General features: G+C 65.5%; 55 protein-coding genes (2 of these 55 cut by a window edge). 19 read left to right on the forward strand and 36 right to left on the reverse strand.

Going from position 1 to position 56671, the window contains the following annotated elements:
* The 23 genes from QX051_RS02945 to eno form a co-directional block, all read right to left on the reverse strand.
* A protein-coding gene (locus tag QX051_RS02945; protein WP_315774979.1) for an ATP-binding cassette domain-containing protein crosses the window boundary here: on the reverse strand, window positions 1–344 show its beginning. It extends 385 nt beyond the left edge of the window; 344 of the gene's 729 nt are visible here — the first part of the coding sequence; the start codon lies at window positions 342–344; the stop codon falls past the left edge of the window.
* Between the two features lies 1 nt (window position 345).
* Window positions 346–1398: a branched-chain amino acid ABC transporter permease gene (locus QX051_RS02950; RefSeq protein WP_315774980.1), complete on the reverse strand. Its 1053-nt coding sequence runs from the start codon at window positions 1396–1398 to the stop codon at window positions 346–348.
* The gene (locus QX051_RS02955; protein ID WP_315774982.1) at window positions 1398–2264 is read right to left on the reverse strand and encodes an ABC transporter permease subunit; all 867 of its coding nucleotides are present in this window, start codon (window positions 2262–2264) and stop codon (window positions 1398–1400) included. The genes QX051_RS02950 and QX051_RS02955 overlap by 1 nt, the downstream gene beginning before the upstream one ends.
* A gap of 65 nt (window positions 2265–2329) precedes the next feature.
* Window positions 2330–3568, reverse strand: a complete 1239-nt coding sequence (locus tag QX051_RS02960; RefSeq protein WP_315774984.1) for an ABC transporter substrate-binding protein — start codon at window positions 3566–3568, stop codon at window positions 2330–2332.
* A 99-nt stretch (window positions 3569–3667) separates the two neighbouring features.
* Window positions 3668–4717 carry a substrate-binding domain-containing protein gene (locus QX051_RS02965; RefSeq protein WP_315774985.1) on the reverse strand — a complete coding sequence of 350 codons (1050 nt, stop codon included), beginning with the start codon at window positions 4715–4717 and terminating at the stop codon, window positions 3668–3670.
* Window positions 4718–4916: 199 nt separating this feature from the next.
* Entirely contained in the window at window positions 4917–5393 is a 477-nt protein-coding gene (locus QX051_RS02970) for a GNAT family N-acetyltransferase (protein ID WP_315738175.1), read from the reverse strand.
* Between the two features lie 46 nt (window positions 5394–5439).
* Window positions 5440–6156 carry a tetratricopeptide repeat protein gene (locus QX051_RS02975; RefSeq protein WP_409997702.1) on the reverse strand — a complete coding sequence of 239 codons (717 nt, stop codon included), beginning with the start codon at window positions 6154–6156 and terminating at the stop codon, window positions 5440–5442.
* A gap of 103 nt (window positions 6157–6259) precedes the next feature.
* A complete protein-coding gene (gene ilvD, locus QX051_RS02980) occupies window positions 6260–7984 on the reverse strand; it encodes a dihydroxy-acid dehydratase (RefSeq protein ID WP_315774988.1) in 1725 nt (574 codons plus the stop codon).
* A gap of 234 nt (window positions 7985–8218) precedes the next feature.
* A complete protein-coding gene (locus tag QX051_RS02985; RefSeq protein WP_315774989.1) occupies window positions 8219–9190 on the reverse strand; it encodes a tripartite tricarboxylate transporter substrate binding protein BugD in 972 nt (323 codons plus the stop codon).
* A gap of 91 nt (window positions 9191–9281) precedes the next feature.
* Window positions 9282–10523, reverse strand: a complete 1242-nt coding sequence (locus tag QX051_RS02990; RefSeq protein ID WP_315774992.1) for a threonine synthase — start codon at window positions 10521–10523, stop codon at window positions 9282–9284.
* 297 nt (window positions 10524–10820) lie between these two features.
* The gene (lpdA, locus tag QX051_RS02995) at window positions 10821–12242 is read right to left on the reverse strand and encodes a dihydrolipoyl dehydrogenase (RefSeq protein ID WP_315774993.1); all 1422 of its coding nucleotides are present in this window, start codon (window positions 12240–12242) and stop codon (window positions 10821–10823) included.
* 32 nt (window positions 12243–12274) lie between these two features.
* Window positions 12275–12514 carry a hypothetical protein gene (locus tag QX051_RS03000; protein ID WP_315756683.1) on the reverse strand — a complete coding sequence of 80 codons (240 nt, stop codon included), beginning with the start codon at window positions 12512–12514 and terminating at the stop codon, window positions 12275–12277.
* A gap of 39 nt (window positions 12515–12553) precedes the next feature.
* Complete coding sequence (locus tag QX051_RS03005; protein ID WP_315774994.1) at window positions 12554–13909, reverse strand: pyruvate dehydrogenase complex dihydrolipoamide acetyltransferase; 1356 nt, start codon at window positions 13907–13909, stop codon at window positions 12554–12556.
* A 2-nt stretch (window positions 13910–13911) separates the two neighbouring features.
* A complete protein-coding gene (locus QX051_RS03010) occupies window positions 13912–14217 on the reverse strand; it encodes a DUF5076 domain-containing protein (protein WP_015666657.1) in 306 nt (101 codons plus the stop codon).
* Between the two features lie 12 nt (window positions 14218–14229).
* A complete protein-coding gene (locus tag QX051_RS03015; RefSeq protein WP_315774995.1) occupies window positions 14230–15627 on the reverse strand; it encodes a pyruvate dehydrogenase complex E1 component subunit beta in 1398 nt (465 codons plus the stop codon).
* A 29-nt stretch (window positions 15628–15656) separates the two neighbouring features.
* A complete protein-coding gene (gene pdhA, locus QX051_RS03020) occupies window positions 15657–16679 on the reverse strand; it encodes a pyruvate dehydrogenase (acetyl-transferring) E1 component subunit alpha (RefSeq protein ID WP_315756686.1) in 1023 nt (340 codons plus the stop codon).
* A gap of 198 nt (window positions 16680–16877) precedes the next feature.
* Entirely contained in the window at window positions 16878–17195 is a 318-nt protein-coding gene (locus QX051_RS03025) for a septum formation initiator family protein (RefSeq protein WP_315738186.1), read from the reverse strand.
* A 64-nt stretch (window positions 17196–17259) separates the two neighbouring features.
* The gene (locus QX051_RS03030) at window positions 17260–18051 is read right to left on the reverse strand and encodes an aldolase (protein ID WP_315774996.1); all 792 of its coding nucleotides are present in this window, start codon (window positions 18049–18051) and stop codon (window positions 17260–17262) included.
* A gap of 145 nt (window positions 18052–18196) precedes the next feature.
* Window positions 18197–18754: an NADPH-dependent FMN reductase gene (locus tag QX051_RS03035; protein ID WP_315774997.1), complete on the reverse strand. Its 558-nt coding sequence runs from the start codon at window positions 18752–18754 to the stop codon at window positions 18197–18199.
* A 149-nt stretch (window positions 18755–18903) separates the two neighbouring features.
* Entirely contained in the window at window positions 18904–20073 is a 1170-nt protein-coding gene (locus QX051_RS03040; protein WP_315774998.1) for a serine hydrolase, read from the reverse strand.
* Between the two features lie 243 nt (window positions 20074–20316).
* Window positions 20317–21312, reverse strand: coding sequence for an MBL fold metallo-hydrolase (locus QX051_RS03045; RefSeq protein WP_315774999.1), 996 nt, complete (start codon window positions 21310–21312; stop codon window positions 20317–20319).
* 118 nt (window positions 21313–21430) lie between these two features.
* Window positions 21431–22573, reverse strand: a complete 1143-nt coding sequence (locus tag QX051_RS03050; protein WP_315775001.1) for a zinc-binding dehydrogenase — start codon at window positions 22571–22573, stop codon at window positions 21431–21433.
* A gap of 39 nt (window positions 22574–22612) precedes the next feature.
* The gene (gene eno, locus QX051_RS03055) at window positions 22613–23896 is read right to left on the reverse strand and encodes a phosphopyruvate hydratase (RefSeq protein WP_315738192.1); all 1284 of its coding nucleotides are present in this window, start codon (window positions 23894–23896) and stop codon (window positions 22613–22615) included.
* A 165-nt stretch (window positions 23897–24061) separates the two neighbouring features.
* On the opposite strand from eno, the gene queF reads away from it, so the two are divergent.
* The gene (queF, locus tag QX051_RS03060; protein WP_315775002.1) at window positions 24062–24538 is read left to right on the forward strand and encodes a preQ(1) synthase; all 477 of its coding nucleotides are present in this window, start codon (window positions 24062–24064) and stop codon (window positions 24536–24538) included.
* A gap of 28 nt (window positions 24539–24566) precedes the next feature.
* Complete coding sequence (locus QX051_RS03065) at window positions 24567–24872, forward strand: hypothetical protein (protein WP_315775003.1); 306 nt, start codon at window positions 24567–24569, stop codon at window positions 24870–24872.
* A 22-nt stretch (window positions 24873–24894) separates the two neighbouring features.
* On the opposite strand, the gene QX051_RS03070 is transcribed toward QX051_RS03065, so the two are convergent.
* Window positions 24895–25470: a hypothetical protein gene (locus QX051_RS03070; RefSeq protein WP_315775004.1), complete on the reverse strand. Its 576-nt coding sequence runs from the start codon at window positions 25468–25470 to the stop codon at window positions 24895–24897.
* 536 nt (window positions 25471–26006) lie between these two features.
* Here QX051_RS03070 and QX051_RS03075 point away from each other — a divergent pair.
* Window positions 26007–26408, forward strand: coding sequence for a helix-turn-helix domain-containing protein (locus QX051_RS03075; protein ID WP_315705390.1), 402 nt, complete (start codon window positions 26007–26009; stop codon window positions 26406–26408).
* The gene (locus QX051_RS03080) at window positions 26405–27262 is read left to right on the forward strand and encodes an IS3 family transposase (protein ID WP_315775005.1); all 858 of its coding nucleotides are present in this window, start codon (window positions 26405–26407) and stop codon (window positions 27260–27262) included. Before QX051_RS03075 ends, QX051_RS03080 begins: the two co-directional genes overlap by 4 nt.
* Before the next feature lie 575 nt (window positions 27263–27837).
* Here the strand turns inward: QX051_RS03080 and QX051_RS03085 are convergent.
* From QX051_RS03085 to secG, 6 genes are all read right to left on the reverse strand, one after another.
* Window positions 27838–28119 (reverse strand): YrhB domain-containing protein, encoded by a 282-nt coding sequence (locus QX051_RS03085; protein ID WP_315738196.1) that lies wholly within the window; start codon window positions 28117–28119, stop codon window positions 27838–27840.
* A 908-nt stretch (window positions 28120–29027) separates the two neighbouring features.
* On the reverse strand, window positions 29028–30239 hold the full coding sequence (locus QX051_RS03090; protein WP_315775006.1) for an MFS transporter: 1212 nt from the start codon (window positions 30237–30239) through the stop codon (window positions 29028–29030).
* Window positions 30239–31102 carry a 3-deoxy-8-phosphooctulonate synthase gene (gene kdsA / locus QX051_RS03095; protein WP_315775007.1) on the reverse strand — a complete coding sequence of 288 codons (864 nt, stop codon included), beginning with the start codon at window positions 31100–31102 and terminating at the stop codon, window positions 30239–30241. Before kdsA ends, QX051_RS03090 begins: the two co-directional genes overlap by 1 nt.
* Before the next feature lie 129 nt (window positions 31103–31231).
* Window positions 31232–31558, reverse strand: coding sequence for an NIPSNAP family protein (locus QX051_RS03100; RefSeq protein WP_315775008.1), 327 nt, complete (start codon window positions 31556–31558; stop codon window positions 31232–31234).
* A 69-nt stretch (window positions 31559–31627) separates the two neighbouring features.
* On the reverse strand, window positions 31628–33259 hold the full coding sequence (locus tag QX051_RS03105; RefSeq protein ID WP_315775009.1) for a CTP synthase: 1632 nt from the start codon (window positions 33257–33259) through the stop codon (window positions 31628–31630).
* Window positions 33260–33426: 167 nt separating this feature from the next.
* Window positions 33427–33810 (reverse strand): preprotein translocase subunit SecG, encoded by a 384-nt coding sequence (secG, locus tag QX051_RS03110; protein WP_315738200.1) that lies wholly within the window; start codon window positions 33808–33810, stop codon window positions 33427–33429.
* 210 nt (window positions 33811–34020) lie between these two features.
* Here secG and QX051_RS03115 point away from each other — a divergent pair, with 210 nt between their 5' ends.
* Together QX051_RS03115 and QX051_RS03120 are read left to right on the forward strand one after the other, a co-directional pair.
* The gene (locus QX051_RS03115) at window positions 34021–34587 is read left to right on the forward strand and encodes an XRE family transcriptional regulator (protein ID WP_315775010.1); all 567 of its coding nucleotides are present in this window, start codon (window positions 34021–34023) and stop codon (window positions 34585–34587) included.
* A gap of 2 nt (window positions 34588–34589) precedes the next feature.
* Complete coding sequence (locus tag QX051_RS03120; protein ID WP_315775011.1) at window positions 34590–35117, forward strand: GNAT family N-acetyltransferase; 528 nt, start codon at window positions 34590–34592, stop codon at window positions 35115–35117.
* Between the two features lie 32 nt (window positions 35118–35149).
* Here QX051_RS03120 and tpiA read toward each other — a convergent pair whose 3' ends face one another.
* Window positions 35150–35905, reverse strand: a complete 756-nt coding sequence (tpiA, locus tag QX051_RS03125) for a triose-phosphate isomerase (protein WP_315775013.1) — start codon at window positions 35903–35905, stop codon at window positions 35150–35152.
* 222 nt (window positions 35906–36127) lie between these two features.
* Between tpiA and QX051_RS03130 the strand changes: the two genes are divergently transcribed.
* The 5 genes from QX051_RS03130 (at window position 36128) to QX051_RS03150 (ending at window position 43270) form a co-directional block, all read left to right on the forward strand.
* Window positions 36128–38041: a peptidylprolyl isomerase gene (locus QX051_RS03130; RefSeq protein WP_315775014.1), complete on the forward strand. Its 1914-nt coding sequence runs from the start codon at window positions 36128–36130 to the stop codon at window positions 38039–38041.
* Between the two features lie 20 nt (window positions 38042–38061).
* Window positions 38062–39075, forward strand: a complete 1014-nt coding sequence (gene trpD, locus QX051_RS03135) for an anthranilate phosphoribosyltransferase (protein ID WP_315775015.1) — start codon at window positions 38062–38064, stop codon at window positions 39073–39075.
* A gap of 15 nt (window positions 39076–39090) precedes the next feature.
* On the forward strand, window positions 39091–39909 hold the full coding sequence (gene trpC, locus QX051_RS03140; protein WP_315738206.1) for an indole-3-glycerol phosphate synthase TrpC: 819 nt from the start codon (window positions 39091–39093) through the stop codon (window positions 39907–39909).
* A gap of 2 nt (window positions 39910–39911) precedes the next feature.
* Entirely contained in the window at window positions 39912–40406 is a 495-nt protein-coding gene (gene moaC, locus QX051_RS03145; RefSeq protein WP_315775016.1) for a cyclic pyranopterin monophosphate synthase MoaC, read from the forward strand.
* A gap of 152 nt (window positions 40407–40558) precedes the next feature.
* A complete protein-coding gene (locus QX051_RS03150) occupies window positions 40559–43270 on the forward strand; it encodes an EAL domain-containing protein (protein WP_315775018.1) in 2712 nt (903 codons plus the stop codon).
* A 242-nt stretch (window positions 43271–43512) separates the two neighbouring features.
* Here the strand turns inward: QX051_RS03150 and QX051_RS03155 are convergent, their stop codons facing one another.
* Complete coding sequence (locus tag QX051_RS03155; RefSeq protein WP_315738209.1) at window positions 43513–44847, reverse strand: S41 family peptidase; 1335 nt, start codon at window positions 44845–44847, stop codon at window positions 43513–43515.
* 420 nt (window positions 44848–45267) lie between these two features.
* On the opposite strand from QX051_RS03155, the gene QX051_RS03160 reads away from it, so the two are divergent.
* Complete coding sequence (locus tag QX051_RS03160) at window positions 45268–46404, forward strand: alpha-hydroxy acid oxidase (protein ID WP_315775019.1); 1137 nt, start codon at window positions 45268–45270, stop codon at window positions 46402–46404.
* A 45-nt stretch (window positions 46405–46449) separates the two neighbouring features.
* Window positions 46450–47079 (forward strand): HAD family phosphatase, encoded by a 630-nt coding sequence (locus tag QX051_RS03165; protein ID WP_315775020.1) that lies wholly within the window; start codon window positions 46450–46452, stop codon window positions 47077–47079.
* Between the two features lie 215 nt (window positions 47080–47294).
* On the opposite strand, the gene QX051_RS03170 is transcribed toward QX051_RS03165, so the two are convergent.
* The gene (locus tag QX051_RS03170) at window positions 47295–47633 is read right to left on the reverse strand and encodes a hypothetical protein (protein ID WP_315775021.1); all 339 of its coding nucleotides are present in this window, start codon (window positions 47631–47633) and stop codon (window positions 47295–47297) included.
* 190 nt (window positions 47634–47823) lie between these two features.
* Between QX051_RS03170 and QX051_RS03175 the strand changes: the two genes are divergently transcribed.
* A complete protein-coding gene (locus QX051_RS03175; RefSeq protein WP_315775304.1) occupies window positions 47824–48483 on the forward strand; it encodes a hypothetical protein in 660 nt (219 codons plus the stop codon).
* Between the two features lie 26 nt (window positions 48484–48509).
* On the opposite strand, the gene QX051_RS03180 is transcribed toward QX051_RS03175, so the two are convergent.
* Both QX051_RS03180 and QX051_RS03185 read right to left on the reverse strand, forming a co-directional pair.
* The gene (locus tag QX051_RS03180; RefSeq protein WP_315775022.1) at window positions 48510–49499 is read right to left on the reverse strand and encodes an alpha/beta hydrolase; all 990 of its coding nucleotides are present in this window, start codon (window positions 49497–49499) and stop codon (window positions 48510–48512) included.
* 12 nt (window positions 49500–49511) lie between these two features.
* Window positions 49512–50273 carry an MBL fold metallo-hydrolase gene (locus QX051_RS03185; protein ID WP_315775023.1) on the reverse strand — a complete coding sequence of 254 codons (762 nt, stop codon included), beginning with the start codon at window positions 50271–50273 and terminating at the stop codon, window positions 49512–49514.
* A gap of 255 nt (window positions 50274–50528) precedes the next feature.
* On the opposite strand from QX051_RS03185, the gene QX051_RS03190 reads away from it, so the two are divergent.
* The 5 genes from QX051_RS03190 (at window position 50529) to QX051_RS03210 (ending at window position 54973) form a co-directional block, all read left to right on the forward strand.
* The gene (locus QX051_RS03190) at window positions 50529–51482 is read left to right on the forward strand and encodes a LysR family transcriptional regulator (RefSeq protein ID WP_315738214.1); all 954 of its coding nucleotides are present in this window, start codon (window positions 50529–50531) and stop codon (window positions 51480–51482) included.
* A gap of 232 nt (window positions 51483–51714) precedes the next feature.
* Window positions 51715–52926, forward strand: a complete 1212-nt coding sequence (gene glp, locus QX051_RS03195) for a gephyrin-like molybdotransferase Glp (RefSeq protein WP_315775025.1) — start codon at window positions 51715–51717, stop codon at window positions 52924–52926.
* 206 nt (window positions 52927–53132) lie between these two features.
* The gene (gene lexA / locus QX051_RS03200; protein ID WP_172109545.1) at window positions 53133–53831 is read left to right on the forward strand and encodes a transcriptional repressor LexA; all 699 of its coding nucleotides are present in this window, start codon (window positions 53133–53135) and stop codon (window positions 53829–53831) included.
* A 259-nt stretch (window positions 53832–54090) separates the two neighbouring features.
* Entirely contained in the window at window positions 54091–54531 is a 441-nt protein-coding gene (locus tag QX051_RS03205) for a hypothetical protein (RefSeq protein WP_315775027.1), read from the forward strand.
* A gap of 223 nt (window positions 54532–54754) precedes the next feature.
* Entirely contained in the window at window positions 54755–54973 is a 219-nt protein-coding gene (locus tag QX051_RS03210) for a hypothetical protein (protein WP_409998063.1), read from the forward strand.
* Here the strand turns inward: QX051_RS03210 and QX051_RS03215 are convergent.
* A protein-coding gene (locus QX051_RS03215; protein WP_315775028.1) for a ComEC/Rec2 family competence protein crosses the window boundary here: on the reverse strand, window positions 54928–56671 show its 3' portion. 548 nt of this gene lie beyond the right edge of the window; 1744 of the gene's 2292 nt are visible here — the last part of the coding sequence; the start codon falls outside the window, past its right edge; the stop codon is at window positions 54928–54930. The genes QX051_RS03210 and QX051_RS03215 overlap by 46 nt on opposite strands.

Consider the following 56671-nt stretch of genomic DNA (forward strand, 5'->3'; position numbering starts at 1 on the left):
TGGCGCGGCGTCGCCTTGCGGCGCACCGCCATCCAGATGTTCTCGCGCACCGACAGGCCGTTGAACACATTCGGGACCTGGGTCTTGATGCCGATGCCCATGCGCGCGATCTCGTGCGACAGCTTGCCCGCGATCGGCATGCCGCGGAATGCGATGCTGCCCGAAGTCGGCACCAGTTGTCCGGTCAACGTCTTGAAGAACGTGCTCTTGCCGGCGCCGTTCGGGCCAATCAGGCAGCGCAGCTCCATCTCCTGAAGCGTGAAGGTGATGTCGTCATTGGCGACCACGCCGCCGAAGCGCATCGTCAGGTGCTCGGCCTTGAGCAGAGGAACCAGGTCCGCCATGTCATTCGGCTCCTGCGGGATGCGGCGCCGCCGCTGGCTGCATCGGGGGACCGTCGGTCTTCTTCCTGCCCGGCATCAGCCGCATCACGAGATCGCGGGCGGTCGGCACCATGCCCTTCGGCAACAGCAGCACGAAGATCACCAGCACGCCGCCGAGCACGAGGTTGGAGTTCAAGAGCTGCTGCGAGCCGATATAGGCGACGATGTATTCGATCACGACGCAGCCGATGATCGGACCGAGCAAGGTGCCGAGACCGCCGACCGTGATCCAGATGATGATCTCGGCCGACAGCGACAGGCTGAAGATGGTGGGGCTGACAAAGGCGCCCCAGTTGACGTAGAGCGCGCCGGCAAGACCGGCGATCGCGCCGCCGAGGATGAAGGTCAGGCACTTCACGAGCCGCGGGTCATAGCCGAGCAGCGAGGCCCGCACCTCGTTCTCACGCACCGCGACGATGATGCGTCCGGCCGGCAGCGCCAGCAGCAGACGCAGCAGCAGGAACACGCCGAGCAGCACATAGGCCGTGGTCCACCATGACTGCTCCGGCGACAGCACGGTCGACGGATCGAACGGCATATTGAACGTCGGCACCGCCGGCATGCCGTTGAAGCCGCCGAGCAGCGCCTTGCCGATCTTGTAGGCATCGCCCGAGGTCGAGTTGACCGAGTTGAACAGGATCAGGGTGACCGTGAGCGTGATGACGCCGAGATAGACGTCGGAGATGCGGCCGAAGAAGATGAAGTAGCCGAGGATCGCTGCGAACAGCGCCGGAATCACGATGGCCAGCAGGATCGCAGGCGTCGAATCCTGGAAATTGATGGCCGCGATGGCATAGGCATAGCCGCCGAGCCCGAAGAACGCGGTCTGCCCGAACGACAGGATGCCGCCATAGCCCCAGATGAAGGCGAGGCTCAGCGCCAGCACCGACATCGCGGCAAACAGCGTCAGCTGCATCAGGGCGAACAGCTCGATCACGCTCGGCACGATCGCAATCGCTACGATGGCAAGGACGATCGCACCCATCTGGCCCGCAAGACGGGAGTGCTTGGGCATCACAGGTTCCCCTTGAAGAAGCGCCCGGAGATGCCCTGCGGCAGCAAGCGGATCAGCACGATCGCGGTGGTGAAGACGATGACCTCGCCATAGACAGGCGTGGTGACGTAGGCGCCGATCTGGTTGACCGAGCCGAACAGGCTTGCCGCGGACAGCGTGCCGGAGAGGATCGCCGCGCCGCCCCCGACCACGGTCATGAAGGCTTTTGCGACATAGGCCCCGCCCATCACCGGGGTGATGCCTGACACCGGCGCCAGCAGGCCGCCGGCGAGGCCCGTCACGGCCGCACCGAGCGCGAAGGTGCTCATGTAGACGCGGGCCGGATTGACCCCGAGCGTGGCCGCCATCGCCGGGTTCTGCATCGTCGCCCGCGCCACCAGGCCGAAGCGGGTGTAGCGCATCACGCCGTAGATGATCGCCATCATGACGGCCGCCATCAACGCAAGGAACAGCGTGTAGTAGCTCGACTGGTAGGATCCGATCGAGAAGCCGCCGAGCGGCGTCGGCACGCCCTGCTGGGTGTTGCCATAGATCGTCGTGATGATCCCGATGATCAGGAGGCTGAGGCCCCAGGTCGCGAGCATCGAATCGACGAGGCGGCCATAGAGAAAGCGGATCAGGCAGCGCTCGATGACGAGGCCGACGATGCCGACGAACAACGGCGCGATGATCAGCATCGCGATCCAGATGTTCACCCCGGCATTGGCGGAGATCACCGTCGCATAGGCCCCCAACATGATGAACTCGCCATGGGCGAGATTGATGATCTTCATCATGCCGAAGATGATCGCCAGTCCCAGGCACAGCAGGAACAGCGAGGAGATTCCATTGAGGACGTCGAGCGCGAGGATGACGTAGATCGCCATGCGTCAGGTCTTTCAGGGCAGTCCAATGAAACCGGGTCCCGCCGGATGGCGGGACCCGGCAAGCGTCAGAGATTGATGATGTACTGCTTGACGTCGTTCGGGTTCTTGACGAGGTCGCAGACACCAGCGGTGTCGGCCGGCTTGGCGTCGGTGTAGGTTTCCAGCACCGACCATTTGCGTTCCTTCACCTCGGCAAGGAACGCATTGCGGACCGTGTGATGCGTCGGCTTGTCCAGCGAGACCTTGCCGCTGGGACCATCGAAGACGAGGCCGCTTTCGAGCGCCTCGATCACCTTCATCCGGTCGATGCTGCCGGCCTTCTTGACGCCTTCGGCCCAGAGCATCACCCCTTCATAGGTGCACGAGGCGAGCTCGCTGATATAAGGCGAATCCGGATGCGCCTTCTTGATCTTCTCGACGAAGCTCTTGGAGGCCGGCGTGGTGAGTTCCTCGAAATAGCCGTAGGCGCCGATGATGGCGTCGCTCTCGGCGGCATCGAGCGTCGAGGGCTCGTTGACGAGGCCGAAGGTGGTCGAGGCGATCGGGATCTTCCCCTTCATGCCGGCCGCGGTCCACTGCCGGTAGAACGCCGTGTGGTTGCCGCCGACCAGCGCCGACAGGATGAGGTCGGGCTTGGCCGCCTGGATCTTCGAGATGGTGGAGCCGAAATTGGTGACGTCGAGCGGGAAAAAGTCGGTCGAGAGGATCTCGCCGCCATTGTCCTTGCAGTATTTGGTCATCCACTTCGCGGTAATCTGACCGTAATTGTAGTCGGCCGCGATGATGTAGGCCTTCTTGCCGGACTTCTTCATCGCGCTCGGCACAAGCTTCTCCACCGTCTGCGCCGGCGTCGTGCCGGTGCAGAAGGTGTTGCGGTCGCAGACGCCGCCTTCGTACAACGTGTTGTAGAAATACAGCACCTTGAAGCGGTCGAAGGTCGGCCGGATCGCCTCGCGCGAGGCCGAGGTGATTCCGCCGTGAACGACGTCGACCTTGTCCTTCACCGCCAGTTGCTGGGCGTATTGCGAGTACATCTGGATGTTGGACTGGGTGTCGTAGTGGATCACCTTCAAGGGACGTCCGAGCAGGCCGCCCGCGGCGTTGATCTCCTCAACAGCAAGCTGCAGCGCATAGACCATCGGCGCGCCGGAGGTGCCGATGGGACCGGACTGGTCGTGCAGGCTGCCGACCGTGATCGGGTTCTCGGCCGCGAGCGCACCCGAGCGCAGCACGGCGGGTGCCGCGATCAATGTCGAGGTCGCGATGGCCGAGCGTTGCAGGAAACGACGTCGGGAGAGAGTCATAAAGGTCCCCATGGGTTGATGATGCCGGTTCATGATCCGCGATAAGTTTAAAATGACAATATTTGAAAAGGCAAGTGTTTTTAGGAAGCGCCCTGCGCGCTAGCGCGACGCGACGACCGCGAAGTCGTAGCCGTCCAGCTCGGCGAGATGGATCGGGTGGCGTCCGCCAACCACCGGCTGCGCCTCGTTGCCGCGCGCCGTGCGCCGCTGCAGCGTGCGTCCGTAGAAGCGCCTGAGGTTGCGGGCGTCGAAGCTCTCGGCGCGCTCGATCAGCGCGGCGAGCGCGTGAATCCCTTCGTAGCAGGATTCGCCGTAGCCGTTGGGCGGCGGCGGATTGTCGCCGAATGCCGTGTAGTAGCGCTCGAGGAACGCGCCGTTGTTGCGCGACCGCAGCGAGGCGAAATAGCTCGACGCCACGTAGACGTTCTCGGTCTCGCCGCTGTCGAGTCCGTAAACGATGGTCTCGTCGAAGGCGGACGAGAATCGCAGAACGTGGCGGCTGAGGCCGGCGGCGCAGAAGGCGCGGCTGAAGGCGATGCAGTCGAAGCCGAGAAAGACCGGCAGCACCACGTCGCTGCGCGTCGTCTTGATGCGGTCGAGCATCTCGTCGAAATCGTGGACGCCGACCGGCACGTAGCATTCGCCGGTCACGGTCCCGCCGAAGCGCGCAATCAGACGCCTGGCGATCTGCAGCGACGAGCGCGGCCAGATGTAGTCGTTGCCGCAGAGGAAGAACCGCCTGGCGCGCTTGACCTCGGAGAGCCACTGCACCGCCGGCCCCAGCAATTCGCCGGCGGTCTCGCCCGTGGTCATCACGTCGCTGTTCGCCGACAGGCCTTCGAACTGGGGCGTGTAGACGAACGGCACGCGGCCGCGCGCGGCTTGCGCGACAGGATCGCGCGCGTAGCTCGGCATCATGCCGACGAGGCCGTCGACGGCGAGTTCGTCGACCGCCTCGACCGCAGCCCGGCCCGCGCTGGCGGCGGTCGCGCCGGCGTCGATGACGATCAGCTCGACCTGTCGGCGGCGGATGCCGGCGGCCTGGTTCAGCTCGGTCACGGCCAGCCGCCCGCAGGCTTCGGCGGAGGGCGCCCACAACCCTGCCGAGCCGCGCTGAGGAATGATCAGGCCGATCCGAACGCTGCGCAAACGTGCCGCCTCTGCTGTTGCAGAGGAATTGCACTCACGAATCGTGCCAAGCGCGTTTTGGCGTCATCGGGGTCGTTCGTGTACCAAAGATCGCCGATTTTGGTTCTGGAACCTGACGCTGGTCAAAACACCGGCGCGTCATCGCCCACTCCTTGGGCAGCCGCTGCCGTGGCCTTGATGTCTCACCGTGGCCCGCGACTCACGGCGCGGTGGCGAGCGTCTTGCTCATTGGATAGGAGGCCGCGGTGCCGAACTTGCCGGCGGGCACGCCGACATCGGCGTAGCCGCGGGCAAGATAGAATCGGTGCGCCGTTTCGGTGCTGAGCAGCGCGACGTCGCGGGCGCCCAGTGCCATCGCCCGGCGCTCCAGCTCCGCCAACAGCGCCGAACTGATTCCACGAAAGCGCGCCTGCGGCGACACGTAGTTGGCCGTGATCTCGCCGGGGTGCGCGAGCCCGCCGACGGCGAGAATCGCCCCCTCCTCGACCGCCACCAACAGCGACCGGCCTTGCCCGTCGGCCCAGGTCGCGACGTTGTCCGGCGTCTTGTTGGCGAGCCAGCGGCCAAGGATGTCGGGATCGCCGCGGTGATCAGCCACGCACAGTTGGATGATGGATGCCCGCAGCATCTCGCAGGCCGCCGTTGCGTCTTCCGGTGTCGCATCGCGAATGACCATTCAATCCCTCTCTCGAACGGAGGGAACGCGACGCATTCCGCTCCTGCTACTCGCGCTTGCCCTGCACCCAGCTTTCGAGCATCTGCAGCGCCGAGGCGCGGTCATCGTCGGAGGCCTTGGCGAAGGCGCGGTTGTAGCTCTCCTTGATCCAGGCTTCGTCCGCACCGGCGCTGTCGCGCGCCAAGGTGAGCCACATCAGGCCGCGCGCCGGCTGGCGCGGCAGCCGGTCGCCGTTGAACAGCATCTGGCCGAGCAGCGCCTGGGCCTGATGCTGGCCCTTCTGCGCGGCGAGGCCAAGCCAGCGCGCGCCATAGCGGAAGTCGTCGCGCGAGGCATCCGCCGTCTTCAGGTACATCCGCGCCAGGTCGTATTGGGCGTCGGCATTGCCGAAGTAGGACGCCGCATAGGAGAACATCTCCCGCGCGCGATCCGGATCCGCCTTCACCTTCGTGTTGGGGATGCCGCTCAGGTAATAGCGGCCAAGCGCGACGAAGGCGTTGGCGACGATCTGCGCCTGCGGCGCCGACGGACTGTCCTCCGCATGCGCATTGGCGATGCGGCTGAAATAGTCGAAGGCGCGCATGTCATCCCGCGCAACGCCATCGCCAGCCGCATACATGCGGCCGAGCTTGAACTGCGCAACCGGGTGACCTTCCTCCGCCGCGTATTGCAGCGCCGTCAGCGACTGCGTGGGCGACGTGGAGGACGTGGTCGCAGGCAACGCCTTGCGCAGCGCGCCGGCGCCGGCCTGAGCTCCAGCCACGGGGATCGCCGGCTCCTGGTTGACCGGAGCGCCATCGAACGCGAACGATGACGTCGGCAACGCGAGCGGGGCAACCCCCAGCATCAATGCGAAAATGATCCGATCAGATGTCCGCATAGCAATACTTCTCTTGCGCACCACCTGGGTGAGTCACGGCGCCCGCCACGGCCGGCCCCACCTGCTGGGCATATTTCCAAAGTGCACCTGACGTGTGATGCGTCTCACGCGGCGTCCACTTGGTCTTGCGTGTCGCCAGCTCGGCATCGCTCAACTTCACGTTAAGGATACCCGCCTCGGCGTCGATCTCGATGATGTCGCCATCCTCGACCAGAGCGATCGTTCCGCCGACCGCCGCCTCTGGTCCGATGTGGCCGATGCAGAAGCCGCGGGTCGCGCCCGAGAACCGGCCATCGGTGATGAGCGCGATCTTGCCGCCCATGCCCTGCCCGGTCAGCGCCGCCGTCGTCTGCAGCATTTCCCGCATGCCCGGACCGCCGCGCGGCCCCTCGTAGCGAATGACGATCACCTCGCCTTCGCGATAGGTGCGCTTCTGGACGGCGTCAAAGGCGTCCTCTTCCCGATCAAAGCAGCGGGCCGGCCCAGAGAATTTCAAGTTCGACATGCCCGCGACTTTCACGATCGCGCCCTCCGGCGCGAGATTGCCTTTCAGACCGACGACACCCCCGGTTGCAGTGATCGGCTGGTCGGCCGGCCTCACCACGTCCTGGTGCGGATTCCACTTCACGCCTTTGAGGTTTTCGGCGATCGTCCGGCCGGTGACTGTGAGGCAGTCGCCGTTCAAATAGCCATGGTCGAGCAACGTCTTCATCAAGAGCGGAATGCCACCAGCCTCGAACATGTCTTTGGCGACATAGCGGCCACCCGGCTTCAAATCCGCGATATAAGGTGTCTTTTTGAAGATTTCGGCGACGTCGAATAAGTCGAATTTGATGCCCGCCTCGTGCGCAATCGCAGGTAGATGCAGCGCAGCATTGGTCGACCCGCCGGACGCCGCCACAACCGCAGCGGCATTCTCCAGGGATTTTCGCGTGACGATGTCGCGCGGGCGGATATTGGCGGCGATCAGCTCCATGACCTGTTCGCCAGCCGTCATGCAGAACGAATCGCGGATTTCGTAAGGCGCCGGGGCGCCGGCCGAATAAGGCAGCGCCAGCCCGATCGCCTCGGAGACCGTCGCCATCGTATTGGCCGTGAACTGGGCGCCGCAGGCGCCGGCGGATGGACAGGCGACGCGCTCGAGCTCGTCGAGGTCCTCGTCCGACATCGCACCCACCGAATGCTTGCCGACGGCCTCGAACATGTCCTGCACCGTGACCTGCTGGCCGCGAAAATTGCCCGGCAGAATCGAGCCGCCATAGATGAAGATCGAAGGCACGTTGAGCCGGACCATCGCCATCATCATGCCCGGCAGCGATTTGTCGCAGCCGGCGAGCCCGACCAGCGCATCGTAGGAATGGCCGCGAATCGTCAGCTCGACGGAATCGGCGATCGCCTCGCGCGACGGCAGCGACGAGCGCATGCCGTCATGGCCCATCGCGATGCCGTCGGTCACGGTGATGGTGCAGAATTCGCGCGGCGTGCCGCCCGCATGCGCCACGCCCTTCTTGACCGCCTGGGCCTGCCGCATCAGCGCGATGTTGCAGGGCGCGGCCTCGTTCCAGCACGAGGCGACGCCGACGAAGGGCTGGTGGATCTGGGCCGTGGTCAGGCCCATCGCGTAGAGGTAGGACCGATGCGGCGCACGCTCGGGCCCTTCCGTCACATGACGGCTGGGCAGCCTGCGCTTGATGTCGGTCTTCGCGTCCATCGCTGTTCTGGCCTCCCGGTGCTGAGGAGAACGCTAAAATCCTAGAAATGGATTTTCGGCAGCCTCACACGCACTGGTTATGTTCTGATCAAAGTATTTCACGACCAGGTGTGGCTAAAAAGCGGCGCGTTTGCGGAGCGCCGGAGATTGTTACCAAAACTTCGTAAACTGTGGCGACGTCGCAACATTCGTGGCCGACACGCAACCATCCGCGGTTAGCATGGAGAGCGAAAGCTACTCGGGCACCACCCCGGAGGCTCGGATCATCGGCCACCATTTATGGATCTCGGCGCGCTGCAGGGTTCCAAGGGCGGCCGGACTGCGCTGGTCCGCCGCCGGCATCTGCAACCCCAGGTTTTTCAACTGATTTTTCACATCCGGCTCATCCAGCGCAGCCACGGCGGCCGCATTGAGCGTGTCGACGATCTCCTTGCTGACGCCCTTCGGGAGCCAGAGTCCAGACCACAGGGTCATGTGGAAGCCCGGCAGGCCGGCTTCATCGGTGGTCGGGATCTCGGGCGCGGAATCGAGGCGCTTGGCGTCCGTGACGGCGTAGGCGCGGATCGTGCCGGCGCGGACCTGGTTGATGGCATTGGAGGTCTGGTCGACGATCAGATCGATCTGGCCGGCGACGAGATCGTTCATCGCCGGCCCCGTGCCGCGATAGGGCACGTATTGCAGCTTGAGGCCGGTGACCTGCTCGAAATAGAGGCCTGCGATGTGGCTGCCGGAGCCGTTGCCCGCCGTGCCGGCCGATACGGGGTTCGGCTGCGACTTCACCCAGGCGAGAAACTCCGGCAGCGTTTTGGCCGGGATGTTGTTCCTGCTGACGATGATCATCGGATTGCTCGGCAGCAGCACGACCGGCTCGAGATCGGCCTCGAGGTCATAGCCGAGCCGGTAGACGGCGCCGTTCGCGACGTGGGTGCCGAGATGGCCGAAGCTCACGGTGTAGCCGTCGGGCTTCGAGCGCACCGCGCGTCCCACGCCGATCGAGCCGCCCGCGCCCGTCACGTTCTCGACCAGCACGGGCTGGCCGAGCGTCCGTTTCATGTGCTCGGCGAGGATGCGCATCATCGCATCCGATGGGCCGCCGGCGGCGAACGGCACGATCACGGTGATCGCGCGCGAGGGGTAGGTGTCGGCGCGCGCTGGCACCGCCAGAGCCAGGCACGCAAACAGCACGGCGCAAAGAGCTCGTCGCATCACGTCCTCCCTTGTGTCGCACGCGCCGGTCACAGACGCGAATGCGTCTGCGCCGGAGCATATGCTCGAGGCCGCGGTGCTGTTTTGTTAGTTAGAACTGCCCGAAGTCGATCGGCTGGTGACGATCGAGCGTCCGGGTGACCGGCGGCAGCGGATATTTAAGTCCTGTCGCGCAATTGAACAGCATGACGCGATCGTTTTTCGTCACGCGTCCGTCGGCCAGGCTCTGCTTGTAGGCGGCATAGGTCGCCGCGCCTTCCGGGCACAACAGCAGCCCCTCCTCGCGCGCGACTTCGCTGAGCGCAGATGAAATCTTCTCGTCATCGACCGCGATGGCGAAACCTTTGCTCTCGCGGACGGCGCGCAGGATAAGGAAATCACCGACCGCCTGGGGCACACGGATGCCGGACGCGATGGTGTGGGCATCCTCCCAGCGCGTCGCATGCTCGACGCCCTGCTCGAAGGCGCGCACCATCGGCGCGCAGCCGGAGGCCTGCACCGCCACCATGCGCGGGCGCTTCGCGCCGATGAATCCAATTCTCTCCAATTCGTCGAACGCCTTCCACATGCCGATCAGGCCGGTGCCGCCGCCGGTCGGATAGAAGATCACGTCGGGCACGTCCCAGCCGAGCTGCTCGGCGAGCTCCAGGCCCATCGTCTTCTTGCCCTCGATGCGATAGGGCTCCTTCAGGGTCGAGGTATCGAACCAGCCGACCTTGGCCTTGCCCTCGCCGACGATCTTGCCGCAATCATCGATCAGGCCGTTGACGCGATAGACGGTGGCGCCCTGCAGCTCGATCTCGCTGACATTCACCTCGGGCGTATCGGCCGGACAGAAGATCGTGGTCTTGATGCCGCAGGAAGTCGCGTAGGCCGCGAGCGCCGCGCCGGCATTTCCGTTGGTCGGCATCGCCATGTGGGTGATGCCGAGCGCCTTGCCCATCGACACCGCCATGACCAGGCCGCGCGCCTTGAACGAGCCGGTCGGCAGCCGACCTTCGTCTTTCACAATGATCTCGCCGCCGCCGAGCTTCTTCGACAGCTTCGGCAGATTGATCAGCGGCGTCATCACCTCGCCAAGGCTGACGATGTCCCGGCACTTGCGCACCGGCAGCAGCTCGCGATAGCGCCACATGTCGGCGGGCCGCTGCGCCAGCGCGTCCTTGGTCAGCGCCTGCTTCACACCGGCGAGATCGTAGCGCACCAGCAGCGGCTTGCCGGCCTTGGACAGGTTGTGGACCTGATCCGCCGGATAGTGGTCGCCGACCATCGCGCATTCGAGATGGGTGACGAAGGTCGGACGCTCGGTGGTGAGGTTGTCGCTGGATTTCACGGATCGTGGCCTCTCAGTTAATTCTGACTTCAACTCACGCCTCAATGAAACTGGCGTTTGAGCCAGGACACACGCTGTCGCGCTTCGGTTTCGGCTGTGTCCGCGGAATCGTAGATTCCACAATCAGGACCTGGCGGTCCCCACCCTTCCTCGTCGCCGTAGGTAAACTGCCAGGCATCCTGACGCCATTGCCTACGATAAGTATAGTGGCCATCAGCACGCTGCAAAATCAGCACGCGCTCATTTCCGTCAGGACTCTCGAGAGTCTTGATGCCGATGCTCCTACCTCGTCGCAACCTACATATTCAACACACGCCCGTAGGCGTCGAGCACGGCTTCCTTCATCATCTCCGACAGCGTCGGGTGCGGGAACACCGTGTGCATCAGCTCTTCCTCTGTCGTTTCGAGGTTCATCGCCACGACATAGCCCTGGATCAGCTCGGTGACCTCGGCGCCGACCATGTGGGCGCCGATCAGCTGTCCCGTCTTCTTGTCGAAGATCACCTTGACGAGACCCTGGTCCTCGCCGAGCGCGATCGCCTTGCCATTGCCGACGAAGGGGAAGCGGCCGACGCGGATGTCGCGGCCCTGCTCCTTGGCCTTGGCCTCGGTGAGCCCGACGGAGGCGACCTGCGGATGGCAATAGGTGCAGCCGGGAATGAGGTTCTTGTCCATCGGGTGCGGATGCAGGCCTTTGATCGCCTCGATGCAGACCACGCCCTCGTGCTCGGCCTTGTGCGCCAGCATCGGCGGACCGGCGACGTCGCCGATCGCGTAGAGGCCGGGCACATTGGTCTTGCCGTAGCCATCGATGACGATGCAGCCGCGATCGGTCTTCACGCCCAGCTTCTCGAGCCCGAGATTCTCGATGTTGCCGACAACGCCGACCGCCGAGATCACGCGATCGAACTCGACCGACTCGGTCTTGCCCTTGCCGTCGTCGATCGTCGCCACCACGCTGTCGCTCTTCTTGTCGAGCTTGGTGACCTTGGCCCCGGTCATGATCTTGAGGCCCTGCTTCTCCAGCTGCTTGCGCGCGATGCCAGCGATCTCGGCGTCCTCCACGGGGAGGATCTGCGGCAGCACCTCGACCACGGTGACCTCGGAGCCCATGGTGCGGAAGAACGAGGCGAACTCGATGCCGATCGCGCCGGAGCCGACCACCAGCAGCGACTTCGGCATCTTGTCCGGCACCATCGCCTCGAAATAGGTCCAGACCAGCTTCTTGTCCGGCTCGAGGCCCGGCAGCACGCGCGGCCGCGCGCCGGTCGCGACGATGATATGCTTGGCCTGATAGGTCCCCTCGCCCAGCGCGCCCTTGGGCGCCTCGACATCCGACTTGGTCACCGTGATCTTGCCGGGTGCATCGATCGCGGCGCGCCCCCAGATCACCTGGACCTTGTTCTTCTTCATCAGGAAGCCGACGCCGTCGTTCAGCCGCTTGGAGACGCCGCGCGAGCGCTGCACCACCGCTTTCGGATCGTAGGAGATCTTCTCGGCAGAGAGGCCGTAATCCTTGGCGTGCTGCATGTAGTGATAGATCTCGGCCGAGCGTAAGAGCGCCTTGGTCGGGATGCAGCCCCAGTTCAGGCAGATACCACCGAGGTAGGATTTCTCGATGATCGCGGTCTTGAACCCGAGTTGGGCTGCGCGGATCGCGGCGACGTAGCCGCCCGGGCCGGAGCCGATGATGATGACGTCGAAGGATGTGTCGGCCATTACGGCTCCCATTCAACTGAAGCAGTTGGAAATCAGATGGTCGTGGTGCTGCCGACGGAACGTCGCCAGATCAAGGCTCGAACAATTGCCTCCAGCAGCATCAGCACAGCGCAGATCGCGAATCCGGCGAGCACGATTGGCGCCCAGATGCCGCGCGACAGCGCCTCGCCGGAGAAGAAAGCAGAATGGATGACGTCGATCCCGAGCGGGTTGGCGAGCAGCGCGACGCTTACCAGTGCCGTGATCCAGGGCCACCGCGTTCTGATCCGCATGCGCTGGCCCCGTTTGCCATCCCGCTCCGGAAAGCAACATCACACCATCATCATCACGGGATTCTCGATCAGCTGCTTGAACGCGCCGATCAGCTCGGCGCCGAGCGCGCCATCGATGGCGCGGTGGTCGCACGACAGGGTCACACTCATCATGCTGGCGATCTCGATCTTGCCGTTGCGCACCACGGGCCGCTCCTCCGAGGTGCCGACCGCGAGGATCGTCGCATGCGGCGGGTTGATCACCGCCGTGAAGTGATTAATGCCGTACATGCCGAGGTTGGACACGGCGGTGGTGCCGCCCTGATACTCCTCCGGCTTCAGCTTGCGCGAGCGGGCACGCGCGGCGAAGTCCTTCATCTCGCCCGAGATCGCCGACAGGGTCTTGGTCTCGGCCTTGCGGATGATCGGCGTGATCAGGCCGCCCGGCATCGCCACGGCGACGCCGACGTCGGAATGCTTGTGCTTGACCATGCCGCCTTCGGTCCAGCTGACATTGCAGTTCGGGATCTTCTGCAGCGCCACCGCCATCGCCTTGATGACGAAGTCGTTGACCGAGAGCTTGTAGAGCGGCTTCTTCTCCTTGTCCTTCGGCGCCGCCGCATTGATCTCCTCGCGCGCGGCCAAGAGCTTGCCGATGTCGCAGTCGATCGTCAGGTAGAAGTGCGGGACGTTCTGCACCGATGCGGTCAGGCGCTGCGCAATGGTGCGGCGCATGCCGTCATGCGGGATGACCTCGTAGGAGCCCGGCTCGAACAGCGCCAGGATCTGCTTGTCGGACATCGAGGGCGCGAGCGCGGGCGCCCCTGCAGCGGCGGGCGCTGCTGACGGCGCGGCCTTGAGGCCCTTGCCCGACTTCGCCTCCTCGACGTCGCGGGCGACGACGCGGCCATGCGGACCGGTGCCGGTGATGCGGGCGAGATCGATGCCGGCATCCTTGGCAAGCCGCCGTGCCAGCGGCGAGGAGAAGACGCGCGCGTGGCCGTTGACCTGGGGCGCAGCCGCAGACGCGGCTGGCGCAGGAGCCGCGGCCGGCTTGGGCGTGGGCGCAGCGGCAGGCGCAGGCGTGGCGGCAGGCGCCGCAGATGCCGTCGGCTTGGCTTCGGCCTTCGGAGCCGCTGCAGCCGGCGCGCTGCCGGCCGCCTTGACGTCCTCGCCCTCGCCGGCGAGCACCGCGATCACGTCGTTGACGGGCACATCCTGCGTGCCTTCCGGCACCAGGATCTTGGCGAGGGTGCCTTCGTCGACCGCCTCGACTTCCATCGTGGCCTTGTCGGTCTCGATCTCGGCGATGACCTCGCCGGACTTGACCTGGTCGCCTTCCTTCTTGAGCCAACGAGCAAGGTTGCCCTTCTCCATCGTCGGCGACAGCGCGGGCATGAGAATGTTGATCGGCATGATCAGTGACCTTGTTTCGACCTGGGGCTGGTGGTGCCGGTGTCGGTCGGCCGAGCCAGCTCGGCTTCGAACATCTCGACGATGCGCTGCAGCGCCTCGTCTTCGGAATAATCGCTCTCGCGCGCATAGGCGCGCGCAGCATGGCGGGCGACGTCGACCAGGAGCAGCCCCCACACGTCGGGCTCCTCGAAGGCGCGCTGGAAGGCGATCGAGAGCCCGCCATCGAGCACGAAGGCGCGCAACACTTCGGTGGCGTCCTCGCGGCCGATGACGTCCGGCGGCAATGGCTGCTCCTTGGGTCCGGCCATCTGGGCTTTCCCTTAGCGGTAGCAGACGGATTTGGCGGCCTGCACGACCTCCGCCGCCGACGGCAGCGCGAGCTTCTCGAGGTTGGCCGCATACGGCATCGGCACGTCCTTTCCGGACACGCGGACGACCGGCGCATCGAGATAGTCGAAGGCGTGCTCCATGATGCGTGCAGCGATCTCGGCACCAACGCCGCTCTGCGCCCAGCCCTCTTCCACCGTGACAGCGCGGCCGGTCTTCTTGACCGAGGCGATGATGGTGTCGGTATCCATCGGACGCAGGGTGCGCAGGTCGATCACCTCGGCCTCGATGCCCTCCTTGGCGAGCTCGTCGGCGGCCTTGAGCGCATAGGTCATGCCGTTCGACCACGCGATGATCGTCACGTCCTTTCCGGCGCGCGCGATGCGCGCCTTGCCGATCGGGATCACGTAGTCGTCGAGCTTCGGCACCTCGCCGGAATGACCGTACAGCACCTCGTTCTCGAGGAAGATCACCGGATTCGGATCGCGGATCGCGGCCTTCAACAGGCCCTTGGCATCGGCCGCAGAATACGGCGCGACAACCTTCAAGCCGGGCACGTGCGAGTACCAGGACGAGTAGTCCTGGCTGTGCTGGGCGGCAACGCGCGCCGCCGCGCCGTTCGGGCCGCGGAACACGATCGAGCAGCCCATCTGGCCACCGGACATGTAGAGCGTCTTGGCTGCGGAGTTGATGATCTGGTCGATCGCCTGCATGGCGAAGTTGAAGGTCATGAACTCGACGATCGGCTTGAGGCCAGCCATCGCCGCACCGACACCGATGCCGGCGAAGCCGTGCTCGGTGATCGGCGTGTCCATGACGCGGCGGGCGCCGAACTCCTGCAGCAGGCCCTGGGTGACCTTGTAGGCGCCCTGATATTCGGCGACCTCCTCGCCCATGATGAAGACGTCGCCGTCGCGGCGCATCTCCTCGGCCATCGCGTCGCGCAGCGCCTCGCGGATGGTCTGCGTGACCATCTCGGTGCCCGCGGGCACCTCGGGATCGGGCTGAGCGATGCTCTGCGGCGCAGCCACGCCGGTCGGCGCGGGCGCGGCCGGCGTGGCTGCGGCAGGCTCGGACGGCGGCGCCGATTGCGCAGCCTTCGTCTCGGCCGCAGGTGCTGCGGCCTTGCCGAGATCGGCCGCGGTCTCGCCGTCCGCGAGGATGGTCGCAATCGGCGTATTGACCGCGACGTCGGCGGTGCCTTCGGGGATCAGGATCTTGCCGAGCGTGCCCTCGTCGGTCGCCTCGACCTCCATCGTGGCCTTGTCGGTCTCGATCTCGGCGATCACGTCACCCGACTTGATCGCCTCGCCTTCCTTTTTCAGCCATTTGGAGAGATTGCCCTTCTCCATCGTGGGCGACAGCGCAGGCATCAAAACTTGAATTGGCATATCAGCTCCGGACAAAACAGCGTCTGCGCTTAACGGTAAACGTCGGTGTAGAGCTCGGCGACATCCGGCTCGGGATCGGCCTGGGCGAAATCGGCGGCCTCGTTGACGATCTTGCGCACGTCGGCATCGATCGCCTTGAGATCCTGCTCCGTGACCTTGGCCGCCAGCAGGCGGTTGCGCACCTGCTCGATCGGATCCTGGTCGTGACGCACCTTCTCGACTTCCTCGCGGGTACGATACTTGGCCGGGTCGGACATCGAGTGGCCGCGATAGCGATAGGTCTGCATTTCCAGAATGTACGGACCCTTGCCCTCGCGGCACCACGCGACGGCCTTCTCACCGGCAGCCTTCACGGCGCGGACGTCCATGCCGTCGACCTGCTCACCCGGGATGTTGAAGGAGATGCCGCGCTTGGAGAAGTCGGTCTGCGCCGAGGCGCGCGACACGGCCGTGCCCATCGCATAGCGGTTGTTCTCGATAACGTAGATCACCGGCAGCTTCCAGAGCTCCGCCATGTTGAAGCTCTCATAGACCTGCCCCTGATTTGCCGCGCCGTCGCCGAAATAGGCAATGCTGACCGAGTCGTTGCCGCGGTAGCGATTGGCGAGCGCGAGGCCGGTGCCGAGCGAGACCTGGGCACCGACGATGCCGTGGCCGCCGAAGAAATTCTTCTCCATGCTGAACATGTGCATGGAGCCGCCCTTGCCCTTGGAGTACCCACCGCGGCGCCCGGTGAGCTCGGCCATGACGCCCTTGGCATCCATCCCGGTCGCCAGCATGTGGCCATGATCGCGATAGCCGGTGATGACCTGATCGCCCGGCTTCAGCGCCATCTGCATGCCGACGACCACAGCCTCCTGCCCGATGTAGAGGTGACAGAAACCGCCGATCGCACCCATGCCATAAAGCTGACCCGCCTTCTCCTCAAAGCGACGGATCAGCAGCATGTCGCGCAGTGCAGCCAATTCCTGTTCTCTGGTGAATTCCGGCGGCGGGCCGTTGTCTCTGTCCTGCCCTTGTTCCTTTGCGGCGGTCTTCTTGGGTGCGGCCATGGCAATTCCGGATGAGAGAAAAAGTAGCTCTCTCTAGCTCAACTCCAAGGCACGTAAAAGGACTGCGTGAATTGCGGTTCATTTTGCTTTGCCGCACTGCAAACGAGCGCGAAATAAACGAATGCTGATGAGCGCGTTTTTGAAATTCCTGACGCCACGGCCTGCTAAAGTTTAGGCAGGGCGGCGAAGGGACACGCGTCACTGCGGCCGATTGATCCGGATCAGATCACGCGGGTTGGCATAGCCGAGCTGAAAACGGGCGCGTTCATCGAGCATGTCGGGATCGACCCGGTCGGAGCGCAGCAGCAATACGCGCTTCTCACCCTCCGCCCGCTCCTGCTTCAACCGGGCGAGCTCGGAGGTGAGCGCAATGATCTCCTGGTCGAGCTCCTGACGCGCGGTCAGGCCGTACCGGCCGGTATAGGCGTTGATGCCGAAATAGCCGATGATGGCGGCCGCCATCGTGTAGAGGGCTAGCCCGGTCAGGAAGGATTTGAGGCGCGCGCGGGAGACCATGGCCCGAGAATGCGGCGCCCCGGTTAAGGAAACGCTAACCCTGAGCCCCCGCCCCGCTGCCCGCTCAAGTCCGATAGGCGGGCTCCTCGGCGTCGAGCGTCCGCTTGATCGCTTCGAGATGCAGCCGCGCCGATTCCGCATCTCCCTCCCGCATCTGGCGATAGGCGGCCTCGGCGATGTCGGGCGCCACTGGCACCACCTTGCGCCCGGTCGACAGCGCCAGGCACTGAACCTGGCAGGCGCGCTCGAGATAATAGAGATCGTCCCAGGCTTCGGCGATGGTCGGCGCCAGGACCATGACGCCGTGATGCTTCATGAAGACGATGTCGGCATCACCGACAGCCCCGGCGATGCGGTCCCCCTCGCGCGCGTCGAGCGCCAGCCCGTTGTAGTTCGCGTCGACGGCGGTTCGTCCATAGAATTTCAGCGCCGTCTGCCCGGCGAAGATCAGCGGATCGCCTTCGGTCATCGAGAGCGCGGTGGCATACGGCATATGCGTATGGAACGCGACCTTGGCGCGCGGCAGCGCCTTGTGGATGCGGGCGTGGATATAGAACGCGGTCGCCTCCGGGCGGCCGTCGCCGGCAATGACGTTGCCGTCGAAATCGCAAACCAACAGCTTCGAGGCCGTCAGCTCACGAAAGGCATAGCCGTAGGGATTGACGATGAAGAGGTCGTCATAGCCGGGCACCAGCGCCGAGAAGTGGTTGCAGATGCCCTCCTCGAGCCCGTGCCGCGCCGCCATCCGGAAACAGGCCGCAAGGTCGATCCGCGCCTGCCAGACGGCCTCCGAGTCGAGATCCGGCTGGTTCGGGCCGGGCTTCGCCGACGACGCGGGTGTGAACGAATGGGCCATCGTGCTTCCTTGGCAATGCGCATCCTTGCGCAGGTCCGGCGTTGCCTTGAAACGGATCGGGCAAGGCGCGTCAACGCCCTGCCCGCATCATACCCGTCATGCAGTTGCCGACCGCCGCAGGTGGACGCGGCGGCGGCGAACGCGATCAGCCGTTCTGCTTGGCCACGAAGGCGGCGAACGCATCCAGATATTGCTGCAGCACCGTCTTGAGCGAATCCTTGACCAGCTCACCCTGGACGTCGAAGGCGTCGCCGACCCCATTCAGGTAGATCTCCGGCTGCCCCATGACCGGACCCGAGATGCCCGGCATGATGTTCTGCAGGTGCTTGGCCGCCGCGACGCCGCCGAGCGGACCCGGCGAGTTGGCGATGAGGCCGACCGGCTTGCCCAGGAACGAACTCTGCCCATAGGGACGCGAGGCGATGTCGATCGCATTCTTCAGCACGCCGGGAATCGAGCGGTTGTATTCAGGCGTCAAGATGAGCACGCCGTTCGATGCCTTGAGCTTCTCCCGCAGCGCGAGCCAGTCGGCCGGCGGATTGGCTTCGAGATCCTGGTTGAAGAACGACAGTCCTTCGAGCGTGACCACCTCGATCTTCAGGCTGGCCGGAGCCAGCTTGGCCATGGCTTTGGCGATCTTGAGCGTGAAGCTCTCCTTGCGGAGGCTGCCGACGAGGGCGACGATCGAATAAGGTGCGGGCATGGGGGGATCCTTTGCAGAGCAACGTGTGAGCGGCACTTAAAGCGCGCCGGCATGAACATGCAAGTGCATGAAAACAGCACACGGTGAAACACAACGTTTCGCGGCAAGAAACGCTCGCGTCGTCCACCGCCCCGCCCTGTTCCGCGACGTCACTCCCTGCCTTTGATGCAGCGGGCGAATTCGGCCACCGCCTGATGCGTGAGCCAGATCGATTGCCCCTCGACCGGCTGCGCCCATGTCGACAGCTTTGCGATCACGATTCCGTTGGCGGCGTCGACGAACAGGTTCTGGCCGTGAATGCCCATCGCGAACATCAGCTGCGGCTGGTCGTTGATGACGTACCAGCCGCTGCGATAGTGCATGTTCTTGCTGATGGCGGCAAAGCTGTCGCGCCACTGCCCGTCGCGCCACGCCTGGGCGTCGCCACTGTGCCTGATGTCGTCGAGCCAGCCCTCGGGGATGATCGTGTGCGAGCCGCGCCGGCCGCCTGACAGCACGAGCTGGCCGAGCCGCGCAACGTCGCGCAGCGTGGCGCAGAACCCGCCGGTGCAGCGCGGCGCGCCCTTGCGGTCGAGAGTGATGAAGGCCTCGCCGCTCGCCCCCATCGGCTTCCACAACAGTGTGCTGACGAGGCTCGCGAAGCTGCGGCCGGTGGCCCGCTCGATCGCCCAGCCGAGCAGATCGGTGTTGGACGAGACATAGCTGAACGGGCCGCCATGCGGCTTCGCCTGCGCGCGCATCGTCGCGAAGAACTCGTGCAGGTTCGGCGACGTGCCGGGCGCAACCGGCTCCCAGCCGGCGGCATCGGCATAGGCCTGCAGGCCGCTGCCGTCGAACACGATGCCGGCGCGCATGTCGACGAGCTGGCGGATCGTGGCGCCTTGATAGGCGGTGGCCGCCACCTCCGGCACGTAGCGCGTGACCTCGGCGTCGACGTCGAGCTCGCCGCGGCCGGCCAAGATGCCAGCCATCAGCCCGGTGATCGACTTGGTCGCCGACATCAGGATGTGCGGCGTGTCGCGGTCGGTGCCACCGTCATAGTGCTCGAACACGATGCGGCCGTCGTGGAGGATCAGGAGCCCGTCCGTCGCCGTCGCTTTCAGGAAGCCGTCGAGATCGAGCGTGCCGCCCTTCGGCAGGCGCAGGCTGAACTGATCGAAGGAGATCGGACTTGCCGGCAGCGGCCACGCGCTGCCGGGCGCGCTCTCGATGTCGGCGACCGGGAGGATCGACCGGATGTTGTGGAAGGCCCAGCGGCTGAACGGCGCGGAGCGCCAGTTGGAAAGATCGGCGCTGGAAGCTGAGAGATCGGTCGACATGCAAGGCCCTGCGGACATCCCGGGAGGTTCGACATAGGCGCTCGCGCGAGCCGCGGAAAGCCCGACATTTCGCATATGCAAAAACGAGCAGGCCGCCCGAAGGCGGCCCCCTCTCTCCTCCGTCATTGCGAGCGAAGCAATCCAGGGCTCGGTTGTGACTCTGGATTGCTTCGTCGCGGAGCCTGTCCTCGGGCTCGCCGGAAGCGAGACCCGGGGGCTCCTCGCAATGACGCTAACCGATAATCAGATCACCGGATTCCATGGCGCCGGAATCAGCCGGTATTTGGCGCCGTCCTTCTCGACATAGCCCACCGAGGGGAACGAGAAGTGGAAGCCGATCACTCGGGCCTTCTCGGCGGCGGCCATGTCGTAGAACTTGTGCCGCGTCTCCTGCGCCATCGCGGCATCGGTGTCGAACATCACGTGCCAGTCCGGGTTGCGCAGGAACAGCTCGGGGACGTTGGTGACGTCGGCCTGGATCAGGACCCTGGCATTGCCGGACGCGACCGCGAACGAGGTGTGGCCCGGCGTGTGACCGGGCGTGCCGAGCGCGGTGATGCCGGGCGCGACCTCCTTGTCCCACTCGTACTGGGTGACCTTGCTCTCGAGCCCGCCGAACACCTTCTTGAAGTTGGCGAAATTGCCCTTCATCAAGTCGGTCTGCGCCTTGGCGGCATTCTCGTCGCTGGCCCAGAACGCCCACTCCTTGGCCGGCACCTTCAGCTCGGCGTTCGGAAACGCCAGCGAGCCGTCGGCGAGCTTGAGGCCGTTGATGTGGTCGCCGTGCATGTGGGAGAGCACGACGACGTCGATGGACTTCGGATCGACGCCGGCGGCAGCGAGGTTCTGCAGCGTGCGGCCAACCGCGCCCTTGCTGGCCTCGAAGGCGCCAGCGCCGTTGCCGGTGTCGATCAGGACCAGCTTTGAGCCGGTGTTGATCAGCTGCGGATTGAAGGGGATCGTGATCATGCCCTTCGGCATGTAGGCGCTTTCGGCCGCGGCGAGCGCGTCGTCCTTCGCCGTGTTGACGACGAACTTGTCGGGCATCGGAAAGGTGCGCGCGCCGTCATTGACGGAGGTGCATTCGTAGTCGCCGACCTTGTAGCGGTAGAAGCCGGGCGCCTGGGCGCCGGCGGGCGCAACCGCCGCGTGTGCCTGCCCGGCCAGCGGCGGCAGAGCGGTCGCAGCTCCGGCGAGGGCCGCACCGGCCAGAAATCGACGGCGATCCAATCGGGTCATGACAAATCTCTCCTCAGTGCTCCATGCGGCTGACACCGCCCCCAGACAAACGGGCGGATTTTCTCCGCATGCAGGCCAAACGCAAGCCCGTCAGCAACGTCCGAGGAGCGACGTTAGGTCACTTATCTTTGCTGGGGTCGATGAGGAATTTTTCGCCGGTGGCCCGTTTGGCGTACACGGCGAGGTTGGCCGGATCGAGCGCCTCGGACAAGGAAACGACCTTGGTGTAGTGGCTCGCAAAGGTCGTCTTCAGCTCATCGACGACGCGCTGGCGCAGCCGCTCGGTATCCGCCTTGCCGATCTTCATCAGGAAGGGAAACAGCAGCCAGCCGCCGACGCTCCAGGTCATGCCGAAGCCGCGCGTGATCTCGGTCGGGCGCGTGTCGAGGCTACCGTAGATGTAGACCTGCTTGTGCACGTTCGAGCCGTAGCGGCTGTAGGGATGCTTGCCGGACTTGTTGATCGCAGCTTCCATCGCGTTGAGGATCTGGCCGGCGAGCTTGCCGCCGCCGATCGCATCGAACGCGATGGTCGCGCCGGTCTCGACCAGCGCCGCGATCAGGTCGTCCATGAAAGTCGGCGCCGTCGAATCCACGATGTATTTCGCGCCGATGCCGCGCAACAGCTCGGCCTGATCAGCGCTGCGCACGATGTTGACGAGCGGGATGCCGTCCTTGAGGCAGATCTTGTTGAGCATCTGCCCGAGATTGGAGGCGGCCGCGGTGTGCACCAGCGCGGTATGGCCCTCGCGCCGCATCGTCTCGGTCATGCCGAGCGAGGTCAGCGGATTGACGAAGCAGGAGGCGCCCTCGGCCGGCGTGGTGCCGGCCGGCAGCGGCAGGCATTCGGAGACCTTCAGGCAGCGATACTGGCTGTACATCGCGCCGCCGATGGCAGCGACGGTGCGGCCCATCAGCGCCTTGGCGGCGTCCGACGGGCCGGTCTTGACCACGACGCCGGCGCCCTCATTGCCGATCGGCAGCGACTCGTCGAGCCGGCCGGCCATCGCCCGCATCCCCGCCTCCGGCACCTTGGCGGTGATCACGGGGCGGTCCGTGGTGCCGGACGCCTGCAGGGTCGACAGATCGGCCGCGCCGACGAGGAGGCCCAGATCGGACGGATTGATCGGCGCCGCCTCGATGCGCACCACCACCTCGTCCGGCCCCGGCTCGGGGGTCGGCACGTCGACCAGCGAGAGCTCGAGCTCGCCGCTGCGCCTGATCAACGTCCGCAGTTGCAGGCCCTGTGTCTCGACACCCATGCGTGCCTCCCTTTTTTCTTTGGTTAGCCTGGTCCAGACTCAGGCCAGCGCCTTCAGCGCCGCCCTGCCCGCATACTTGGCCTGCGCATCCAGCTCCTGCTCGATGCGCAGCAGCTGGTTGTATTTGGCGGTGCGGTCGGCGCGGGCCAGCGAGCCGGTCTTGATCTGCCCGCAATTGGTGGCGACCGCGAGATCGGCGATCGTCGAATCCTCGGTCTCGCCCGAGCGGTGCGACATCACGGCGGTGTAGCCGGCCTTGTAGGCCATCTCGACCGCGGCCAACGTCTCCGTCAGCGTGCCGATCTGGTTGACCTTGATCAGGATCGAATTGGCGCGCCCGTTGCGGATGCCGTCGGCAAGACGGTTGACGTTGGTGACGAACAGGTCGTCGCCGACGAGCTGGCACTTGTGGCCGATCAGGTCGGTCAGCTCCTTCCAGCCGTCCATGTCGTCCTCGGACATGCCGTCCTCGATCGAGGCGATCGGGTAGCGGGCGACCAGATCCGCAAGATACTTGGCCTGCTCGGAACGCGAGCGCGACTTGTTCTCGCCCTCGTAGACGTACTTGCCGTCCTTGAAGAACTCGGTGGCGGCGCAGTCGAGCGCCAGCATGACGTCCTCGCCGGCGGTGTAGCCGGCCTTGCCGATCGCGCTCATGACGAAGTCGAGGGCTGCGTCCGCCGACGGCAGGTTCGGCGCGAAGCCGCCCTCGTCGCCGACATTGGTGTTGTGGCCCGCCTTCTTCAGCTCGGCCTTGAGCGTGTGGAAGATCTCCGAGCCGCAGCGCAGCGCCTCCGCGAAGCTCGGCGCGCCCACCGGCATGATCATGAATTCCTGGAAGTCGATCGGGTTGTCGGCGTGGACGCCGCCATTGACGATGTTCATCATCGGCACCGGCAGGGTGCGGGCCGAGGTGCCGCCGACATAGCGGTACAGCGGCATGTCGTAGGAGATCGCCGCGGCCTTGGCGCAGGCGAGCGAGACGCCGAGAATGGCGTTGGCGCCGATCCGGCTCTTGTTCTCGGTGCCGTCGAGCTCGATCAGGATCTGGTCGATCTGGACCTGGTCCTGCACCGACATGTCGCTGAGCGCCTCATAGACCTCGTCGTTGATGGCTTCGACGGCCTTCAGCACGCCCTTGCCGAGATAGCGGTGCTTGTCGCCGTCGCGCAGCTCGACCGCCTCGTGGGCGCCGGTGGAGGCGCCGGACGGCACGGCAGCGCGGCCGACCGAGCCATCCTCCAGCACGACGTCGACCTCGACCGTGGGATTGCCGCGGCTGTCCAGGATTTCGCGGCCGATGATGTCGACGATGGCGGTCATGAGGTCCTCTTACGGGCTTCTGGTGGGCGTTGCTGCGCCGCTTCTACCGCAGGGACGGGTGGCCGAAAAGGCCAAGTCGCGCAGAAGTCGCGGCCAAATCACGAAGCGGGTGACGCGAGGCGAGCGATTGGCTAAAGGGGCGCCAACTGCGACAGGCGACACGAGATGGCTAAAAAATCCACCAAATCCGACACATCAACGGGACTTCAACTCGGCCGCGAGGTCGCTCAACCGGACAGCCCGGATGCGGCGACGCTGGACCGCGTGCCCAATCCGCAGAAGGATACGGATTATCTGGCCCGCTTCACCGTGCCGGAGTTCACCTCGCTATGCCCGGTAACGGGCCAGCCCGATTTCGCGCATCTCGTGATCGACTATGCGCCCGGCTCGTGGCTGGTCGAATCCAAATCGCTCAAGCTCTATCTGGCGAGCTTCCGCAACCATGGCGCATTCCACGAGGATTGCACGGTCGCGATCGGCAAGCGCCTCGCTTCAGAGATCAAGCCCAAATGGCTGCGCATCGGCGGCTACTGGTACCCCCGCGGCGGCATCCCGATCGACGTGTTCTGGCAAACGGGCAAGCTGCCGAAGGGCCTGTGGGTGCCGGACCAGGGCGTGGCGCCGTATCGCGGGCGGGGGTGATGACGATCGAGAAGCGGAAGGCGCGGTCGTGAACGGCGCAGTCGAATATGCCCGCCTGTCGGTGTTCTGTCCCAAGTGCACCACAACCGTCACGTGGCCGTCTTCGCTGTCAGCAACGGACAAGGCGAGAATTGCAGCCGAAATCCGCCGCAGCCAGATTGAGGGCCACAAACTGCTCGTCGCCCAGTTTGGCTTCTCGATGAGGGAAGCCAAAGCTCTGACGCTGCATGTCACGCTGACGGAAGGCACGTGCCACCGCTGCCGTCGTCCGCTTTCCCAAAAGGACGATGTGAGCGTCTGCGAGACGTGCCGCTCGGCCAACTTCGACTGGTAGTCGCCGATCGCGCGCTCCTGCCTCAATACGCGTAGTAGCCGTCGAACTTCGCCTTGTAGGCGGATGGACACAGGATCTGAAACGTACTCAGCATTGCGTCCGTCCTCGCCGCCGTGCTGTTGTCGACGATCTGCTCGTTGCGATGATCCTTCCAGTTGGTGCGGATCATCTTCTTTTTTTCGCCGCTCGACTGAGGCTCCCCGGTGCCGACCAGCGAGTAGTTGCCGAACTCGGTATAAACCGTGTTCTTGGAGCACATCGCCCGCCGCTTGGTCTGTTTGCCGGCGTTGAGATCCATGACCTGCTTGGCGCAACGCGCCACTTCCGCCGGCTTGATGTCGTCAGGCGGCGGCTCGCGCAGGCAGCTCTCGATCGCGTCGTCGAGCTCGATCCGGAACGTCACCGCGGCGGTGTCGCTATCCTGGTCGGAGATGGTCAGAATGGTCGCATCGCCCCTGTGGGCGCTGAGCAGGATCTTGGCAGGCGCCGTCGCAGCAACGCGTGGGCTCTCGGACTTGGCCGAGGGCTGCGCCAGCGCCTGATGGAATCCGCCCGCAACGATCGCGACATACAGCAACAAACGCCCCGCCCGCTTCACCGTCGTTCTCCCTTCACTCACCGCCAAGAATGTTAAATAGAACAAATCAGAAACACAAGTCAAAATACCTTCAGGTTGTATTGGCCGGCGCACGCATTTGCGGCGCAGCGCATGCAAAGTCCCGCATCAATGACCGTCCGTGGCGGCGAGTCGCCCGTCGGGCATGGTTGCTATCAGGCGAGGCCCTTCGCCATCGATTTCGACTGCTGAACCTCCTGCGCCTCAAAACTGAATTTTGTTGTCCGCTCAGGGCGATCACCCCTGTCCAGATCTTCCGCGAAAAACATTCTTCTTTCGCTTTATCGGAATTCGTGATTGATTGCTCCCGTCCCGTCTCGATCAGAGGGGCGCTTCGCGGTCGTCACGGACGTTGAGGCGGGATGCGGTGGGCGTGTCGGGGTCGCAGCGTGATCACTCATGCGGACGAGCGGTCCTGATGCGCCGGCGAAATCGTATGGGATTACGGTGACAGTGCTGGACTGCCCCCCTTAAGTGAGACACGATAATTTCTGTGACAGGCATTTCGAGGATGACCTGTGGCAGCAAGAGGGAAGAACCGTCAGTTTCCGACGGCTTACAAACTGAAGGCGATCAAGCGCGTCGAGCGAGGCGAAGGCGTTCTGCCTGTGGCTCGCGAGCTTGGGATATCTCGCAAGATCCTGCATGACTGGATCAAGGCCTGGAAGGCGCAAGGACCCGAGGGATTGAACCGCAAGCGAGGGCCGAAGCCCGGCCCCCGGAAGCTCAAAGCTACGGCAACCTATGACGACAAGCGGTCTGCGCTGACGCGCGCAAATGCTCGCATCGCCGAACTCGAACGGCTTGTCGGCCGTCAGCAGATGGATCTCGATTTTTTTCGGCAAGCCTTGCGCGCATTGGAGCGGCCGGCAGCGCAAGGCGGACCCGCACCCGCATCATCGAAGTCATCCAAGCCATGACATCGGAGGCAACGGAGTCCCACGCCGACGTGCAACGGCTCTGCGGTCTGGCCGGCCTGCCACGCGCGACCTATTACCGGCATCTCAACAAACGCAGTCGTGAGACTGCCGACTGCGAGCTGCGCGACCAGATCCAACGCATTTGCCTGAAGCATCCGTTCTACGGCTACCGGCGCGTGACGGCCACCATCCGACGTAAAGGCATGGTCGTTAATGCTAAGAAGGTGCTCAGGCTCATGCGCGAGGACAATCTTCTCGCACAGCGCAAGGCGCCATTCCTGAAGCCGCCTGCAGAGCGACCAAGGGACATTGTCGTGGTGCCCAATCTGGTGCGCGGCCTGGTGCCGTCCGCTCCCGATCAGATCTGGGTCGCAGACATCACCTACGTCCATCTCGCCACGACCTTCGCCTACCTCGCGGTCATCCTCGATGCCTTCTCGCGCAAGGCGGTTGGCTGGGCCTTCGAGAACACGCTCAATGCCTCGCTCGCGATTGCAGCATTGAACAAGGCCATCGAGGCCCGCAAGCCGCAACGCAGCAGCCTGATCCACCATTCCGACCGCGGCGTGCAATACGCGTCAATCGCCTATCGCCAAATATTAGCGGATCGCGACATCACGATCAGCATGAGCAGGCCGGGCAACCCCTTCGACAACGCCAAGGCTGAGAGCTTCATGAAGACGCTCAAGGCCGAGGAGGTCAACGGCAAGGCGTTCTCCGACATAAGAGACGCTCGCCGCCGGATCGATCGCTTCATCGCAGACGTCTACAACAAGCAACGCCTGCACTCGGCGCTCGGCTACCGATCGCCTCTTGAGTTCGAAGCCGCGTTCGCGCAAAACAAGGCACGATAGTCGTCGTGGCAACCCCACTGTCACAGAAATTATCGTGTCTCACTTAAGGGGTGCAGTCCAGTGCACTTAATTCACAATCCCAGGATTATGGTGACAGTGCACTTAATTCACAATCCGCCGCTCCGGGGCATTTAGTGCAATGTCACCGTATTTCGTAGCACCAGTAGAGCCACGTCGCAGGCGGAGTCGAGCTCGATGCGCCCGATCCGCTGGCCTCGGTTTGCATTCCCGGTGCAGGCGCGGCCCTTGATCTGGATACGAACGGGTCCGTTCGGACTTTGGCGAACGGCGTCATACCCAGCGGTACGCGCCAAGACCGAGGCATTCTGCGGCGGCGAACTCGGCGATCTCACCGGTGACGCCCAGGGGCTTACCTGTAGGGCATAGTACTCGGCCGCCAGGGGGCAGACGGCGGCCAGGATTGCACGAACGCATGCGGCAGCGTCTGCATTGCTGGGCGAGATATCGGCGGAAGAACAACCTTCGGTTGTCATTCCGCCATCCTGCAAGAAGATTTGGCAGGAGCAAAGACGTATTTCCGGCAGTTCTCTTCTAGAGCGACGATCAAACCCGTCTCAATTTTCTGCAAGCACCAGCTTCAGCCCTTCCTGCCACGACAGGTAGGTAGGCAAATTTCGGAGCTTGCCGTCCCGATCTATGAAGATGGGAGCGTTTCCGGCAAGCGAATACTGAAACTCGTCCGTCTCTTGATGCAACTTTGAGTCATAAAAGAAGACCCATCCTTGCTCCACATTTTTCGTGGCCTCTTCAAGAACCACCAACTCGCATCCAGCCACTTGCTCCAGTTCCGCGACGTGTCTGGCGGCCAACTCTCTCGCTTCGTCGAAAGAAACCATCCGTGAGTCCTCAAACACCATACAAACTGGCAGACTTATACCCGCTCGTTGTGGGCATTACGAACAAGTCAGACAGTGTTTCGGGAAAAGGTAGCCTGCGCCTGTGTGGCCTCACTGATACTCATCTATTTGGCTTGGTACTTTTCAGTTGAGCAGGCCTTCCTGGGTCTCAGCCCTGTACCGCACCACTGAATGAATCTTCTCCCGCCCGCGAGCCTATGGCCACTGAGTCGCCCGACGGGCACGCTCCCGTTCGACCTTCTCAGTCGACGCAACCATCAAACCGCTGCCCCGAAAGCCAGTTTGTGCCGCGCTTTCAAGCCGATCACCGCTCTCAGACATCCCGCTAAAAATATTCCACTTTCGCTTTATCGGAATTTGTGATTGACTATCACCATCCCGTCTCGATCAGAGGGGCGCTTCGCGGTCGTCACGGACGTTGAGGCGGGATGCGGTGGGCGTGTCGGGTTCGCAGCGTGATCACTCATGCGGACGAACGAGCCTGATGCGCCGGCGAAATCGTATGGTCCTGGCCTCCCGACGCTGAGGCTACGCTGGCGGTGATGATGATCCGCCGGTCACGGGGGCAAGACAGCCCGGTCCCCGGGGAGAGTACGTATAAGCCGCCCAACCATCGCGCGGGGAATGCCGGGATGTCTCGGCTGAACCTGTGGTTCCTGCCGCCAGCATTTTTTCTCGCTGGCGGGCCATGGGGGCGGCCAGCTCCCGGCATTCCCCGTGCCCTCTTCTCGGAAAAGGGCACTCTCAAAGGCAAAGCTCGGACGCCGATGCGCCGCGAGATCGGGGCGGTGCGTCCGTGTCAACGACAGCAACACGCCATGTCAGAGGCGCGCAGCATCAGCATCAACAGCGAGGAAAGGATGGCCGGCTCGCAAACGAGCGCGCCGTCACGTCGCCGCTGCATCCGCCGGCGGCCGCTGCCGCAGCAGCGCGGCGCAGGCGAAGCCGAGCACGACCATCATGATGGCGGCGATCAGCAGCGTCGGCTGCTTGCCGCCATGGACCAGGCCGAAGCCATAGGCGATCGGGCCGACCGTCTGGCCCATGAAGAAGAAGAACGAGTGCAGCGACATCGCGGTCGCGCGCGCCCCGATCGACAGCTCGCTGGCGAACACCTGCAGGCAGCCATGGATCATGTAGAAGCCCCAGCCCATCAGCAGCATGCAGCCGAACTGCAGCTTCCAGCCCGGGCCGAAGGCGAGCGCGGCGAGCTGCAGCCCGACCAGGGCAGCGCCCGTGATCATCATGCCCTTGACGCCGAGCCGCGGCAGGAAGTTCGACACCGTGAACGTGTAGAACAGCCCGCCGACCGCGAAGCCTGCGATGACGATGCCCGCGATCGACAGCGAGGTCTCGCCGAGATCGAACAGGAACGAGGCGATGAACGGAAACAGCCCGAACACGCAGCAGCCTTCGACGAACACCGCCGAGAAGCAGAAGCGCGAATTGGGGTTGGTGAAGATGGTGCGGTAGCCCTTCCTCAGCGCGGCGAGATCGGTGGTCGGCGCATGCGTGACCTTGGCACCGCGAAAGCCTGCCGCCACCGCGAAGGAGGCGATCAGCCCGAGCGCGCCGAGGATTGCGAGCACGCCGCGCCAGCCGATGAAATCGCCGATGATGCCCGATGCCGTGGCGCCGAGCAGGTTGCCGGCCATCGAGCCCGCGAGCGTGCGGCCGATCGCAACCTGCCGCTTGTCGGGCGCGACGAGATCGCTGGTCAGCCCAAGCGCCACCGGAAACACGCCGCCCGAGGCGATGCCCGCGAGGATACGCGTCGCGAACAACAGCGGAAACGAGGTGGCGAGCGCGCCGAGCAGGCTGGCGACACCGAGCAGCGCCAGGCACAGCGTCATCAGCCGCGCCTTGCCGAACAGATCGGCGGCGGCGCCGATCGCTGGCTGGATCAATGCGTAGATCAGCGCATAGCCCGCGGCGATGCTCGCCGCCGTGGTGATGCTGATCGCGAAATCCTCGGCGACATGCGGCAGCACCGGATCGAGCGCCCGCGTCGACAGCGCCGCCGAGAAGCCGGCCAGCGCGATGATGTTGACGGCGGGAGGAAAGCGCTGCTGCGAGGGTTTTGCCACGGTCTGGTGCATCAGCGCGCAGCGGGCGCCGCCTGCACCTTGGCGAGCGCATCGAACGCCATCAGCGTGCGCAGCAGGCCTTCGAACTCGGCGAGCGGCACCATGTTCGGACCGTCGGAGGGCGCATGATCGGGATCCGGATGCGTCTCGATGAAGACGCCGGCGACGCCGACGGCCACTGCCGCCCGCGCCAGCACCGGCACGAATTCGCGCTCGCCGCCAGAGGATGTGCCCTTCCCGCCCGGCTGCTGCACCGAATGAGTTGCATCGAAGATCACGGGTGCGCCGGTCGTGCGCGCCATGATCGGCAGCGAACGCATGTCCGAGACCAGCGTGTTGTAACCGAACGACGCGCCGCGCTCGGTGACCAGCACGTTGGGATTGCCGGCGCTCGTGATCTTGGCGACCACATTGGCCATGTCCCATGGCGCCAGGAATTGGCCCTTCTTGACGTTGACGACCTTGCCGGTCGCGGCGGCCGCGAGCAGCAGGTCAGTCTGCCGGCACAGGAAGGCCGGGATCTGCAGCACGTCGACCGCCTGCGCCACCTCGGCGCACTGACTCGCATCGTGGACGTCAGTCAGCACGGGCAGGCCGAGCGACGCGCGGATCTCGGCGAAGATCGGCAGCGACTGCGAAAGCCCGAGGCCGCGCGCAGCCGAGCCGCTGCTGCGGTTGGCCTTGTCGAACGAGGTCTTGTAGACGAGCCCGATGTTCAGCCGCGTCGCGATCTCCTTCAGCGCCGAGGCGACCTCGAGCGCATGAGCCCGGCTCTCGAGCTGGCACGGGCCGGCGATGACCGCGAGCGGCAGCTGATTGCCAAACTTGACGGAGCCGAGGCTGACGACCGGCGCGGCAGAGATCGAAGCGTTCACGACATCATCCTCTTGTGGGCGCGCGACCATGGCCCAGCGCTGGCTGCCGGATCAACCCGGCGCGTGCCCGCGAATAGCAGGGTTGCGGGGATGAGGCCATCCGCGCATCCCGGCTCCCGTGCAAGGGCCCTATTTCAACGCCGAGAACGCCGTCGGCACCAGGAACTGGCTGGTGATGTTGGCGACGATCTGGCCGTCCTCCTCGCTCTTGGCGCGCGCCGTGATCCAATCGGGATCGGTCATGAACTTGGTCCACTTGATCTCGCGCTCGGCGAGCGATTCCCAGGCCAGGAAATAGGTCAGGTCCTGGTTGGATTCGCCGATCAGGGTCGTGAAGAATCCGACCGGCCGGATGCCGTGCTTCTCCCACAGCTTCAGCGTCGTGGTCTCGAAGCGCTTCAGCAGCGCCGGCAGCCGGCCTGGAATGCAGCGATAGATGCGGCTCTCGTAGATCATTGGTCACTCCCTGATCTGTTGGATCGGGAGCGTTCTCGCAATATTCGGCCACACCGTCAAAGACGGTCGTCAGACCAGCCGCGACTGCACCATCGCCGCCTGGATGAAGGACGCAAACAGCGGATGCGGCTCGAATGGCCGCGATTTCAGCTCGGGGTGGAACTGGACGCCGATGAACCAGGGATGGTCCTCATATTCCACGATCTCCGGCAGCACGCCGTCCGGCGACAGGCCGGAGAACTTCAGACCGTGCTGCTCGAGCCGGTCCTTGTAGGCGGTGTTGACCTCGTAGCGGTGGCGATGGCGCTCGGATATCTCGGTGGCACCGCCATAGACCTCGGAGACGCGGCTGCCGCGCTTGAGCGCCGCAGGATAGGCGCCGAGCCGCATCGTGCCGCCGAGATCGCCGCTCTTGGAGCGCTTCTCCAGTTCGTTGCCGCGCAGCCATTCCGTCATCAGGCCGACGAGCGGCTCCGGCGTCGGGCCGAACTCGGTCGAGTTGGCCTCGGTGATGCCGACGAGATTGCGCGCCGCTTCGATCACCGCCATCTGCATGCCGAAGCAGATGCCGAAATACGGCACGTCACGCTCCCGGGCGAACCGCGCCGCGCGGATCTTGCCCTCGGCGCCGCGCTGGCCGAAGCCGCCGGGCACCAGGATGCCGTTGACGTGCTCGAGGAACGGCGCGGGGTCCTCGTTCTCGAACACCTCGCTCTCGATCCAGTCGAGCTTGACGCGGACCTTGTTGGCGATGCCGCCATGCGACAGCGCCTCGATCAGCGATTTGTAGGCGTCCTTCATGCCGGTGTACTTGCCGACGATCGCGATCGTGACGTCGCCTTCCGGATTGCGGACGCGCTCATTGATCGTGTGCCAGCTCGCCAGCGCCGGCGGCACCCGCGGCTCGATGCCGAACGCGGCCAGCACCTCGTCGTCGAGGCCGGCGGCATGATAGGCCTCCGGCACGGCATAGATGTTGTCGACGTCACGCGCCTCGATGACGGCGCTTTCACGCACGTTGCAGAACAGGCCGAGCTTGCGCCGCTCCTCCTTCGGGATCGGACGGTCGGTGCGGCACAGCAGGATGTCCGGCTGGATGCCGATCGAGCGCAGCTCCTTCACCGAATGCTGCGTCGGCTTGGTCTTCAACTCGCCGGCGCTCGGAATGTAAGGCAGCAGCGTGAGATGGATGTAGATCGCGTGATGGCGCGGCAGCTCGTTGCCGAGCTGCCGGATCGCCTCAAAGAACGGCAGGCCCTCGATGTCGCCGACGGTGCCGCCGATCTCGACCAGCACGAAATCGTACTCGTCATTCCCGGACAGGACGAAATCCTTGATCGCATTCGTCACGTGCGGGACGACCTGGATGGTCGCGCCGAGATAGTCGCCGCGCCGCTCCTTGGTCAGTATGTCCTGATAGATCCGGCCCGTGGTGATGTTGTCGGCCTTGGTCGCCGGCCGGCCGGTAAAGCGTTCGTAATGACCGAGATCGAGATCGGTCTCGGCACCGTCATCGGTCACGAACACTTCGCCGTGCTGATACGGCGACATCGTGCCGGGATCGAGGTTGAGATAGGGGTCGAGCTTGCGAAGCCGGACCTTGTAGCCGCGGGCCTGCAGCAGCGCGCCTAACGCGGCTGAAGCCAGACCCTTTCCGAGCGAGGAAACCACGCCGCCGGTGATGAAGATGTACCGCGCCATGGGACCCTACCTTTAATGCCGCGCGCTCGATTCGCCAAAACGAATCGCTTGCAGCCCGCAACCATGTCGCGGGCCTGTGGGTTACTTCAAAATATTAATGGTCTCAGTTACTTGAGACCGCCTCCTGACGCAGGACGCCAATTGCGTTCCTGCATGGCTTGCCCGCGTTATTGCGACTGCGGGGCCTGCGGCGCAGCCGGAGCCGCGGGTGCCTGCTGCTCGTCGGCCTTCTTGAGCTGGTCGAGCACGCCGCCCGCGGTCGGCGCCACTGGGGTCGCTCCGCCTGACTGGGTCTGCCCCGGCAGGTTGTTGAGAATCGAGGTCGGCTTGCGATCCAGACCCGCGAGCCAAGTCAGCGCCAGGCTGGTTAGGAAGAAGAGGAGTGCCAGGATCGCGGTCGTGCGCGTTAGCAGGTTGGCCGTGCCGCGGCTCGACATGAAACCGGCGCCGCCGCCCATGCCAAGGCCACCGCCCTCGGATTTCTGCAACAGCACCGTACCGATCAGGACGGCGACAATCATGAGGTGGATGACGATCAAGACAGTCTGCATGGTGACCTTCCGTCACAAGCCCTCGCAGGCCCCGACCGGGGGCCGGGATCGCGAGAGCTTCGCGGGCTATTCGGAAATTTGCGCGGTGTTACACGATCATGTCGAGCAACGCCACCCCGCAGATAATCCCAACCGCGCTTCGCACAAGCGCCGACGTCGCCCTCCGGGTCGACACTTGCCGGCCGCTTCAATATCCACTATTAGAGACGAATGGATCAAATAATAGACAACTTCAGCCAGAGGCTCGCCCGTCGCCTGCTGCTGGAACGGGACGGCCGTGGGTGGTCGCTGGCCGACCTCGCCGAACGCTCGGGCGTGTCAAAGGCCACCATCAGCAAGATCGAGCGCGCCGAGGTCAGCCCGACCGCGGTCATTCTGGTCAAGCTCGCGAGCGCGTTCGATCTCACGCTGGCCGGCCTGATGCTCCGCGCCGAAGCCCAGTCGGAGCGCCTGTCCAAGGCCGCCGAGCAGCCGGTCTGGCGCGACCCGGACACGGGCTACGTCAGGCGCCAGGTCTTTCTCAGGCCGGATCATCCGATCGAATTGGTGACCGTCGAGATGCCGGCGCACCGCAGCGTGACCTTGCCGGCCTCCTCCTACATCCACATCCGCCAGCTCCTCTGGGTTCAGAACGGGCACCTCACCATCACGGAAGGCGCGGAACGTCACGTGCTCGGGCCGGGCGACTGCCTCGGCTTCGGCCCACCGATCGACACCACCTTTGCCAATGAGACCGACGCGCCCTGCGTCTACGTCGTCGCCCTTGCCAGGAGTTGAGAATGTCCCCGCCCCGAATCGCGGCCCTGTCAGATACGCCGGCAATCCGGGCTGCGCTTCGCGCAATGCTGATCGAAACGGTCGCCCATGGTGGCTCGGTCAGCTTCATGCACCCGCTTCGCGAGGAGGATGCCGACGCGTTCTGGCGGGAATCGCTTTCGGCCGCGGCGCGCGGCGAACGAGCCGTTCTTGGTGCCTTCGACGGCGAGGATGTGATCGCGACAGTGACGTTGCAGCTGAAGCTGCCGCCGAACCAGCCGCACCGCGCCGAGATCGCAAAGATGATGACGCGCATCAGCCACCGCAAACGCGGAATCGCGACCGCGCTGCTGCGCGCGGCCGAAAACCTCGCCCGCGCGCATGGGCGGACGATGCTGGTCCTCGATACCGCCGAGGATGGGGGCGCCTCACAGCTCTATGAAAGCGTCGGCTTCCAGCTGAGCGGAACCATTCCGGACTATGCCTTGAAGCCGCATGGCGGCCTCACCGGCACGAAGATCTATTGGAAGCGAATCGAACAGGCGGACTGAAACGCTTGGCGCGTTTTCGCTCACGTCGCTTCTCAACAGCCCTTCGCAATGGCGAGAAAGTCCGAGGCTTTCAGGCTGGCGCCGCCGACCAGCGCGCCGTTGACATTCGCGACCGCCATCAGCTCGGCCGCATTGGAGGGCTTCACTGAGCCGCCATAGAGGATGCGCGTCCGCGCTCCCTCCTGCTTGAAGCGATCGATCAGCAGCTCTCTGATAAAGGCATGAATCTGCTCGACATCCTTGGCGGTCGGGGTCAGGCCGGTGCCGATCGCCCAGACCGGCTCATAGGCCACGACCAGGTTGTCGGCCCGTGAGCCCTGCGGCAGACTGAGGTTGAGCTGGCCGCGCAGGATGTCGAGCGTTTGCCCGGCATCGCGCTGCTGCTGGGTTTCGCCGACGCAAACGATCGCGACCAATCCGGCGCGCCACACCGCCTCAGTCTTCTGGTGCACCACAACATCGGTTTCGCCATGATCGGCGCGCCGTTCGGAATGGCCGACGATGATGGCGCTGGCGCCGGCATCGGCCAGCATCTCCGCCGAGATGTCCCCGGTATGGGCTCCCGACGCCTTGGGGTGGCAATCCTGGGCCCCGACCGCGATCGCGTGGGTGCCGCGTGCCCTCTCGGCAAAGCCTGCCACCAGAGTGGCGGGCGGACAGACCAGCAGATCGGCCTTGCCGGTGACCTCGGCGGCTCCGGCCAGCATGGCGTCGAACTCGGCGGTCGAGGCCTTCAGGCCGTTCATTTTCCAGTTGCCGGCGATCAGCGGCCGGATGCGGTCGGTCATGGCGGGATTCCAGCAAATGTTGTGACGGACATCGGCTAGCAGAGCCCTTCGACGAGCACCAGAGCGGGAGCCGTCTTCCCACCGCTTCAATCGGCCTCAGGGCCGAGGTTGCGACCGGGCGGCGGCCTCTTTATAAGCCGTTTCAACTCGGTGACGGCCTTTTGCGGAATCTGCTTTAAGGCGCGGCCTCTTCATCCTTTTTCCTGCAGACAGACTGGACCCATGCTTCGAGGATTACGCAAGGCCTCATCAAACTGGCTCGGCAAGACCATCATGGCGGTGGTCATGGGCGTTTTGATCGTCAGTTTCGGCATCTGGGGCATCGCCGACATCTTCCGCGGCTTCGGGCAGTCGACGGCTGCAACCGTGGGACGCACGGAGATCTCGGTCAACGAGTTCCGGCAGATCTATACCGACCGGCTGCAGCAGATCGGCCGCCAGCTCGGCCGTCCGCTGACCACCGAGCAGGCCCGCATGTTCGGGCTCGACCGCTCCGTTCTGCAGCAGACGATTGCGGAAGCCGCCCTCGACGAGCAGGCCCGCCGTCTCGGTCTCGCCCAGTCCGATGCGGAGACCATGCGGGTGATCCTCAGCGATCCCAACTTCAAGGGCCCGAACGGGGCGTTCGACCCGCAGCGTTTCCAGGCCATCATCCGCAATTTCGGCTTCACCGAGCAGCGCTATCTGGCTGACCAGCGCCGACAGTCGCTGCGGCGGCAGATCACCGGCACGATCGCGGCCGGGCTGGAGCCGTCCAACACGATGCTCGAGGCGCTCGGCCGCTTCCAGAACGAGCAGCGCTCGATCGATTACATCAAGCTCGACGCGGCGCAGGCCGGCACCATCGATGCGCCCTCGCCCGAGGTTCTCGCGTCCTATTTCGAAGAGCACAAAGCCCAGTTCAAGGCGCCGGAATATCGCAAGATCTCCTTCGTCGTGGTGACGCCCGAAGAGATCGGCAAGTGGACCGACGTATCTGACGAGGACGCCAGGAAGCTGTTCGACCAGCGCAAGGCGCTGATGGGCACGCCGGAGAAGCGCCAGGCCCAGCAGATGACCTTCCCCACCATGGAGGAGGCACAAGCGGCGCGCGCCCGGATCGCCGCGGGTGAAGTCACGTTCGACGAGCTCGCCAAGGAGCGCAACCTCAACCCAGCCGATCTCGATCTCGGTCTGGTGACGAAATCGGCGATTCTCGACCCTGTCGTTGCCGATACCGCCTTCTCGCTGCCGACCGGCGAGGTCAGCCAGCCGGTCAAGGGCGCGTTCAACGTGGCGCTGGTCAAGGTCAGCGCGATTCAGCCGGGCCAACAGCCGGAATATGAGAGCGTCGCTGCCGACATCAAGAAAGAGATCGCAGCCGACCGCGCCAAGTCGCAAGTCGCCAATCTTCGCGACAAGATGGAAGACGAGCGCGGCGGTGGCGCCAGCGTGTCAGAGGCCGCCAAGAAGCTCGGTCTCAATGCCGTCACGCTCGAAGCGGTCGACAGGTCCGGCAAGCAACCCAACGGCCAGCCCGTTTCGAACATCCCGCTTGGCCTGGATGTCGTTGCGCAGGCCTTCAACAGCGACGTCGGTGTCGACAACGAGCCGATCTCGTTCCGCGGCGGCTATGTCTGGTTCGAGGTTCTCGGCATCACCCCGCCGCGCGATCGCCCCCTCGACGAGGTCAAGGATCAGGTCGCCGCGCGCTGGCGCGACGACGAGGTCGCAGCCAAGCTGCGCGCGAAGGCCACCGAGCTGGTCAAGAAGCTCAACGAGGGCGGCAAGCTCGCCGACGAGGCGGCATCGCTCGGCGTGAAGGTCGAGACGGCCAGCGCGTTCAAGCGCGACGCCTCGGTTCCCGGCGTCCCCACCGGAGCGATCACCGCCGCATTCCGCACGGCGAAGGACGGCGTCGGCCAGACCGAGGCTGATGGCGGCCGGCAGTGGATTGTGTTCCGTGTCACCGACATCATCGAGCCGAAGGTCGACCTCGCGTCCGAAGACACCAAGAAGCTGAAGGACCAGTTGCAGCGCGCGCTCGCCGACGAGCAAGGCACGGCCTATGTCATGAAGCTCGAGAAGGACATCGGGACGACGATCAACGAGGCTGCCGTGGCCCAGGTGGTCGGCGGCGGCAGCAGCAACCAATGACGGATCGCTAGGGGCACGCGATGGACGATCTCAAGTCGATCATTGGCAAGTTGGCGACCGGCGCGCCGCTGTCCCGCGAGGAGGCGGCGTCCGCCTTCGACAGCATGATGTCGGGCGAGGCGACGCCGTCGCAGATGGGCGCGCTGCTGATGGCGCTGCGTGTGCGCGGCGAGACGGTCGAGGAGATCACCGGCGCCGTCAGCGTGATGCGGGCGAAGATGCTGCGCGTCGACGCGCCGGCGAGCGCGGTCGACATCGTCGGCACCGGCGGTGACGGCTCTGGCTCGGTCAACGTCTCGACCTGCGCCTCCTTCATCGTGGCCGGCGCCGGCGTGCCGGTCGCCAAGCACGGCAACCGCGCGCTGTCGTCGCGCTCGGGCGCAGCCGACGTGCTCGCCGCGCTCGGCGTCAAGATCGATCTGAAGCCCGACCAGGTCGGACGCTGCGTGCGTGAGGCCGGCATCGGCTTCATGTTCGCGCCCGCGCATCATCCGGCGATGAAGAACGTCGGTCCGACCCGGGTCGAGCTCGCCACTCGCACGATCTTCAATCTGCTCGGTCCCCTGTCCAATCCGGCCGGCGTCAGGCGCCAGATGGTCGGCGTGTTTTCGCGGCAATGGGTGGAGCCGTTGGCACAGGTGCTGAAGAATCTTGGCTCGGAAGCCGCCTGGGTCGTGCACGGCTCCGACGGGCTCGACGAGATCACCTTGACCGGCCCGACCTTCGTCGCCGCCCTGGAGAACGGCCATATCCGTACCTTCGAGGTCTCGCCCGAGGAGGCCGGGCTTGGCCTGTGCGGCAGCGATGGTCTGAAGGGCGGTGACGCGGCGGCCAACGCCGTGGCGCTGCAGAGTGTGCTCGATGGCCTGCCGAGTCCCTATCGCGATGTGGCCCTGCTGAACGCCGCGGCGGCGCTGGTTGTCTCCGGCCGCGCCAAGACGCTGAAGGAAGGCGTCGCAATCGGCCGGGATTCGCTCGACAGCGGCGCCGCAGCAGCGCGGCTGAAGCAGCTGATCGACGTCTCGAACGACTGATCTGCGGAGCGCGCCATGTCGGATATCCTGGCCAAGATCGAAGCCTATAAGCGCGAGGAGATCGCGGCCGCCAAGCGGGCGTGCCCGCTGTCGGATCTCGAGGCGCGAGCGCGTGATGCCTCAGCGCCGCGCGGCTTCGTCGCGGCGATCCGAGCCAAGCATGCGAACCGCGACTACGCGCTGATCGCGGAGGTGAAGAAGGCTTCGCCGTCGAAGGGGTTGATCCGCGCCGATTTCGATCCGCCTGTTCTCGCCAGGGCCTATGAGGCCGGCGGCGCGGCCTGCCTCTCGGTGCTGACCGACACGCCGTCGTTCCAGGGCCATCTGGACTTCATGGTCGCCGCACGCGCCGCGACCGCCCTGCCCGTGCTGCGCAAGGACTTCATGTTCGACACCTATCAGGTGGTCGAGGCTCGCGCTCATGGCGCCGACTGCATCCTGATCATCATGGCCGCGCTCGATGACGCCGCGGCTGCGGAGATCGAGGCCGCCGCGCTCGCCCACGGCATGGATGTGCTGATCGAGATCCATGATCGCGCCGAGCTCGATCGCGCGCTGAAGCTGCGCTCGCCGATGATCGGCATCAACAACCGCAACCTGCGCACCTTCGAGACCACGCTGGCGACCTCCGAGACGCTGGCGCCGCTGGTCCCGAAGGAGCGTCTGCTGGTCGGCGAGAGCGGCATCTTCACGCCGGCCGATCTCGCGCGCCTGGCGCGCGTCGGCATCCAGACCTTCCTGGTCGGCGAGAGCCTGATGCGGCAGGCGGACGTCACGGCGGCGACCCGCGCGTTGCTCGCGCGCGATGCCGCCTCCGCCAGCGCGGCTGAGTGACAATGTCCGACAAGTCACCCGGCGCTCCCGCCCTCACCCACATCGATGCTCGTGGCGAAGCCCGCATGGTCGACGTGTCGGACAAGGCTGCAACGGAGCGCACGGCAACAGCCGAAGGCCGCGTGGTGATGAGTCCCGCGACGCTCGAGCTCATCATCTCCGGCAACGCCAAGAAGGGCGACGTACTCGGCACGGCTCGCATTGCCGGCATCATGGCCGCCAAGCGCACATCCGAGCTCATCCCGCTGTGCCACCCGCTGGCGCTCTCCAAGGTCACCGTCGACATCACCCCCGACGCTGCGCTGCCCGGCTGCATCGTCAGTGCAACCGTCAAGGTCACCGGGCCGACCGGCGTCGAGATGGAAGCCCTAACGGCCGTGTCCGTCACCTGCCTGACGATCTACGACATGATCAAGGCCGCCGAGCGCGGCGTGCGCATCGAAGGTATCCGTTTGACCGAGAAGATCGGCGGCAAGTCCGGGCGTTATCGCGCCTGAAGGTATTGGAAAACCAAATACAACTTCGAATTAATTGTTCGCTAACTCAACTTCCTAACCTCACTTCCATAGCGGGCCTATAGCAATGGTTGTGGGAGGGACATCGTAGCGGTTCCATCCCGAAGCGCCTATCGCAAGCGTATTCAGGACCGATGACGACCAACGCTAGTCCACGGAATGCCCTCAGAGCTTCGACCGACCGCGGTGGACCGATCCGCTGGCTGGTCGGCGGAGGCCTCGTGCTGATTGCAGCCATCGCGATCGGCACGACCATCATGGCCGACAGTTTCCGGGAACGCGCGCTGAACAGCGCGACGCGCGAGCTGGAGAACACCGTCCTTCTACTGGCGCGTCATTTCGATCAGCAGATGGAGGATCTCGGCGCGATCCAGCGCGATCTCGCCAACTACGTCCGACAGAACCATATCGACACCGGCGCCCGCTTCAAGGAGCAGATGGGAAGCGCCGCCGTCAATGCCATGCTGAAGGACAAGCTGAGCGCGGTGACCTATGTCGGCGGTCTGAACATCTTCGACTCCGACGGCAACCTGATCAACTCCGGAGCGGCCTGGCCGGTGCCGCCCGTCAATATTGCCGATCGCACCTTTTTCAAGCGGCTGAAAGCCGATCCGACCGCGCCGCAATTGCTGATCGAACCGGTCGTGGGCCGGATCACCGGCACATATGTCGCGGTCATCGCCCTGAAGCTGACCAGTCCCAACGGCGAGTTCCTGGGCATCATCGGCCGCAGCCTCGAACCCATCAATGTCGAGCGGTTCTTCGCCTCCGTCGCGCTCGGGCCCGACGCGGCGATCTCGATGATGCATCGCGACGGAACCCTTCTGGCCCGCCATCCACGCCACGAGGGCATGCAGAACCAGAACTACAAGAGCGCGCCGATCTTCCGCCAGATCCTGGCCGGCGATGGCAACACCACGGGCATTTTCAGCAGCCCCGTCGACGGCGAGCACCGCATCGGCGCATCGCACCGGCTGACGAGCTATCCCTTGATCGTGACCGCGACGACGACGGTCTCGGCGGCGCTCGCCGACTGGCGCGAGCAGATGCGCTTCCTGATCGCCGTCGGCGTGACCTCGGTGCTGCTGATCGCCGGCATGCTCTACGTCGTGGTGCGCCGGTTGATCAGCGACCACGACGCCTCCAGCCGCCGCTTGACGCTGGAGAAGGAACGGCTCGACAAGGCCGTCAACAACATGACCCAGGGCCTCCTGCTGTTCGACGCATCGGAGCGCCTGGTCATCAGCAACCAGCGCTACGTCGACATGTACGGCCTGTCTGCCGACGTCGTGAAACCAGGCTGCACGTTCCGCGAGTTGATCGCGCACCGCAAGGCGACCGGCTCGCTCGCGGGCGACGACGGCGAATATGCCGATGCGGTGCTGCGCGACATCGGCCGCAAGACCTCGCAGATCATCGAGACCACGGACGGTCGCTGGATCCAGATCGTCAACGAGCCGATCGCGGGCGGCGGCTGGCTCGCCACCCACGAGGACATTACCGAGCGCAAACGGTCCGAGGAGCAGATCACGCATCTGGCGCACTATGATGCCCTGACGGATCTGCCGAACCGCACCCTGTTTCACGAGCGCCTCAAGGAGGAGCTGACCGGCGTCCTCCAAGGCCGGCGCCTCGCGCTGCACTACATCGACATCGACGAGTTCAAGGGCGTCAACGATTCGCTCGGCCACCTCGTCGGCGACGAGCTGTTGAAATCCGTCGCGGCGAGCCTGAGCGCCTGTGTCGGCACCACGGGATTCGTCGCCCGCCTCGGCGGCGACGAGTTCGCCGTGGTTCAGACGGCCATCCGCAACCGCGAGGACGTCGAACAGCTGATCGAGGATATTCTCAGCGCGATCCGCGCCCCGCGCTACTGCCTCGGCCATCAGCTCACCGCCGACGCCTCGATCGGCGTGGCGCTGATCCCCGAGCACGGCACCGATCTCGACCAGATCATGAAAAATGCCGATCTGGCGATGTACGCCGCCAAGGCCGCGGGACGGCGCACCTGGCGCTTCTTCGAGCCCGAGATGGACGCCCAGGTCAAGGCGCGCCACCAGCTCGAGGTCGACCTGCGCCAGGCCATCGCCGACGATCGGCTCGAGGTCTACTACCAGCCTTGTCTGAGCCTGCAGGACGACCGCATCGTCGGCTGCGAGGCGCTGGTGCGCTGGAAGCATCCGACCCGCGGCACCGTCTCGCCAGCCGAGTTCATTCCGATCGCCGAGGACACGGGCCTCATCAACCTGCTCGGCGAACGCGTCCTTCAGGTCGCCTGTACCGAGGCTGTGAGCTGGCCGGACGACATCCGGCTCGCCGTCAACGTCTCGCCGGTGCAGTTCAAGAGCGGCACCCTGGCGCTCAAGGTCGCGAATGCGCTTGCGACCTCCGGCCTGCCGCCGCATCGGCTGGAGCTCGAGATCACGGAAGCGGTGCTGATCCGCGACGACGACGCGCTCGACACCCTGCACCAGTTGCGCGCGCTCGGCGTCCGTATCGCGCTCGACGATTTCGGCACCGGCTATTCGAGCCTCAGCTACCTCCAGCGCATTCCGTTCGACAAGATCAAGATCGACCGCTGCTTCGTCCAGGACATCACCGAGAGTGAGGGCTCCGCGGCGATCGTCCAGGCCGTGGTCAACATCGCCGCCATCCGCAAGATGTCGACGACCGCCGAGGGCGTCGAGACCGAGGCGCAGCGCCAGGTGCTGAAGCGGCTCGGCTGCTCGGAGATGCAGGGCTATCTGTTCAGCCCTCCGAAGCCCGCAGCCGACGTGGGGCAATTGTTCGCCGCGCAGCGCGCCAATCCCTCAACCGGCCGCCATTCGCGCCCCAACGCCGCGTGAGCCAGTTCCGAACCGATAAATACCGTTGCAATTTGAGGCTTTTCCACAAGCCAAACTCAAACCCTGCCAACCAGTCGTCCCGTCCGCCGCTTGAAGTCCACGGCTCCGCCATGATCTACGGGACACAGACGGACATACTCCGTGTCCGCTTGTACACGCTGGTCGAAAACCACGGCGGGACGGCCTCAGGGCCGCCCCGTCGGGTGTGAGCATCGGGCGCCGCAAGGCGCCACCCTTAAAGATCAGTTCGGCACCGCCGCCTTGGCACGGACGTCGGCATTCACGGTGACGCCGCGCAGCACGTTGAAGGCGGCGTGCAGCGCCTTGTCGTCCTTCTCGTCCGGCGGAACGTAGGACTGCGAGCCGGTCTGCTCGGTGCCGTCGGGCGCCGAGAGATGGCCGCGCATGCCGGCCTCACCCTTGAGATCGCCGCGATCCTTCAGCTCGTCCGGCACGTCCTGCTTGACCTCGATGTCCGGCGCGATGCCCTGCGCCTGGATCGAGCGGCCGGAGGGCGTGTAGTAGCGCGCCGTGGTCAGCGCCAGCGCGCCATTGCCGGCGCCGAGCGGAATGATGGTCTGCACGGAACCCTTGCCGAACGAGCGCGTGCCGACCAGGGTTGCACGCTTGTGATCGTGCAGCGCGCCCGCCACGATCTCCGATGCCGAGGCCGAGCCGCCATTGATCAGCACCACGAGCGGCTTGCCCTTGGTGAGATCGCCGCCGCGTGCGGTGAAGCGCTGCGTCTCCTCAGGATTGCGGCCGCGGGTCGAAACCACTTCGCCTCGCGAGAGGAACGTGCTGGAGACCGACACCGCCTGATCGAGCAGGCCGCCCGGATTGTTGCGCAGGTCGACCACATAGCCGGCGAGCTTCTCCTGCGGAATGTCCTTGGAGATGCTGGCGACGGCCTTGCGCAGGCTCTCGGTGGTCTGCTCGTTGAAGGATGTGATGCGGATATAGCCGATGTCGCCGCCTTCGGTGTGATAGCGGACCGGGCGCACCTTGATGATCTCGCGCGTCAGCGTAACGTCGAGCGGTGCGTCCTTGCCCTTGCGCATGATGGTGAGCTTGGTCTTGGTGTTGACGCCGCCCTTCATCTTGGCGACGGCCTGCTCGAGCGTCAGTCCCTGCACCGCCTCGCCGTCGATCTTGGCGATGAGATCGCCCGAGAGAACGCCGGCCTTGGACGCGGGCGTGTCATCGATCGGCGCGACGACCTTGACTAGGCCCTCCTCCATGGTGACCTCGAGACCGAGTCCGCCGAACTCGCCGGACGTGGTCTCCTGCATGTCGCGCCAGGACTTGTCGTTCATGTAGCGCGAATGCGGATCGAGCGAGGACACCATGCCGTTGATGGCGCCTTCGATCAGCGCGGGATCGCTCGGCTTCTCGACATAGTCGGCGCGAACACGCTCGAACACCGCGCCGAACAGATTGAGCTGCGAATAGGTGTCGGCCATGCCGGCCGCAGCCTTGGCCTTCGCAACGAGTTGCGCGCCGTCGGGACCCGTGACCATCAGGGTCAGCCCGACGCCGGTCATCGTGCCCGCCAAGAACAGCCAGTTTTTCCGCATTGTTTGCTTCCCGAGCGTTTGTTGGATGGCCGGCCGATCAAATGGTCCGCACGCATCGCCGGCGCGATTTGTGTTGCGAACACACACCACATTTCCGGTTTCTTCAAGGCCGATATTGCGCCGCCGTACCGGGGCCCGACCGCCGGCGCTCGCATCCGAAATGGACGTTCACAGGCTGAAATCAAGCTCAAGGCTGCGCCGGAGCCGGGCCCGGCTGAACATACCCCGTCTTTCACGGACACCCATGATCACAATTCGACGAGCCGTGTACCACGCCGCGATTTGATGGCCTGGGCCTGCGGGGCGCCGCTCCCTGCGCGCGCCCGGGAAGCTCGAGTTCGGAATGGCTTGCTCCCGGCCCGCTCGATGGGCAATGCTCCGCGGCAAAACCGCAAACATGACAGTCGCTGGGAGGCAAACATGAACCAACGGACCCCGATCGAGGCCGGGTGGCGGAACGTCGAACTCGGCTCGAGCGACGAGAAGTTCCAGAACCTGCACGAGCTCATCCGCAAGGCGCGCGCCCAGCTCAACCAGAACGCCTGGGACTACATCATCGGCGGGGCCGAAACCGAGACCACGCTGCGTCGGAACCGGATGGCGCTCGACGAGATCGCGTTCCGTCCGCGCGTGCTGCGCGACGTGTCCAGGGTCGATGCCTCGGTCGAAACTTTCGGACGCAAGCTGCGCCTGCCGGTGGTCATGGCCCCGGTCGGTGCGCTCGAAATCTTCGATCCGGCAGGGGCGGCCAGCGTGGCCCGTGGGGCGGGCCGATTCGGAGCGGCGCACATGCTGAGCTCGGTGTCGGAACCCGGGCTGGAGAAGACCGCCGAGGCCGCGCCCGACGCGCTGCGAATCTTCCAGCTCTATGTCCGCGGCGACGACGCCTTCGTCGAGGACTATGTGAGCCGGGCGGTCGCCAACAGCTACACCGCGTTCTGCCTGACCGTCGACACCGCCCATTACAGCCGGCGCGAGCGCGACATCGCCAAGCGCTACGTCCGCGAAAGCCGGCTGCGCGCGACCGGCGGCGACCACCAGAAGGCGCTGAGCTGGCACACCGTCAAGCTGATCAAGGACAAGTTCAAGCTGCCGCTGATCATCAAGGGCATCGCGACCGCCGAGGACGCGCAGATTGCGGTCGATCACGGCGTCGACTGGATCTACGTCTCCAACCATGGCGGCCGCCAGCTCGACCATGGCCGCGGAGCCATGCAAGTGCTGCCGGAGATCGTCGCCGCCGTGAGGAGCCGGGCAAAGATCATGGTCGACGGCGGCTTCTGCCGTGGCACCGACATCGTCAAGGCGATCGCCTCCGGCGCCGACCTCGTCGGCATCGGCCGGCTGCAATGCTGGGCGCTCGCCGCGGCCGGCGAGGACGGCATCCTGCGCATGCTCGAGCTGCTGGAGGACGAGGTCATCCGCGCGCTCGGCCTGCTCGGCGTCACCTCGTTCGCCGAGCTCAACGGCTCCTACCTGCATCCGGCAACCGCCACCAACCAGCCGAGCGTCGTCAGCGCGTTTCCGCTGGTCGACATCGAGCCCTACCGTTATTGAGGCGGAGGCCCTTCCGTTCAACGCCAGCCATCGACGCCCCCCTCCATGCCCTCCTCCGCTCTCCGCCCCGGCGACGCCGACGCGCTGCTGTTCGATCTCGGCCGCGTCGTCATCGACATCGATTTCGTCCAGATCGTCTCGCGCTGGGCCGCGCATGCCGGCTGCGCGCCGGAGCATCTCGCCGCGCGCTTCGTGCGCGACGAGATCTACCACGGCCATGAGCGCGGCACGGTCTCCGACGCCGACTTCTTCGCCAACCTGCGCCGGCAGCTCGGCATCGACATCACCGACGCGCAGTTTCTCGAGGGCTGGAACGCGATCTTCGTCGGTCCGATGCCCGGCATCGCCCCGCTGCTCGCACGCGCGGCGGAGAAACTGCCGCTCTATGCCTTCTCCAACACCAACCAGCCGCACATCGATCACTTCTCGCCGCGCTACGCCGACCTGCTTGGTCACTTTCGCGAGATCTTCCTGTCGTCGTCGATCGGCCTGCGAAAGCCGGATGCCGAGGCCTACGCGCATGTGGTCGATGCGATCGGCGTGCCCGCCGAGCGCATCGTATTCTTCGACGATCTCGCTGAAAACATCGACGGCGCGCGGGCCAGCGGGCTGCAGGCGGTGCTGGTGCGCTCGACGGACGACATCGCCGCGGCGCTGGAGGCGCTCGGGATCTGATCGCATCGCGCAAGGGTGCGTCATGGCCAGCGGCGTGACGTTCTGAAAGGCTGCGCTCGCAATGACGGTGCCCACTCATGCAAGATTGTTCTCGCGACACGATGTGCCCGAGCTTTGCTGCTCTCATCTCACCCTCCTCCAATCGGAGGGCGCAGGGAATGCCGGGCTGCTGGCCGCAACCCATGGCCCGCCTGCAGAAAAAAAGCAGGCGGCAGTCACCACAGGTCCAGCCGACATCCGGCATTCCCTGCGCGATGGTTTTCACGTTTATACGCGATCTCCCCGGTGCCCGGCTTGTTGGCCACCGTCGCCGTCGGGATCATCATCACCCGCCGGCTTGGCATCAGCTTCGGGATGCCAGGACCACGCGACTTCACGTCCGCGCCATGCCGTTCGTCCGCGTGCCATCCGAGCACGCTGCGGCACGTCGCGGCCACCGCATCCCGCGCTCCACGTCCGTGACGATCGCGAAGCGCCCCTCCTGTCGAGCACGGGACCAAATCAGCATAGCAGATTTTTCCGAAAAAGCGAATCCTAAATTCGACCGCCGGCAAGGGAGCGATCCGGCCCGTCTCCCGCCACATCCGCTGGTCGCAGACGGCCCGACCGCCTAAGCTGTCCGCTCTGCACGCCCCCGCGGCCCGGAAGAACCGAATGCCCCTCGACATCATCTGTTTGCGTGATCGGCCCGACCTGATCCCGCGCGTGTTCTCGCCCGAGCTGGATGCCATCTGGCCGGAGTTCATGCGGCAGGACCGGACGGCGACGTTGTACTATGATCCGCCAGTGTTCGACCAATATGCGGACTGCGCCTACGTGGCGCTCGCCGGTGACGAGGTGGTCGGGCGCGCCTTCGCCGTCCCCTTCACCTTCGGCATCGACGGCCGCCGCACGCTGCCGGATGCGGGCTGGGACGAGGTGATCCGCTGGGGTCACGAGGACCGCCTGCTGGGACGGCGGCCGACGACGATGAGCGCGCTGGAGATTGCGCTGCTGCCGAAGGCGCGCGTGCCCGGCAGCTCGCTCGCCATGCTCGCGGCTCTGAAAGGCTGCGCACGCGCCAAAGGTTTTGCCGAGCTGTATGCGCCGGTGCGACCGAACCAGAAACATCTGGCGCCGCGGACGCCGATGCGCGCCTATCTCGATCAGCGGCGCGAAGACGGCCGATTGGTCGATTCCTGGCTGCGCACGCACCTCGGCATCGGTGGCGAGATCGTCAAGATCGCGCCGTGCTCGATGACCATCGTCGGCACGCTCGCCGAGTGGTCGCAATGGACCGGCGTGACCTTCGATCGCTCGGGTGAGATCGAGGTCCCCGCTGCTCTCGTGCCCGTGCTCGCGTCGGTCGAGCACGACCATGCCGCCTATGTCGAGCCGAATGTCTGGATTCGGCATCCGCTCTAACGCGGTGCAGGCCGTCCGCGCGACGATCAACGCGCCGGCACGACGCGCTCGTCCAGAAATCCGATCACCGCATCGAACGCCTGCCGTCGATTCCGCTCCATCAGGATCATGTGCGTGCCCTGCCCGATCTCGACCAGGCGCTTGTACGGCGCGCTCACGAGACGAACGAACAGGTCGTGCGCCACGTCGAAGCGGACGTCCACATCCCATTCCGCCGAGAGCACGAGAACAGGGCAGTTGATCGTGCTGGGATCGTAGATCGGCTGGTCCACGGTCCAATGCTCGCGCACGTCCTGCACCGCGCCCGAAGGCGCACGGATCGCGCCGGGGTACGGCGAGTCCGGATCGGTCGCGAGCGTCGCCTCCGCCCAGGACTCGAACCAGCCGTCCGGAATCAGCTTGTCCCGCGCCTGCTCCGGAGCGGCGCCGCGCCACGCAGCCTCGAACGCGCGCGGGCTGACGATCCGATACGCGCCGAGCGGTCCGCCAGCGTCGATGCGCAGCGGCTCGCTGGACAGCCAGAGCGGCGTCACCAGGATCAGCTTCTCGAGCTTCGCGCTCGCCGCGCTCGCGAACATGCCCGCGACGGTGGCGCCCCAGGACATGCCGAGCACGTTGGCGCGCGGGACGTCGCGATGCCGGCAGATGAAGTCCACCGCCGCGCCGAAATCGTCCACGGCGGTCCGCGCATTGACCAATGGAGATCCCTCCTCGGCCGCCCGCGACATCTCCGGCGGCCGGCTGGAGCCGCCATAGCCGCGCGCATCGACGGCCCAGACATCGTAGCCGGCCTGCGCCAGGACATCCATGAAGGAGGCGCCACCAACCGCGACGTCGAACAGGCTGGCGGATGAAAAGGTGGCGCCGTGCATCATCACCAGCGTGCGCTCGGCCGAGAACCGTTGCACGTCATGCCGACGCTTGTTGATGAGCTGAAGCTGGACATCGGACACCGGGCCTTCGATCAGGCGGCGCTCGGAAACGATGCGCGGGGAGGACGTTGCGTTCTCGGTCATGGTCACCTCGGATCAGGCGAAGTGCCACGCGAACCGGTCGCCGTCGCGGCTGATCCGCCCGGCCGAGGACTCGGCGAAGTGGGTCGTGAACACGAGGGAGCCGGTCTCGGCGGCGTGGTTCAGCGCCCATTGGCGTGAGCTCCGCGCCGCGTCCGGAAATTCGCAATAGACCGAGTTCCAATCCGGACGCGCGACCTGCAGCGGATGATGCATCACATCGCCCCAGAACAGCGCGCGCTCGCCGCGCGAGGTGAGACTGATGCAGGCGTGATCGATGCTGTGACCAGGGCTCGGCAGATAGCGGAAGCCATCCACGACCTCGCTGCCATCGACCGTGATCTCACGCGCGAGGCCGGCCTCGACGATCGGCAGCACGCTGTCTTCGTAGACCCCTGGCAGCGGCGGATGCAGCATGCGACCGAGACCGGCCGCATCCCTGATCGCGGCATCCGAGCCGTCAGCGGCCGACAGTGCCGCCAGATAGGCGCGCTCGCGGCCTGAGAAAACGTACCGGGCGTTCGGAAACACCGGCGTCCAACGGCCATCGGCAAGCTGCGTATTCCACCCCACATGATCCGCGTGCAGATGCGTCATCAGGACGAGATCGACATCGCCAGGGGCGACGCCGGCCGCCCGCAGCCGGTCGAGAAACGGCTCGTTCAAGCGATGCAGAACTGCTGCGCCGGGCCGCTCCTTGTCATTGCCGGTGGCCGTGTCGATCAGGACCACCCGCTCCGGCGTCCGCACCAGCCAGCTATGGATGCTCAGGCGCAACGATCCCGTGTGCGGATCGACCGATCCCGCCCCCACCTGGCCTCGTTCCCGAACGATGCTGTCTGCTTCTACGCCCGGAAACAAAAACTCTCCCTCGACCGCATCGAGGCCGATCTCGAAGATCCTCGTGATGGTGGCGTCTCCGACGCGATAGGTCGTGATGTCCTGCATGTCTGGCGGCCTCGATCCGAACGGTGGTCTTGTCTGGGCCGAGATCTAGGACTAGGTCGTACATTCCTCAAATCGATCCAGCTCATGCAGTCCATCGATCACTTCGATCTTCGCTCCTTCGACCTCAATCTGCTGGTCGCGTTCGACGCGCTCATGCAGGAGCGCAGCGTGACGCGCGCGGCCGCACGCCTCAAGGTGGGTCAGCCTGCGATGAGCCATACGCTGTCGACGCTTCGCGTGCTGCTGCAGGACGAGCTGTTCGTCCGCGTCGGCGCCGTCATGCAGCCGACGCCAAAGGCTGCGGTGCTCGCCGGGCCGGTTCGGGCGGCGCTGGGGCAGATGCAGGCAGCGCTGCATGCCGCACCGGAGTTCGACCCGGCGACCGAGCAGCGCACCATCCGCCTGGGATTTTCAAGTGAGGTCGAGCTGCTGCTGATCCCCGAGCTCACCGCGGTGCTCCGTCGAACGGCGCCCGGCGTGCGGCTTCTCAGCCGGCCGACCGAGCGTAACGAAGTGCATCGCCTGCTCGACGACGGAGCCTTGGATGTCGCGGTCGGCTGCTTCGACGCCGTCGCACAGCGGCACAGATCCCAGCTCCTGTTCGAGCAGGCGCTGAGCTGCGTCTACAATCCAAAGCGCATCGCGATGAAAACGCCGATCAGCCTCGCCGACTATCTGTCGCTTCCGCACGCGCTGGTGACGCTGACCAACAGCCTGCAGGGCTGTCTGGAGGCGGCGCTGGATGAGATCGGGACCGAGCTCAACGTGGTCTCGGCCTCCTCGGAATTCCTCAGCGTGCTGGCGACGGTCGCCGCATCACCGGTGATCACGACGATACCGACCAGGATGGCAAAGCTCTACGGGCCGCGATTTGGGCTGACGCTCTGTCCCGCGCCGTTGAAGCTGCGGCTGCCGGCCGTCTCGATGGTCTGGCCGCTGCAGCTCGATCGTGATGCAGCATCGGTCTGGCTGCGGAACATGGTGGCGGATATCCTGCACACGACCGAGCGCGCCGCCTGTCGCGCAGCTGCTGGATAGAACGCGGGGCGGGAGCTAACCGGAACGGCGCATCGGCCAACGCCTTGGCACTGCGGTCGACCTTCTGCGCACTGATTGCAGGGTTTCTCGCGCGGTCGTGAGGCAGCGGCCCGGACGCGGCCAACATCAGACGATCAGAAGGCAGGAAGCGGCCTGAGCCCTTGGCCGAGCCGTGCGCGTTCGGTTAGAAGGCGACTCATTCGATCTGCCGTCTCCGTCCGAAGGAACTCTCATGGCCTTGATGCCGGTGTCCGATGCGTTGTCCGCCGTGCTCGCCGGCGCCGAGCCGCTGGCCGAGGAGCTGGTGACGCTGGACGAGGCCCATCACCGCATCCTGGCCCGCGACCTCGCGGCGCTGCGGACGCAGCCGCCCGAGGCGATGTCGGCGATGGACGGCTACGCCGTGCGCGCGGCGGACGCAGCCCAGGCCAAGGTGCGGCTGAGGGTGATCGGCGAGGTCGCGGCCGGCCGGCCGTTCGATCGCGTGGTCGGACCCGGCGAGGCGGCGCGCATCTTCACTGGTGGCGTTGTCCCTGAGGGCGCCGACTCGGTGGTGATCCAGGAGGACACGATCGCCGAAGATGGCCATGTCGTCATCAACGAGGCGGCCATCAAGGGCCGGCACATTCGGCCCGCTGGCGTCGACTTCCACCAGGGCATGGTGCTGCTGAAGGCGGGCCGCCGGCTCAGCGACCGCGACCTGTCGCTGGCGGCCAGCATGAATCATCCGGCACTGCCGGTGCGGCGCCGGCCGAAGGTGGCGCTGCTCGCCACCGGCGACGAGCTCGTGATGCCGGGCTCGACGCCCGGCCCGGGCCAGATCGTCTATTCCAACGGCTACGCCCTGCGGGCGCTGGTGCGCAGCGAGGGCGCGACACCGATCGATCTCGGCATCGCCGCGGATACGATGGAGGCCACGATCGCCGGGATCCGGCGGGCGCGCGAGGCCAAGGCCGACATCCTGATCACGACCGGCGGCGCCTCGGTCGGCGATCACGACCTCGTCAAGCAGGCGCTCGAAGCCGAGGGCGTCGAGATGGCGTTCTGGAAGATCGCGATGCGGCCGGGCAAGCCGATGATGCACGGACGGCTCGGCGACATGAGGGTGATCGGACTGCCCGGCAATCCGGTGTCGTCCTATGTCTGCGCCATCCTGTTCCTGGTGCCGCTGATTCGGCGGCTGCTCGGCCGCGACGAAGCTCGCATGCCACGCGAGACCGCCCTGCTCGGCCGCGAACTCGGGGCCAACGATTCGCGCGAGGACTATCTGCGGGCGCAGCTCGAGGAGCGCGCCGACGGCACCCTGATCGCAACGCCGGTGACCCAGCAGGATTCGTCGCTGCTCGGCAATCTCGCGCTCTCGCAGGCGCTGGTGATCCGGCGGGCGTTTGCGCCGAAGGCCGCCGCCGGCAGCCCGTGCGAGATCCTGCGCCTGCCGAGCTAGGCCGTTTCCCCCGGCAAAGCCCGGTCCGTTCACTACAATTTAAGGATTGCGGAACACACATCGAACATATAGTGTCCGTTCATGATTTGTTTTTAGTATGTTGCGGGCGACGCGATGATGGTCCGACTCCAAGGCGCTCTCAGCCGGTTTGTGCTCAAGGCGCAGCTCCTGGACTCGGACGACAACAAACTGGGGACCAGGTCGAGATGCTGACGCGCAAACAGTACGAACTTCTGCGGTTCATCAACGAGCGGCTCAAGGAAGCCGGCGTGCCGCCGTCCTTCGACGAGATGAAGGATGCGCTCGATCTGCGCTCGAAGTCCGGCATTCATCGCCTGATCACGGCGCTCGAGGAGCGCGGCTTTATCCGCCGGCTGCCCAACCGCGCCCGCGCGATCGAGGTGATCAAGCTGCCCGAGCTGTCACAGGCTGCCAACAACCGCCGCGGCTTCACCCCATCGGTGATCGAGGGCAATCTCGGCAAGGTGCGCACCAGCACTCCCGCGCTGGACGATGGCGAGCGCCCCGTCGCGGTGCCGGTGATGGGCCGCATCGCCGCCGGTACCCCGATCGAGGCGCTACAGACGCGCAGCCACACCATCAGCGTGCCTGCCGACATGCTCGGCAACGGCGATCACTATGCGCTCGAGGTGCGCGGCGACTCCATGGTCGATGCCGGCATCCTCGACGGCGACATGGCGCTGATCCAGCGCAACGAGACCGCCGATACCGGCGACATCGTGGTGGCGCTCATCGACGATGAGGAAGCGACGTTGAAGCGCTTCCGCCGCCGCGGCGCATCGATCGCGCTGGAGCCGGCCAACACCGCCTACGAGGTGCGCATCCTGCCGCCGAACCGGGTGAAGATCCAAGGCAAGCTGGTCGGGCTGTATCGCAAGTACTGATCGCGGACGCGATCGGTCGATCGGCGACGGGCGCACGCGCTTCGCCGCCGATCGAAATTGGTCACGCGCGAATGCACCTCAGGATGTGCAGCGCGGCATGCTCAAACGCTTGTGATCGCCCGCGGGCGCACGCGGTGCAGATCAGCGCAGAATTGCCGTGAAGCGCGCGCTAACATCACCATCGATGTCCACTCTGATAGAGGCCTGCGCCTGTCCGGGGGGAGCGTGGGTCGGCTATCTCTCAACGAGGAGCGATCCGATGTGTGACTACAGCCTCCATGCGGTTGCGTCCCGTCCCGCCAAGGTCGGCGAGACGTTGATCTCGACGACGTTTCGCGGCACCGCCACCCGCGGCTTCGCCCTCGAGAGCGAGCCGACCGTCGCCGTCTGCATGCTGCCCGGCACCGAGTTGGCATTTGTCGAGGACGTCCGCTACGACAGCCGCTGGCTCTGGACCCGGACGATCCGCGAGCGCGTCGCGAAGTTCAACAGCATCGAGACGCACATCCCCGATCGCCATCACGACGCGATCGAATTCGCCGACGGCCGCCACGTGCTGGTGACCCAGCTCTGCGAGGGCCAGCGCGTCACCGTGCTACAATTGCCGGTCAGCAAGCAGCCGGCCGAGCGCCGCCCGGGCATGGCGGAGGACGTTCCGGCTTCGCAGGCCACACCGATTCGCCGCATCAGCATCACCTGAGCGCCTGCGCGTCCGCATTTCTCTCGGTCATGAGCGAGCTTTCGGCCGGGGGAGATTTGGTTTCTGCAAGCGCAAGGTCCTTTCGGGCGAACCTCACGCTCCGGCATCGCATCGAATAGGAACGACATCCCTCGGCCGGCATTGTGTGCCGGGGGAGCTTGCCGCCGCGGTCAACAAGATCGATTGGAACAAGGCCGACCGGATCACCGAGCCCGGCCGCTACATGCTTCCGTTCGGATGGCTAACGGTCACGGTTGATGACATCGCCGTCTGGCAACGATATCCGGGCGCTGCGTTCACGCTGGTCGAAGGTCCCTCGCTGTTCGATGGACCCGACGACACCGAGTATCATCTCAGCACGTTGTATCATCTCAGCACGTTCGAGCTGTCCGGCGCTCAATCCTGCTCGCCCTGCTCCGTCTCCGGCGGCGTCGCGTCCTGAAGCCGCGACACCGGCGCACGCGGCGTCAGCGTCGTGTCGAACTCGCCGGCCTCGGCGGGCGCCGGCCACCACGGGCGGTCGGTGCCGCCGGCGCGCACCGGCGTGACGGAGAAGCCGGTGCCCCGCTGCACCAGCATCAAGGCGCCCTGCTGCTGCAGGCGCTGGCGATCGATGACGGCCGCCGCGCAGGATGACGGCGCGGCGCGCGCGGTGACGATCAGCGCGGCACGGGCGCAATCATCGTCGAGCGCCTCGGCGCGCAGGGTCAAGGCGGCGAATCGGCCGTCGACCATCGCGACCACGCAGCCCGCCTCGTCGCAGGAGACGCCATCGGCGAGCGATGAATCCGCCGGCAGCCGGGCATCGGCGTCGGCCGCGAGCCACTCCTTGGTGGCGAACACGTCCTTGCCGGTGCGCATCACATGCAGGCGTCCGTCACGACCGCGCACCGCCACCGCACGCCCATCGCCGGCGATCAGGACATCGGGCAGCGGCGTCGTGGCGGCCCACGCGGTGGCCACCACGAGCCCGACGGCACCCGACCAGCGCAGCGGTGTGCGCAGCAGGCCGATCAGGATGACGCCGAGGCTGGCCAGGATCAGCGGACCGATGCCGAAGCCCGGGATGCGCCCGACCGCGCCAGGCAGCGCCGCCACCCAGCGCGTCACCGCGATCATCCAGTCGATGCCGAGGCCCATCAGCGTCCACCAGGGACCGTCGAGCCCGAACGGCGCCGCCAGCAGGCCGAGCAGTCCGGCGGGCATCACCAGCACCGAAACCACCGGCATCGCCGCGAGATTGGCGAGCACGCCATAGGGCGTGACGCGATGGAAGTGGAACGCGGCATAGGGCGTGGTCGCAAGCCCCGCGATCAGCGAGGCCAGCAGCAGCATCGCAAGCTCGCGGCCGCCCCACAGCGCGATGCGCTGCGTCGTGGAGCTGTCCGGCGTCGCAAACAGTTTGGGCAGGCCGAACTGCACCAGCGCGACCAGGCCGAGCGTCGCCGCGAATGACATCTGGAAGCTCGGATGCACCAGCGCTTCGGGTGCCGCGATCAGCACGATCATCGCCGCGACCGCGAGCGTGCGGAAGGTGACGGCGCGGCGATCGACCATGACCGCGATCAGCACCACGGCCGTCATGAAGAACGATCTCTGCGTCGCGACCTCCGCGCCCGACAGCAGCAGGTAGAACGCCGCCGCGACCAGCGCCGCCGCGGCCGCCCATTTCTTGATCGGATGGCTGATGGTGAGGCCGGGGATCAGCGCAAGCAGCGCGCGCACGGCGAAGAACACGACGCCGGCGACGACGGCCATGTGATAGCCTGAGATCGACAGCACGTGGCCGAGGCCGGAGACGAACATCGCATCGTTGACATCGGGCGTGATGGCGTCGCGCCGGCCGGTCAGCAGCGCGGTGGCGATGGCGCGCTCATCGCCCGTCAGGCGGGCGCGGATGCGTGCGTCGATCGCATCGCGCAGGCCCTGCATGGCCGCCGCATAGCCCAGGCCGAAGCCGGCGGCCTGCGGCGGCGTCGCCGTCGTGATCGCGCCCATCACGAAGCCGGAGGCGCCGATGCCCTGGAAGAACATGTCGCGCGCGAAGTCGTAGGATCCCGGCCGCACCGGGGCCATCGGCGGCAGCAGCCGCGCCTTGAGCTGCACGAAGCTGCCGACCTCGGGCGCCGTGCCCTTACGC

Source organism: Bradyrhizobium sp. SZCCHNR1053, from assembly GCF_032381235.1.
GTDB lineage: Bacteria > Pseudomonadota > Alphaproteobacteria > Rhizobiales > Xanthobacteraceae > Bradyrhizobium.

Excerpts from the sequence above, each read along its gene's own strand:
- QX051_RS03205 (WP_315775027.1), top strand. The coding sequence starts at position 54,091 with ATGTGTGACTACAGCCTCCATGCGGTTGCGTCCCGTCCCGCCAAGGTC.
- QX051_RS02955 (WP_315774982.1), bottom strand. The coding sequence starts at position 2,264 with ATGGCGATCTACGTCATCCTCGCGCTCGACGTCCTCAATGGAATCTCC.
- lpdA (WP_315774993.1), bottom strand. The coding sequence starts at position 12,242 with ATGGCCGACACATCCTTCGACGTCATCATCATCGGCTCCGGCCCGGGC.
- lexA (WP_172109545.1), top strand. The coding sequence starts at position 53,133 with ATGCTGACGCGCAAACAGTACGAACTTCTGCGGTTCATCAACGAGCGG.
- QX051_RS03165 (WP_315775020.1), top strand. The coding sequence starts at position 46,450 with ATGCCCTCCTCCGCTCTCCGCCCCGGCGACGCCGACGCGCTGCTGTTC.
- QX051_RS02950 (WP_315774980.1), bottom strand. The coding sequence starts at position 1,398 with ATGCCCAAGCACTCCCGTCTTGCGGGCCAGATGGGTGCGATCGTCCTT.
- glp (WP_315775025.1), top strand. The coding sequence starts at position 51,715 with ATGGCCTTGATGCCGGTGTCCGATGCGTTGTCCGCCGTGCTCGCCGGC.
- eno (WP_315738192.1), bottom strand. The coding sequence starts at position 23,896 with ATGACCGCCATCGTCGACATCATCGGCCGCGAAATCCTGGACAGCCGC.
- QX051_RS03210 (WP_409998063.1), top strand. The coding sequence starts at position 54,755 with ATGCTTCCGTTCGGATGGCTAACGGTCACGGTTGATGACATCGCCGTC.
- QX051_RS03000 (WP_315756683.1), bottom strand. The coding sequence starts at position 12,514 with ATGCGGATCAGAACGCGGTGGCCCTGGATCACGGCACTGGTAAGCGTC.
- QX051_RS03080 (WP_315775005.1), top strand. The coding sequence starts at position 26,405 with ATGACATCGGAGGCAACGGAGTCCCACGCCGACGTGCAACGGCTCTGC.
- QX051_RS03045 (WP_315774999.1), bottom strand. The coding sequence starts at position 21,312 with ATGACCCGATTGGATCGCCGTCGATTTCTGGCCGGTGCGGCCCTCGCC.
- QX051_RS03100 (WP_315775008.1), bottom strand. The coding sequence starts at position 31,558 with ATGATCTACGAGAGCCGCATCTATCGCTGCATTCCAGGCCGGCTGCCG.
- QX051_RS03105 (WP_315775009.1), bottom strand. The coding sequence starts at position 33,259 with ATGGCGCGGTACATCTTCATCACCGGCGGCGTGGTTTCCTCGCTCGGA.
- QX051_RS03155 (WP_315738209.1), bottom strand. The coding sequence starts at position 44,847 with ATGCGGAAAAACTGGCTGTTCTTGGCGGGCACGATGACCGGCGTCGGG.
- QX051_RS03115 (WP_315775010.1), top strand. The coding sequence starts at position 34,021 with ATGGATCAAATAATAGACAACTTCAGCCAGAGGCTCGCCCGTCGCCTG.
- QX051_RS02960 (WP_315774984.1), bottom strand. The coding sequence starts at position 3,568 with ATGACTCTCTCCCGACGTCGTTTCCTGCAACGCTCGGCCATCGCGACC.
- secG (WP_315738200.1), bottom strand. The coding sequence starts at position 33,810 with ATGCAGACTGTCTTGATCGTCATCCACCTCATGATTGTCGCCGTCCTG.
- ilvD (WP_315774988.1), bottom strand. The coding sequence starts at position 7,984 with ATGGACGCGAAGACCGACATCAAGCGCAGGCTGCCCAGCCGTCATGTG.
- QX051_RS03050 (WP_315775001.1), bottom strand. The coding sequence starts at position 22,573 with ATGGGTGTCGAGACACAGGGCCTGCAACTGCGGACGTTGATCAGGCGC.
- QX051_RS03160 (WP_315775019.1), top strand. The coding sequence starts at position 45,268 with ATGAACCAACGGACCCCGATCGAGGCCGGGTGGCGGAACGTCGAACTC.
- QX051_RS03190 (WP_315738214.1), top strand. The coding sequence starts at position 50,529 with ATGCAGTCCATCGATCACTTCGATCTTCGCTCCTTCGACCTCAATCTG.
- moaC (WP_315775016.1), top strand. The coding sequence starts at position 39,912 with ATGTCCGACAAGTCACCCGGCGCTCCCGCCCTCACCCACATCGATGCT.
- QX051_RS02985 (WP_315774989.1), bottom strand. The coding sequence starts at position 9,190 with ATGCGACGAGCTCTTTGCGCCGTGCTGTTTGCGTGCCTGGCTCTGGCG.
- QX051_RS03090 (WP_315775006.1), bottom strand. The coding sequence starts at position 30,239 with ATGCACCAGACCGTGGCAAAACCCTCGCAGCAGCGCTTTCCTCCCGCC.
- pdhA (WP_315756686.1), bottom strand. The coding sequence starts at position 16,679 with ATGGCCGCACCCAAGAAGACCGCCGCAAAGGAACAAGGGCAGGACAGA.
- QX051_RS03150 (WP_315775018.1), top strand. The coding sequence starts at position 40,559 with ATGACGACCAACGCTAGTCCACGGAATGCCCTCAGAGCTTCGACCGAC.
- trpC (WP_315738206.1), top strand. The coding sequence starts at position 39,091 with ATGTCGGATATCCTGGCCAAGATCGAAGCCTATAAGCGCGAGGAGATC.
- trpD (WP_315775015.1), top strand. The coding sequence starts at position 38,062 with ATGGACGATCTCAAGTCGATCATTGGCAAGTTGGCGACCGGCGCGCCG.
- queF (WP_315775002.1), top strand. The coding sequence starts at position 24,062 with ATGGCTAAAAAATCCACCAAATCCGACACATCAACGGGACTTCAACTC.
- QX051_RS03180 (WP_315775022.1), bottom strand. The coding sequence starts at position 49,499 with ATGACCGAGAACGCAACGTCCTCCCCGCGCATCGTTTCCGAGCGCCGC.
- QX051_RS03030 (WP_315774996.1), bottom strand. The coding sequence starts at position 18,051 with ATGGCCCATTCGTTCACACCCGCGTCGTCGGCGAAGCCCGGCCCGAAC.
- tpiA (WP_315775013.1), bottom strand. The coding sequence starts at position 35,905 with ATGACCGACCGCATCCGGCCGCTGATCGCCGGCAACTGGAAAATGAAC.
- QX051_RS03130 (WP_315775014.1), top strand. The coding sequence starts at position 36,128 with ATGCTTCGAGGATTACGCAAGGCCTCATCAAACTGGCTCGGCAAGACC.
- QX051_RS03035 (WP_315774997.1), bottom strand. The coding sequence starts at position 18,754 with ATGCCCGCACCTTATTCGATCGTCGCCCTCGTCGGCAGCCTCCGCAAG.
- QX051_RS03040 (WP_315774998.1), bottom strand. The coding sequence starts at position 20,073 with ATGTCGACCGATCTCTCAGCTTCCAGCGCCGATCTTTCCAACTGGCGC.
- QX051_RS03025 (WP_315738186.1), bottom strand. The coding sequence starts at position 17,195 with ATGGTCTCCCGCGCGCGCCTCAAATCCTTCCTGACCGGGCTAGCCCTC.
- QX051_RS03010 (WP_015666657.1), bottom strand. The coding sequence starts at position 14,217 with ATGGCCGGACCCAAGGAGCAGCCATTGCCGCCGGACGTCATCGGCCGC.
- QX051_RS03175 (WP_315775304.1), top strand. The coding sequence starts at position 47,824 with ATGCGGCAGGACCGGACGGCGACGTTGTACTATGATCCGCCAGTGTTC.
- QX051_RS03005 (WP_315774994.1), bottom strand. The coding sequence starts at position 13,909 with ATGCCGATCAACATTCTCATGCCCGCGCTGTCGCCGACGATGGAGAAG.
- QX051_RS03120 (WP_315775011.1), top strand. The coding sequence starts at position 34,590 with ATGTCCCCGCCCCGAATCGCGGCCCTGTCAGATACGCCGGCAATCCGG.
- QX051_RS03015 (WP_315774995.1), bottom strand. The coding sequence starts at position 15,627 with ATGCCAATTCAAGTTTTGATGCCTGCGCTGTCGCCCACGATGGAGAAG.
- QX051_RS02970 (WP_315738175.1), bottom strand. The coding sequence starts at position 5,393 with ATGGTCATTCGCGATGCGACACCGGAAGACGCAACGGCGGCCTGCGAG.
- QX051_RS03085 (WP_315738196.1), bottom strand. The coding sequence starts at position 28,119 with ATGGTTTCTTTCGACGAAGCGAGAGAGTTGGCCGCCAGACACGTCGCG.